The organism is Caldovatus aquaticus (assembly GCF_019458025.1).
Lineage (GTDB): Bacteria > Pseudomonadota > Alphaproteobacteria > Acetobacterales > Acetobacteraceae > Caldovatus > Caldovatus aquaticus.
The window spans coordinates 1-54,020 of the sequence record NZ_JAHZUY010000014.1 but is presented as its reverse complement, the minus strand read 5'-3'; the positions used below and the strand labels follow the sequence as shown (position 1 = coordinate 54,020).

The following is a 54,020-nucleotide window of genomic DNA, read 5'->3' as shown; positions in this document are numbered from 1 at the left end:
GACGCGACGCGCGCGCGCACCTCGCGCTCGTGCGCGGCGAGGGCCTCGCTGATCGCGACCGGATAGGGCGGATCGGCCGCGCCGAGGCCGCGCAGCCGCGCCGGCAGGGCCGCGATGCGCGCCGCCGTCTCGGCGCGCGCCTGCGCGAGCGGGGGGCGCGGCCGCAGGCGCCGGCCGTCGCGCATGACGGGCACGAGCAGGGGCTCGCCCGGCAGCGGCGGCTCCTCGGCGCGCGCGATCGTGTCGCCCTCCGCCAGGCCGTCGCGGAACCGGCGGAACACCTGCTTGCGCCCCGGCAGGATGCGCTTGCCGGGGGAGAGCTTGGTGCGCCCGGCCCCGGCGTAGGCGGTGAGCTTGTAGGCGAGGTCGAGCGCCGGCGCGTCGGCCGAGACGCTCATGTCGGTGCCGACGCCGAAGGCGTCGATCGGCGCGCCGGCGGCGAGCAGCGCGGCGATCCGCTCCTCGTCGAGGCCGCCGCTGGCGAAGATCTGCACCTGCCGCAGCCCCGCCGCGTCGAGGATCGCGCGCGCCTCGCGCGACAGGGCGAGCAGGTCGCCGGAATCGAGCCGCACGCCGCGCACGCGGAACGCGTCGCCGAGCTCGGCGGCGAGCGCGACGACCCGGCGCACGCCCGCCAGCGTGTCGTACGTGTCCACGAGCAGGATCGTCTCCGGGTAGAGCCGGACGTAGGCGCGGAACGCCTCGGCCTCGCTGTCGAAGGCCTGCACGAAGCTGTGCGCCATGGTGCCGGCGACCGGGATGCCGTAGCGGGCGCCGGCGAGCAGGTTCGAGGTGGCGGCGACGCCGGCGAGGTGGAAGGCGCGCGCCCCGGCCACCGCCGCGTCCACCCCCTGCGCGCGGCGGCTGCCGAAATCCACCACCGGCCTCCCCGCCGCCGCCGCGACCACGCGCGCGGCCTTGGAGGCGAGCAGCGTCTGCACCCCCACCTGGTTCATCGCCAGGGTCTCGATCAGCTGCGCCTCGGCGACCGGCGCCACCACCTCGAGGATCGGCTCCTCGGCGAAGACGGGGGTGCCCTCCGGCACCGCGCGGACCGCGCCGGTGAAGCGGAAGCCCGCGAGCCAGCGCAGGAACTCCTCCGGGAACTCGCCGAGCGAGCGGAGGTAGGCCAGGCTCTCCGGGCCGAAGCGCAGCCCCTCGAGGGTGTCGAGCAGGTCCTCCACGCCGCAGGCGAGCAGGTAATTGCGGTTGCGCGGCAGGCGGCGGACGAACAGGCTGAACACGGCCTCCTGCCGGTCCATGCCGAGCGCGCGGTAGGCGCGCGCCATGCGCAGCTCGTAGAGGTCGGTGAACAGTTCCAGCCCGGCCGGCACGGGCGGGCAGGCGGGCGGCGGCATGGGTTTCGCTCCGTTGCGCAGGCGGCTGCGGGCCGGGCCGGGCCCGGCGCTGCCGCGCCACCATAGGGCAGGCGAGGAGGATCAGGCCATGCGGGTATTCGCGCTCGGCGCGAGCCGCGCCTTCGGGGAGGCGGTCGCCGCCGCGCTCGGCGTCGCGCTCGCCGCGCACGAGGAGCGCGAGTTCGAGGACGGCGAGCACAAGGCGCGCCCGCTCGAGGGCGTGCGCGGCGCCGACGTGTACGTGGTCCAGGGCCTGCACGGCGGGCCGGAGCAGAGCCCGAACGACAAGCTCTGCCGGCTGCTGTTCTTCCTCGGCGCGGTGCGCGACGCGGGCGCGGCGCGGGTCACGGCGGTGATCCCCTACCTCGCCTATGCGCGCAAGGACCGGCGCACCAAGCCGCGCGACCCCCTCACGACGCGCTACGTCGCGCAGCTGCTCGAGGCGATGGGCGTGGACGCCGTCGTCACGTTCGACGTGCACAACGTGGCGGCGTTCCAGAATGCCTTCCGCTGCCGCGCCGAGCACCTCGACAGCCGCCTCCTCTTCGCGCGCCGGCTGCACGGGATGGTGGGCGACGGCCCGGTGGTGGTGGCCTCGCCGGACCCCGGCGGGGTGAAGCGCGCGCAGCTCTTCCGCGAGACCTTCGAGGCGACGCTCGGCCGCGAGGTCGGCGCCGCCTTCATGGAGAAGCGCCGCAGCGGCGGCGTGGTGAGCGGCGAGCTGCTGGTCGGCGAGGTCGCCGGCGCCACGGTGGTCGTGGTGGACGACCTGATCGCCAGCGGCGGGACGATGCGCCGCGCGGCGGAGGCGTGCCTCTCCCGGGGCGCGGCGCGCGTCCTCGCGGTCGCGGCCCACGGCCTGTTCACCGGCGGCGCGGCGGAGGCGATCGCCGCGCCGGCCCTCGCGCGCACGCTCGTCACCGACACCGTGCCGCCCTTCCGCCTGCCGCCCGGGCTGCTCGGGACGCGCGTCGAGGTGGTCGGCGCCGCGCCGCTGTTCGCCGCGGCGATCCGGCGCCTGCACGAGGGCGGCTCGATCACCGACCTGCTGGAGCGCGGGGACTGAGCGCCGCCGCCGCCGCCGCGCCGGCCGCGAGGTAGCGCCGCGCCTGCGGCAGCCACTTCGCGGGTTCGCGCGGCTTCGGGTCGAGCAGGTGCGCGACCGCCTGGCGGGCGCGCAGCGCGGCGCGGAACGCGGCGTAGAAGGCGAGCAGGCGGGGCTCCGGCGCCGGCCCGCCGAGGCGGGCGGCGCAACGGGCGATCATCGCCGGCCCGATCCAGGCCGCGCCTGCCGCGGCGCATTCCATGCCGAGGAAGGCGAGCTCCTCGTACGGATCGAGCAGGCGCAGCCGGCGGCTGAACTCCAGCCGGTCGATCACCGCCACCGGCTCGCCGAGGAAGACGTGCTCCGGACGCAGGTCGCCGTGCCCCTCGACGATGCGCCGCTGCGCGAGGCGGGCGAGGAGCGGCCCCGGCTCGTCGCGCAGCATCGCGTCCACCGGCGCGAGCACCCGCTCGACCTCCTCGCGCGGAAGGCCGAAGGCCGGCGCGCAGAGCAGCTCGCGGTTGGTGGCCTGGTCCTCGAGGAAGCGCCCGAGATACTCGGCCTGGCCGAGCGCGACCGGCGCCGCCGCCGCGTAGAACGCCGCGAGCAGGTCGGCCACCGCCTCGATCCGGGCGGGCTCCACCGCGCCGCGGCGGATCGCCGCGTCGAGCATGTGCTCGGCCGGCAGCCGCCGCATCCGTACCAGCCATTCCACCACCTCGCCCGCCGCCTCCCGCTCGTCGCCGAGGCGGAGCCGCCCGTCCGGCCCGCGCAGCAGGGCGGCGGTGCCGAGATAGACGCCGGCGGCGAGGGGCGCGTTGAGCCGCACCTCCTCCTCGCAATAGGCGCGCCGCAGCGCCAGGCTGCGGAAATCGAGGTGCCGCGTGGCGAGCGGCTTCTTCATCTTGTAGGCGTGGCGGTCGGTGAGGAAGACGAACGACATGCGCGTCTCGCGCACCTCGACCGCCCGCGTGCCCTCCGGATAGGACTCCGGGCGGCTGAGGAACGCGACCTTCTCGGCAAGCGCCGCCTCGCCTGCGGCATCCGGGTCCATCGGCGTCCCCTCTCCTGGCGCGGGGCGCCGCGTCGCCCCGCGCCGTCCGCCCGCCAAGCGCGGAATCCTGCACGCCGCGGCGGCGCGCGGCCGTTCCGCGCCCGCTCCGCGCGCGGCGCGCCCGCCGCGGCGGGCTGTGCCGGGCGGGCGCCTGCGCTATGGATCCTCCGTCCGCCGCGGAGAGGCGGGCGGGTGGCGCCTCCCCGCGGCGCCGGCGGCAGCCGGCGCCGGCCCCGCCGCCCGGACGAGAGGCGGGCGATGCTCGAGCTGCAGGAACTCACCCGGCGCTTCGGGACGGTCACGGCGGTGGACGCGGTGAGCCTCGCCGTCCCCGACGGGCAGATGGTCGGCATCGTCGGCCGCTCCGGCGCCGGCAAGTCCACCCTGCTGCGCATGATCAACCGGCTGACCGAGCCGACCGCGGGGCGCGTGCTCTACCACGGCCGCGACATCACGGCGCTCTCGGGGCGCGCGCTGCGCGCCTGGCGCGCCGACTGCGCCATGATCTTCCAGCAGTTCAACCTGGTGCCGCGGCTCGACGTGCTGACCAACGTGCTGATCGGCCGGCTGCACCGCCGCCGCGAGGCGGGGCCGCTCGCCGGGCTCGCCGGCCTGCTCGGCCTGTTCGGCGCCGAGGAGCGCGCCCGCGCGCTCTCCCTGCTCGACCGCTTCGGCCTCGCCGAGGCGGCGCTGCAGCGGGTGGAGACCCTCTCCGGCGGCCAGCAGCAGCGCGTCGCCATCTGCCGCGCGCTGATGCAGGAGCCGCGGCTGATCCTCGCCGACGAGCCGATCGCGAGCCTCGACCCCGCCAACGCCGAGGCGGTGATGGAGGCGCTCCGCGAGGCGAACCGGGAGCACGGCCTGACCGTGCTCTGCAACCTGCACCAGGTCGCGATGGCGCGCGCCTATTGCGAGCGCATCGTCGGGCTGCGCCAGGGGCGGGTGGTGTTCGACGGCCCCCCGGCCGCGCTTGACGCCGCGCGGGAGGAGACGATCTTCGGCAGCGCGGACGCCGCCCCCGGCGAGCCGGCCGGGACCGGGCCGGCGGCGGCGCCGGCAGCCTCGGGGGCTGCGGCCCTCGCCCGCTGACGCGGGCGGGCGGCCCGCCGGGGATCGAGAGAGAGAGAGAGGAGATCGCGTGCTTCTCCGCCGACGCCACCTGCTCCTCGCCGCGGGCGCCGCCCTCGGCGCGCTCCCGCCGCCCGGCGGCGCGCGCGCGGAGCGCCGCAGCAGCGACCCGGGCATCGTCTTCCCCGCGCCCGGGCGGCGTGACTGGGCCCGCGAGGTGCCGCGGCTGCGCATCGGCGTGCTCGGCGGCGAGAACGAGGCCGACCGCCTCGGCCGCTACGGCCCCTATCGCGACCTGCTGGAGCGCACCTTCGAGGTCCCCGCGCGCCTGTTCCTGGCGAGCGACTACGCCGGCGTCGTCCAGGCCTTCGCCGCCCGCCAGCTCGAGATCGCGACCATGAGCCCGGCCGCCTACGCCGCCGCCTGGATCGAGACCAACGGGGGGGTCGAGCCGATCCTCTGCACCGAGGAGGCGGACGGCTCGATCTCCTACGTCGCGGTGATGGTGGTGCGCGCCGATTCCGGCATCACCAGCCTCGCGGAGATGCGCGGGCGCAGCATCGTCTGGTCCGACCCGAACAGCGCCTCCGGCTACCTGATCCCCCGCTTCTCGCTGCGCCGCCAGGGCATCAACCCCGACCAGTACTTCTCCCGCACCGGCTTCGCCGGCGGGCACGAGCAGGCGATCGTCGCCGTGCTGCAGCGCCAGTACGACGCCGCCGTGACCTGGGCCTCCGGCATCGGCGACGAGGCGCAGGGCTTCACCCGCGGCGCGCTGCGCTCGATGGTCGAGAAGGGCATGGTGGACATGCGCGAGCTGCGGGTGATCTGGCGCAGCGAGCCGATCATCAACGGCCCGACCACGGTGCGCGCCGACCTCCCGGCCTCGTTCAAGGAGGACATGAAGCTGTTCCACCTCGCGCTGCCGCGCGCCCATCCCGAGATCTACCGCCAGATCGAGCGCGGCGGCGGGGCGGGCTACCGCGAGGTGACCCACGAGCAGTACCGGTTCATGGTGGAGTTGCGCCGCGAGGAGGCGCGGGAGCGGCGGCGGCGGAACTGACGCCGATGCGGGCGGGGGCCGCGACGACCGCCGCCGGGGTCTCCGCCGCCGTCGCGCGCGGCGAGGCCGCCTTCCGCGCGGCGCGGTGCCGCCGGCGGCGCGCGCGGCTGCTCGGGGCGGCGATCCTGCTCGCCTGCCTCCTCCTCTCCGCCTGGGTCGCCGAGGCCGACCCGGCGACGCTCCGCGCCGGGCTGCCGCGGATCGGCGAGTACTTCCGGCGCATCCTGCCGGCCTTGCGGTGGGAGGTCCTGTTCGCCTCGGCCGAGACCGAGGGCAGCCTCGCCTTCTGGTTCTACCGCCTCGACTCCTGGGCGCTGCTGCTGTGGGAGACGGCGCAGATGGCGGCGCTGGCGACCCTGCTCGGCTTCGCCGCCGCGGTGCCGCTCGCCTTCCCGGCGGCGCGCACCCTGGCGCCCGGCCCTCTCGCCTTCCACCTCGCGCGGCGCTCGCTCGAGGCGCTGCGCACGGTGCCGGAGCTGGTGGTGGCGCTGATCCTGGTCTGGGCCTTCGGCGTCGGGCCGCTGGCCGGCATCCTGGCGATCGCCCTGCACAGCACCGGCGCGCTCGGCAAGCTGTTCGCCGAGGCGATCGAGAACGCCGATCTCCGCCCCTTCGAGGGGGTGCGCGCCGCCGGCGGCACCTGGGCCGAGGCCTGCCGCTTCGGCGTGCTGCCGCAGGTGCTGCCGAACCTCCTCAGCTACGGCCTGCTGCGCTTCGAGATCAACCTGCGCTCGGCGAGCGTGATCGGCTTCGTCGGCGCCGGCGGCATCGGCGAGGAGCTCTACGCTGCCATCGCCTCCAACTACTACGAGGAGGTCAGCGCCATCATGCTGCTGATCATCCTCGCCGTCGCCTGCGTGGACCTGGCCTCGGAGCGCCTGCGCCATGCGGTGATCGGGGCGATGGGGAGCGCGCCGCGATGAGCGGCACGGCCCGTCGCCCCGCCCTCGCGCCGGCGCCCGAGGTCGCGGCGTGGCGGGCGCGGATGCCGCGCGCCTTCGCCCCGCCGCCGGCGCGGCGGGCGCTGCACCGGGCGCTCGGCGCCGCCTTCCTCGCCTGGCTCGCCTGGGCGCTCTGGCATTTCGGCTTCTCCCCCGGTCGCCTGTGGAACGGCCTGTCGGGACTGGCGACGATCCTGCGCCTGATGGTCCCGCCCTCGCCCGGCGAGCAGTGGGCGGAGATCCTGCGCGGCCTCGGCGAGAGCCTCGCCATGGCCTTCCTCGGCACGCTGCTCGCGGCGGTGCTGGCGCTGCCGCTCGGCGCGCTCGGCGCGCGCAACGTGCTGACCGTGGGGCTGCTGCGCTTCTCGCTGCGCCGGCTGTTCGACGGGATGCGCGGGGTGGACCAGCTCGTCTGGGCGCTCGCCTATGTCCGCGCGGTGGGGCTCGGGCCGCTCGCCGGCGTGCTCGCCGTCGCCAGCGCCGACGTCGCGGTGCTCGCCAAGATCTACGCCGAGGCGATCGAGAACGCCGACCGCCGCCCGGTCGAGGGCATCGCCGCCGTCGGCGGCGGGCGCCTCGCCCAGCTCCGCTTCGGCCTGCTGCCGCAGGTGGCGCCGGTGATCCTCGCCCAGGCGCTCTACTTCTTCGAGAGCAACGTGCGCTCCGCCGCCGTCCTCGGCGTGGTCGGCGCGGGCGGCATCGGGCTGCAGATCGCCGAGCGGATCCGCGTGCGCCACTGGGACGAGGTCGCCTTCATCATCCTCCTCCTGATCGTCACGGTGGCCGCGATCGACGCGCTCTCCGCCCGCCTGCGCCGCCGCCTGATCGGCGGGCCGGCCGCGGCGCAGGCCTGACGCCGTCGCCGGGGCCGCCGCCCCCGCGCGCCCGCTTGAGCGCGCGCGCCGGGAGGGCGAAAGTGGACGCGGACCACCGAGCCCCCTCGCCCGACCGGAGCCCGCGCCGCAGCCCATGCCCGAGAACGACCAAGCCCGCCCCTCCGCCGGCGAGGCCGAGGCCGCGATCCTCGATGCGCTGGCGATGCCGGTCGCGCTGCTCGGCCCGGACGGCCGGGTCCTCGCCGTGAGCGCGGCCTGGCGCCGCCTGGCCGAGGCCGGCGCGCCCTTCGCGGGCGCCTGCTCCGGGCCGGGCGCGGACTACCTGCAGGCCTGCGCGGAGTCCGGCGCGGTCGCGCCGGACGTGGCGCGCGCCATCGCCGCCGGCCTGCGCGAGGCGCTCGCCGGCCGGGGCGGGGAGTTCGCCCTGGAGTATCCCGCCGCCGGCGCGCGGCGCTGGTTCCGCATCCGCGCCGTCCCGCGCGTCCCGGGCCGGCCCGAGGGCGCCGTCGTCCTGCACGACGACCTCACCGGGACGCGGCAGGCGCAGGAGGCGTTCGCGCAGCGCGAGGCGCTCCTGCGCTCGATCCTCGACACCATCCCGGACGCGCTGGTCGTCATCGACGAGCGCGGGCTGATCCAGTCCTTCAGCGCCGCGGCGGAGCGCCTCTTCGGCTACGCCGAGTCCGAGGTGCGCGGGCGCAACGTCAGCATGCTGATGCCCCCGCCCTACCGCGACGCGCACGACGCCTACATCGAGCGCTACCTCCGGACCGGGGAGCGGCGGATCATCGGCATCGGCCGCCTCGTGGTCGGGCAGCGCCGCGACGGCAGCACCTTCCCGATGGAACTGTCGGTGGGCGAGGTGAAGAGCGCCGGGCGCCGCCTCTTCACCGGCTTCGTGCGCGACGTCACCGAGCGGCAGGAGACCGAGGCCCGGATGCACGAGCTGCAGGCCGAGCTGTTCCACGTCTCGCGCGTGAGCGTGATGGGGCAGATGGCGGCCGCCCTCGCGCACGAGCTGAACCAGCCGCTGACCGCGACGACCAACTACCTGCGCGCCTGCCAGCGGCTGCTCGACGGCGCGGCGGCCGCGGGCGAGAGCGGGGCCGAGCTGGCGCGGGCGCGCCAGGCGCTGGCGCTGGCCGCCGAGCAGACGCTGCGCAGCGGGCAGATCATCCGCCGCCTGCGCGACTTCGTCGCCCGCGGCGAGACCGAGCGGCGGCCGGAGAGCGCCGTCAAGCTGGCGGAGGAGGCGAGCGCGCTGGCCCTGGTCGGGGTCAAGGAGCGGGGCGTCCACGTGCGGATGCGCCTCGATCCGGACACGCCCTGGGTCCTCGCCGACCGCGTGCAGATCCAGCAGGTGCTGCTCAACCTGATCCGCAACGCCTTCGAGGCGATGCGCGAGACCCCGCGGCGCGAGCTCGTCATCGCCGTCGCCCCGGCGCCGGCGGAAGGGGGCGCGGCGGCGCTGTTCAGCGTCGCCGACACCGGCGCGGGCCTCACGCCGCAGGTCGCGGCCCAGCTCTTCCAGCCCTTCGTCTCGACCAAGACGCACGGCCTCGGCATGGGCCTCTCGATCTGCCGCACCATCGTCGAGGCCCATGGCGGGCGCATCTGGACCGAGCCCAACCCCGAGGGGGCCGGCACCGTGTTCCGCTTCACCCTGCCTGCCGCGCCGCTCGCGACCGATCCCGACTGAGCCGCGCCCGGGCGGCGCCCCGGCCGCCCCGTCAGGCCGCCGTCGCCGCCGCGATCCGGGCGAGGAGGTCGTCCTGCGCCAGCGGCTTCTCCAGCACCTGGCGGACGCCGAGCTGGGCGGCGCGGCGGGCGACCGCGGCGGCCGGCGTGCTCACGATCAGGAGCGCCGGCGTGGTCACGCCCGCCGCGCGCAGCCGCGCCAGCAGGTCGAGCCCGGCGAGGCTCGGCATCTGCTGGTCGAGCACCAGGCAGGCGATCCGGGCGGGGTCCGCCTCGGCCAGGAAGCGGACGCCGGAGTCGTAGGTCTCCACCACGTGCCCGGCGGTCTCGAGCAGGAAGCGCAGGGAGGCGCGCACGCCCGGATCGTCGTCCACGACCGCGATCACGCGGCGAGCCTGGCTGGTCATCGGGGCACCCGGACCCGGCGGCGGGCAGGAACGCGTTCAGGCACGCGGACCTTGTAGGCCGGGACGGATCATTGTGCCTTGACCTGGATCAGTGCCCCGGCGCGGGCGCGGACGGCACAAGGCGGCCGGAGGCGACGCGGCGCCGCCGGCATGGCCGGGGCCGCCGGCGGGCGGAGGCGGCCTCGGCCCGTCGTCCGTCGAGCCGATTCGCGCTTCCCCTCGGTTCCGGCCGTCCGCGATCCGCTTCTAGCCGACGGCGATGCCGACGCGCAGCGCCATGCGCACCAGCTCGGAAAGGCTGCGCGCACGCATCTTGTCCATCACCCGCGCGCGATGGACCTCGACCGTCCGCGGACTGGTGCCGAGCTCGTAGGCGATGATCTTGTTCGGCTGCCCGAGCACCAGCCGTTCGAGCACCTGGCGCTCGCGCGGCGTGAGGATGGCGAGACGCGCGGCGATCTCCTCGACCTCGGCCTCGCGCGCCCGCGCCTCCCGGTCGGCGTCGAGGGCGGCGCGGACGGCGGCGAGCAGCGCCTCGTCGTCGAACGGCTTCTCGATGAAGTCCGCGGCACCGGCCTTGAGCGCCTGGACCGCGATCGGCACGTCGGCGTGCCCGGTCATGACGATTACGGGCAGCCTCAGGCCGATCTCCCGCAGCCGACGCTGCAGCTCGAGCCCGTCCATGCCCGGCATGCGCACGTCGGTCAGCACGCAGCCGGCGCGCAGGCCCGCGGCGACGGCGACGAAGGCCTCGGCGGTGTCGTAGGTGCGCGCCGGAAGCCCCGCGGAGGCGAACAGGAAGGCGAGCGAATCGCGGACCGCGTCGTCGTCGTCAATGACGTGGACGGCGGCGTCGTCAGCCATCGGAACAGCCCCCCGCTCAGCCAGAACGTCCACCCGCCGCCCCTCCGATCCCTGCGCCACCTGCGGCCGCCGCGCCGACGGACCGCCATTCCCGACGGGCTCGCTCGGGATAGCCGAAGGCCCCGCGCCGGTCCAGCGCGCCGCCCGCCGTCGGGCCGCGAGGCGGCGCGCCTCGTCCCCCGGCCGGCGCGCCGGCTACGGGATTCCCCTTACGGGCAACCCCGAATTTCGGCGCCCCTCCGCCCTCCATACATGCGGACCGGACCAACCGGACATCAAACGTCGGAATTCGGAGGGGAAAACGATGCAGGCTCGGCAGGCACAGGCGACCCCGGCGAACCGGCTTCCCGACGGCGCCCGCGCCGCCATCGGGAACGGGCTGCGGACGACGCCGACGACGCGGCCGGCGGACGGACAGGCGCCGCAGGACGGGCTCGACCTGCTCGACCAGTTCGGCACCCGCCGCGCCGTGCGCCGCGGCCACGAATTCTACGCGGCCGGCGACCCGGCGCGCTTCTGCTACCGGATCGTCAGCGGCTGCGTGCGCACCGTCGGCCTCGACGAGGACGGCCGGCGGCAGATCGCGGAGTTCCTGCTTCCCGGCGACCTGTTCGGCTTCGATGCGCTCGACACCCACCACCTCACGGCCGAGGCCCTGACCGACACGGTCGTGGTCTGCTACCCGCGCCGCGCGGTGGAGGCGCTGGCGGAGCAGAACGGCGCGCTGGCGCGCCGGCTGCGCGACCTCACGCTGCGCAGCCTGCGCCGGGCGCACGAGAAGATGTTCCTCCTCGGCCGCAAGTCGGCGGGCGAGCGGGTCGCCGCCTTCCTGCTCGAGATGGCGCGGCGCGGCGCCGCGCAGGACGGCCAGGGGCCGGTGGCGCTGCCGATGACCCGCGCCGACATGGCCGACCATCTCGGCCTCACCATCGAGACCGTCTCGCGCACCATGGCCCGGCTCTGCCGCACGGGGGCGATCGCGCCGACCCGCTGCGGCATCGAGATCCGCGACCCCGCGGCGCTCGCGCGCTTCGGCGCGGTCACCCGCCACTGACGGCGCGCCCGCGCCGGCCGCGGGGGCCGCCGCGGGCACTCAGCGATCCCGGAAGGCGATCGCGTTGCGCAGGGCGTGGGCGATGAGCTCCATGCGCCGCTCGAACCCCGCCGCCGCGGCCGGACGCCCGGCCGCCTCCGCGCCGAGGACGCCGCGCAGGAGCGCGCCCTCGAGCTGCGCCGCCATGTCCTCCGTCGCGCGCTGCGCCACCTCCACCCCGCCGCCCTCGATCGCCGCGCGCAGCGCCGCGATCTCGCCGAAGGCGGCGGCGAGGGCGGTCTCGAGCGCGACGATCTCGCCGCGCAACTCGTCGAGGTCGTCCTCCGTCGGCATGGACCGCTCCCCTGTCCGTCCGTGCTCCGCCCGGCGCGCGCCGGGCCGCGGCCGGCACCCTCTCAACGCGCCGCGCCGGCGGGCGATTGCGCCGCGGAGGAGGCCGCGCGCCGGCCCAGGGCCACGGCCACCTCCCGGCCGCGCCTCCCCTGCTCCATCTGCTCCGCCAGCCCCGGGAACAGCGCGATCTGCCGGCGATAGACCTCGCCCGCCGCCGCAACCATCTCGCCGCGCCGGCCGAGCAGGGCATCGCCCAGCTCCAGCAGGCGCAGGTTCGGCCAGGCCTGGGGCCGGATGCGCAGGATCTCGCCGAGGATCCGGCCGGCCGGCAGGTCCGGCAGCGCCTGCGCCAGGATGAGGGCCATCGCCGCGGTGGAGCGGGACACCCCGGCATGGCAGTGGACCAGCAGATGCGCGGCCGGCGCCGGTCCGGCCAGGAGATCGCGGCCGAAGGCCAGGATCTCCCGCACGTGCCCGGGGCGCGGCGGCGCGGTCCCGGGCAGGTCCTCGATGACGTCGTGGAAGCGCAGCTCCAGCCGGCGGTGCGCGGCGAAGCCGCCGAACGCCGCCGGCACGGGCCAGTCCGGATCGAGGATGGACAGCACGTGGCTCGGGCCGGCGGCGCACTGCGCGCCCAGTTCCTCGATGCCGCAGATGGTGAGCCCGAAGGCGGTGGGGAATCCGGTCATGCCTGCTCCGCGGGCTGCCCGAAGGGACGCGCCCCCGCGACGGCGGCCGTGGCGGGGGCGTGTGTCCCGGTCACGGACGACATGGGTCCACGCGCGGCGCCGCCACAACCCCCGCGCCGCGCCGCCGGCCGCCGCCGGCGGCGGGCAGGCCAGGCGCGGAGCCCGGCCGCCCCGGGGACCGCTGCGCGCCGCGCCGCGCCGTGCCATAGTCGCGCGCCGGCAGGGAGGAAACCCACCGTGACACGGCGCCCCGGAATCCGCCGCCGACCGCTGCTCGCCGCCGGAACCGGCGCCGCCCTCGCCGCGGCGCGCCCGGCCCGCGCGCAGGAAGGCTTTCCCGGGCGGGCGGTGCGCATCGTGGTCCCCTACGCGGCCGGCGGGCCGAGCGACATCATCGCCCGCGCGGTCGCCGAGCGGCTGTTCGCCGCCTGGCGCCAGCCGGTAGTGGTGGAGAACCGCCCCGGCGCCGGCGCCGCGATCGGCGCCGAGCACGTCGCCCGCGCCGCGCCGGACGGGCATACGCTGCTGCTCGCCGCCTCGGCGCATGTGATGAACCCGCCGCTGATGCCGCGCCTGCCCTACCATCCGGTGCGCGACTTCACGCCGATCCTGCAGGTGGCCTACCACCCGATGATCCTGGTCGTGCATCCCGCGGTGCCGGCCAACAGCTTCGCCGAGTTCCTGGAGCTGGCGCGGCGCCAGCCGGGCGGCGTCACGGTCGGGTCGGCCGGTGTCGGCAACGCCTCCCACCTCGCGGCCGCGCTGCTCGGCGCCGCGGCGGGGTTCGCCTTCACCCACGTGCCCTACAACGGCTCGGCGCCGGCGATGACGGCGCTGCTGTCGGGGCAGGTGCAGTGCTCCTTCCTCAACGCGACGGTCGCGACGCAGCAGGTCCGCGCCGGCCGGCTGCGCGGCCTTGCCGCGACCGGCCTCGAGCGCTGGCGCGAGCTGCCGGAGCTGCCGGCCGTCGCCGAGCTGGGCCATGCCGGCTTCGAGGTCGGCGCCTGGTACGGCTTCCTCGGGCCGGCGCAGCTGCCCGCGCCGGTCCTCGCGGCGCTGCACCGCGACATCGCCGCCGCGGTGGCCGCGCCGGCGGTGCGCGAGCGGATCGCCGGCGCCGGCCTCGATCCGCGCGACGCCGGGCCGGCGGAGTTCCGGCGCATCCTCGAGACCGAGCTGGCGAAGTGGGAGCGGGTGGTCCGCGACGCCGGGATCCGCGCCGACTGACCGGACGGCAGGCCCGCCGCGGCCGGGCCTTGCCGCCCCAGGCCCGTAGCCTTGCCGCGCCCTCGCGGCCGTGCCCGGCGCGCGGCGCGACGGCCGCCCGCCGGCGCCGGCCGGCGGATGCCAACACCAAGCGGGGACCGCCCGATGCCCAGACCGCACCTCCTGCTCGCCATCGCCGCCTGCTGCGCGGCGCTCGCCGCCTGCGCGGAGCAGCCCGCGCCGCCGCCGGCCAACGCCGGGTGCAGCCGGCCCCGCCGCCCCCGCCGCCCCTGCCCGTGACGCGCTACGACGGGCGCTACACCGGGACGGCGACCCGCACCTCGCGCGCCTCGGCGATGTGCACGCGGCGGACGCTGCCGGCGACGCTGACGGTGCGCAACGGGCAGGCCTCGCTCACCGCCGGCAGCGGCCGCGCGGCGCCGCTCGAGGGGACGGTGGCGGCGGACGGCACGCTGGCGCTGGCCTCGGCGAACGGGACCGGCCGCGGCCGGATCGCGGGCAACCGCTTCACCGGCGAGGTCCGCGGCGGCGACTGCGCCTGGCGCCTGACGCTCGCCAAGGCCCGCCGCTGAGGGCACCCGGCCCGGCTCGCCCGCCTGTCCCCGCCCGCGGGCGGGGGCAGGGGGCGGCCGCCGCCTACGCGGCCCCGGCGAGCGCCACCTCGTAGTCCGCCTCGGTCCTGGCGCGCACCTCGGCCTCGGTGACGCCGGGGGCGAGCTCGATCAGGCGCATCCGCTCCGGCCCCCGGCGCGCGATCTCGAACACGCCGAGGTCGGTGATCACCAGGTCGACCACCCGCGCGCCGGTCAGCGGCAGGGTGCAGCGCCGGAGCAGCTTCGGCTTGCCGCCCGCGGTGTGCTCCATCAGCACCACCACGCGCTTGACTCCGGCGACGAGGTCCATCGCCCCGCCCATCCCCTTCACCATCTTGCCCGGGATCATCCAGTTGGCGAGGTCGCCGTTCTGCGCCACCTGCAGCGCGCCGAGGATCGAGAGATCGATGTGCCCGCCGCGGATCATCGCGAAGGACTGGGCGGAATCGAAGTAGGAGCTGGTCGGCAGCTCGGTGATGGTCTGCTTGCCGGCGTTGATCAGGTCCGGGTCCTCCTCGCCCTCGTAGGGGAAGGGGCCGAGGCCGAGCATGCCGTTCTCGCTCTGGAGCTGCACGTTGATCCCGGGCGGGACGTGGTTGGCGACCAGCGTCGGGATGCCGATGCCGAGATTGACGTAGAAGCCGTCCTTGAGCTCGCGCGCCGCGCGGGCGGCCATCTCGTCGCGGGTCCAGGGCATGGCTCAGACCTCCTCGCCGGCGGCGGCGGCCGGCTCGCGCTTGCGCACCGTGCGCTGCTCGATGCGCTTCTCGTAGCCCGGCGGGCACTGGATGATGCGCTTCACGAACACGCCCGGGGTGTGGATGCAGTCCGGATCCATCTCGCCCGGCTTCACCAGGTGTTCGACCTGCGCCACCGTCACCTTGGCGGCGGTCGCCATGATCGGGTTGAAGTTGCGCGCGGTCTTGCGGTAGCGGAGGTTGCCCTCGGTGTCGCCCATGTAGGCGTGGACGATGGCGAGGTCGGCGAACAGGCCGCGCTCCATCACGTAGATCTCGCCGTCGAACTCGCGCGTCTCCTTGCCCTCGGCGACCGCGGTGCCGACGCCGGTGCGGGTGAAGAAGGCGGGGATGCCGGCACCGCCGGCGCGGATGCGCTCGGCCAGCGTGCCCTGCGGGTTGAACTCGATCTCCAGCTCCCCGGCGAGGTACTGGCGGGCGAATTCCGCGTTCTCGCCGACGTAGGAGGAGATCATCTTGCGGATCTGGCGCGTCTCGAGCAGCACGCCGAGGCCGACGCCGTCGATCCCGGCGTTGTTCGAGATGACGGTGAGGTCCTTCACGCCGCTCTCGCGGATCGCCTCGATCAGCAGCGCCGGGATGCCGCAGAGGCCGAATCCGCCGGACATGATCGTCATCCCGTCGCGCAGCAGGCCGGCGAGCGCGGCCCTCGCGTCCGGATAGACCTTCTTCATCGGCCCCACCTCCGCACCCTGGTTGCTGGGTGGGCGCAAGCTAATCGCGCCGGGCGGGCGAGGGAAGGGCGGGAGGAGAGCGGGCGCGCGGGTCGTCAAGGGCCTTGCCGGAGGCCGCCCGCGGCGCTATATCGCCGCCCGCTTCCCGGGGGGCCATAGCTCAGTTGGGAGAGCGCGTGAATGGCATTCACGAGGTCAGGGGTTCGACTCCCCTTGGCTCCACCATGCCCCCACCCGGCGGTTCTCCTGCCATCGTGAGCGGTTGAGCGGCTCCGGCCCGTGCCGTGGTCCGGCCGGCGGGCTCGGCGGCCCGTGGTTCCCCCTCCCCCACGCCGGCGGCGGGCGCAGAGGCGCCGGGGCCCGGCGGCCGGGAGCCCGGAGGGACGGACCGCGGGGCCGCGCCCGCCGCGCGCGACGGCCGCGGGCCGGCCCGGCGCAAGGCCCTCAGGCCTGCTTGCGCTCGATCAGCCCGCGCCGGATCTTGCGGCCCCGCCGGATGCGGTCCTCGATGAACTCCGCCTGCCCCCAGCGGATGGCGCGGCCGAAGGCCTGCGCGTCCTCGGTGAAGCGCGCCAGCATCTCCAGCACCGCCTCGCGGTTGTTGAGGAAGATGTCGCGCCACATGTCCACGTCCGAGGCGGCGATGCGCGTGAAGTCGCGGAAGCCGGAGGCTGCGTACTTCAGCACCGCCTCGCGCGTCTCCTGGGCGAGATCGTCGGCGGTGCCGCAGATGGTGAAGGCGATCAGGTGCGGCAGGTGGGAGACGATCGCCAGCACCTTGTCGTGCGTCGCCGCGTCCATCGTCTCGACGATGCTGCCGCAGCGGCGCCACAGCTCGGCGATCCGCTCCACCGCCACCGGGTCGCTGCCGGGCGGCGGCGTCAGGATGCAGTAGCGCCCCTGGAACAGCTCGGCGAAGCCGGCGTCGGGGCCGGAATGCTCGGTGCCGGCCAGCGGATGCGCCGGCACCAGGTGCACCGTCGAGGGCGTGAGCGGCAGCAGGTCGCGCAGCACGCTGCCCTTGGTCGAGCCGACGTCGGACAGCACGGAGCCCGGCGCGAGGTGCGGCGCGATCGCCTCCATCACCTGCGTATAGACGCCGACCGGAACGCAGAGGATCACGCCGTCGGCGCCCCGCACGGCGCGCGCCGGGTCGGCCTCCACCTCGTCGGCGATGCCGAGCTCGCGCACCCGCCGGAGCGTCGCCTCGGTCCGCGCGCTCGCCACCACGCAGCGCGCGATGTCGCCGCGGGCGCGGGCGACGCGAGCGATCGAGCTGCCGATCAGCCCGACGCCGATCAGGCACAGGCGCTCGAACAGCGGCTCAGCCATGCCCGGGCCCGGCGCGCATGAAGGCGGTCAGCGCCTCGATCACCATCGTGCACTCCTCGGCGGTGCCGACGGTGATGCGCAGGCACCCCGGCAGCCCGTAGGCGCCCATCGCGCGCACGATCAGGCCGCGCGCGCGCAGCGCCGCATCCGCCGCCCGCGCCCGCGCCGGGGCGCCGAAATCGGCCAGCACGAAGTTGCCCTCGCTCGGCCAGACGGTGATGCCGGCGGCGCGCAGCCCCTCGCTCAGCCGCGCCCGCCATTCCGTGTTGTGGGCGACGCTCCGCTCCACCCAGCCCGGCTCGGCGAGCGCGGCGATGCCCGCCGCCATCGCCGCGGCGTTGACGTTGAACGGCCCGCGCACGCGGTTCAGCACGTCCACCACCGCCGGCGGCGCGTAGGCCCAGCCGAGCCGGAGGCCGCCGAGGCCGAACACCTTGCTGAAGGTGCGCGTCATCACGACGTTGCCGGCCGCGGAGGCGTCCACCAGCGCGGCACCGGGGTCGTAGTCCGGCCGCGTCACGTACTCGGCGTAGGCGGCATCCAGCACCAGCAGCACGTCCTCGCGCAGGCCCTGGCGCAGCCGCGCCACCTCGGCGGCCGGCAGCAGGCTCCCGGTGGGGTTGTTGGGGTTGGCGAGGATGACGAGGCGGGTGCGCGGCCCGACGGCGGCGAGGATCGCGTCCACGTCCGCGGTCAGGTTCCGCTCCGGCACCTTGATGACGCGGCAGCCGGCCCAGGTGCCGGTGATCTCGTACATCAGGAAGCCGTGGGCGGACATCACCAGCTCGGTCCCCTCGCCGCCATAGGCGAGGATCAGGAGGGCGAGCAGCTCGTCCGAGCCGTTGCCGACCACGATGCGCGCCGGGTCGAGGCCGAAGCGGGCGCCGATCGCCTGGCGCAGCGCCTCCGCGCCGCCGTCCGGGTAGCGGTGGGCCTCCCGCGCCATCGCCGCGATCGCCGCCTGCGCGCCGGGCGGGGTGCCGAAGGCGCCCTCGTTGGAGGAGAGCTTCACCACCCGGTTCACGCCCGGCAGCGTCCCCTCGCCGCCGACATAGGGCTCGACGGCGAGGATCGAGGGGCGGGGCTTCGGCGCGGCCATCGCGTCACTCTCCGGTCTCGGGCACGGCGTAGGCGCCGAGGAGCTGCGCCCGCGCGAAGGGCAGCGCGGCGAGCCGCGCCAGCGCCCCGGCATCGCCGGCGAGGTAGCCCTCCACCTCGGCGAGCGCCAGCGTCGCCGCCCCCTCCCGCTGCAGCATCAGGCTGAGCGGCGCGAACCCCGCGGCGGCGAGCGCGGCGGCGAGGCGCGCGCGGCTCTGCCCCGCCTCGGCCTCCAGCCGGATCAGCGTGCGGTCGCGCCCGGTCGGATCGGCGGGCAGCACGGAGACGACCAGCGCCTCCGGGTCGCCCGCGACGAAGCGCGGGCGGTAGAAGGGCAGGCGCGCGACCACCTGGGTGCGGGGCGAATCGAGCTTGGTCCACCAGGCGGCCTCGGGGGTGTCCTCCTCCTCCGGGGCCGGCAGCACGGCGACCGAGGCCTCGCCGGCGGCGACGGCGGCGAGCGCCTGCGCCGGCGTGGGCAGGGGGCGGATCGGGGTCGCGGCGCCGAAGTGCTCGCGCGCGAGCCGCGCATGGCCCGAGCCGGCCGAGGGGGCGAAGACGGCGACCGAGAACGGCCCCTGCAGGGCGGTGGAGGCGGCGAGGATCTCGCGCCAGAGCCGCACCAGGGCGGCGGCCGGCATCGGCCCGGCATGGCGCGCGAGCAGGCGGCGCAGGATCTGCGCCTCCCGCCCCGGGCGCAGCGCCGGGCCGTCGCCCTTGGCGCGGCTCTCCGCCAGCCGGCCGACCAGGGCGAAGCGGCGCATCAGCAGGTCGTGCAGGGCGTCGTCGAGCGCGTCGAGCTCGGCGCGGAGGGCGGCGAGATCGAGGGCGGACGGCGGCTCCCGCGAGGCGGAGGCCGGCGGGACCGCGGGCGCCGCCCGGGCGACGGCGGCGGGGGACTCGGGTGATCGGCTCTGTGACATCGCGCGCGCGGAATGGGCGGGCAGCAATAGACGCCGCCGCGCCGCCCGCCAAGCCGGGCCCGCCGGGCACCCGCCCGGCCGGGCGCGCGCCGCGCCGCCTTTCCTTGCCCCTCCGCGGGGCGCGCCCTATTGCTGCGGCCCGCCATGGACCAGGCCGTCGCCCCCTTTCCGGTGGTGGACCACCAGCGCGTCGTCTTCGCCGACGGCCTCGCGCTCGACTGCGGGGCGGTGGTGAAGCCGCTCGCCGTCGCCTACCGCACCTACGGCCGGCTGAACGCGGCGCGCAGCAACGCGGTGCTGGTCTGCCACGCCCTCACCGGCGACCAGTACGTGGCGGAGCGGCACCCGGTCACCGGCCGCCCCGGCTGGTGGGAGAACGTGGTCGGCCCCGGCCGGCCGATCGACACCGAGCGGTTCTTCGTCGTCTGCGCCAACGTGCTCGGCGGCTGCATGGGCTCGACCGGGCCGCGCGAGGAGATGACGGACTCCGAGGGGCGGGGGCTCGGCCGGCCCTGGGGGACCGACTTCCCGAGCGTCACCATCCGCGACATGGTGCGGGCGCAGAAGCGCCTGGTGGACCATCTCGGCATCGCGCGCCTGCTCTGCGTCGTCGGCGGCTCGATGGGCGGGATGCAGGTGCTGGAGTGGGCGGCGGAGTATCCGGAGGCGGTGTTCGCCGCGGCGCCGATCGCGACCGCCGCGCACCACTCGGCGCAGAACATCGCCTTCCACGAGGTGGGCCGCGCCGCGATCCACGCCGACCCCGACTGGAACGGCGGGCGCTACTGGGAGACCGGGCGCGTCCCCGCGCGCGGCCTCTCGGTGGCGCGGATGGTGGCGCACATCACCTACCTCTCGGAGCAGGCGCTGACGCGCAAGTTCGGCCGCCGCCTGCGCGGTGCCTCGGCGCTCACCTTCCTCGAGGACGTGTTCGAGGTGGAGAGCTACCTGCGCCACCAGGGCTCGACCTTCGTGCGCCGCTTCGACGCCAACAGCTACCTGACCATCACCCGGGCGATGGACTATTTCGACCTGGCGGCGGAGCACGGCGGCGACCTCGCCAACGCCTTCCGCGGCACGCGGACGCGCTTCTTCGTCGCGAGCTTCTCCTCCGACTGGCTGTTCCCGACCAGCGAGAGCCGGGCGCTGGTGCGGGCGCTGAACGCGGCGGCGGCGAACGTCAGCTTCGTCGAGATCCAGACCGACAAGGGCCACGACGCCTTCCTGCTCGACGAGCCGGACTTCCACCGGGCGCTGGGGGGGTTCCTGCGCGGGGCGGCGGAGCGGGTGGGGGTGTGAGGCCGCGCCCGCGGCCCGGCGGCGCCGCGGCGCCGGCGCGCGCGAGGGCAGGGCCGCTTCCGGCCGTCCGCGATCTGCCTTAAGGGAGGCGGCCCGTCGCCCGCAGGCGCCCGATGCCCGAAGCCCCGCCCCCCGACATCCGCTACGTCGCCAAGAACATGCGCCTCGACCTCCGCCTGATCGCGGAGATGATCCCCGCGGGCGCGCGCGTGCTCGACATCGGCTGCGGCGACGGCACCCTGATCGAGCACCTGACGCGCGAGAAGGGGGCCGACGCCCGCGGCATCGAGATCGACATGGCGCTCGCCACCCGCGCCGTCGCCGCGGGGCTCGCGGTGATCCACGGCGACGCCGACACCGACCTCGCCTTCTACCCCGACGGCGCCTTCGACTACGTCGTCCTCTCCCGCACCCTGCAGGCGGTGGAGCGGCCGCGCGAGGTGCTGCGGCAGATGCTGCGCATCGGCCGGCACGCCATCGTCAGCTTCCCCAATTTCGGCCACTGGCAGGTGCGCTGGCGCCTGCTCGTCGGCGGCCGGATGCCGGAGACCGAGACCTGGGACCGCCCCTGGTACGAGACGCCCAACATCCACCCCTGCACGATCCGCGACTTCTTCGCCCTCTGCCGGCTCGACGGCTATGTGGTCGAGCGCTGGCTGGCGGCGGACGAACGCGGGCTCAAGGCGCCGTGGACGCGGTCCGTCTGGCTCGCCAACCTGTTCGGCGAGCAGGCCCTGTTCCTGCTGCGCCAGGCCCGGCCGGGGGAAGCCCCGGGGCCGGGATGAGCCGCGGGGCGGACAGGGGCGCCGGCCTCACCGGCCGGGCCCCCGCCCGGCCCGGCGGCGCGAGGGTCAATGCAGGCGGCCACGCGCCCTCCGCCGCGGGGCGGCGGTCGCCGCCGTCCTCCCCCGCCCGCCGTTCCCCGGGGGCACCAGCGCGGCCGCCAGCGCCGCGTGGTCCGCGGCGGCGGTCGCGCCGATCCGGCGGCATTCGGCCTCGATGTAGGACAGCATCAGCAGCAGCGCCGAGCGGTCCACCTGCCTGGCCCGCCGCTTATCCAGGGCGATCGAGGCGCTCATGATTCAACTCCCGAGTGCATGGGTTCATGATCGCACAGCGATCACGGTTCCGTGAAGCAGGTATTTGTCCGTGGTTCTTCTACTTCTCGTTGAGGGTCTGGCGCCCCGCAAGCGGGAGGCTCTAGGCTCCGGCGCGGTCGAGGAGAGCCTCCCATGCACCGAACCCGTCCCCGCCCGCCGCTCCGCCGCCGCTCCGCCGCCGGCCTCGTCACCGCCGCCGCGCTGGCCGTCGCCGGCGCCTTCGCCGCGCCCTCGCCCGCCGCCGCGGGCCAGACCTTCGACGCGGTGAAGGCCCGCGGCCAGGTGATCTGCGGCGTCAACACCGGCGTCGCCGGCTTCTCCGCCCCCGACGCCCGCGGCACCTACCAGGGGCTGGACGCCGAATACTGCCGCGCCATCGCCGCGGCGATGTTCGGCGACGCGAGCAGGGTCCGCTTCGTCCCCACCACCCACCAGACCCGCTTCGTCGCGCTGCAGTCGGGCGAGGTGGACGTGCTCGCGCGCAACGTCACCCAGACCCTGACGCGCGACACCAATCTCGGCTTCAACTTCGCCGGGGTGAACTTCTACGACGGCCAGGGCTTCATGGTCCGCCGCGCCGCCGGCGTCACCAGCGCGCGCCAGCTCGACGGCGCGAGCGTCTGCGTCGTCGCCGGCTCGACCTCGGAGCTGAACCTCGCCGACTTCGCCCGGCGCGAGCGCATCCGCATCAACCCCGTGGTCAGCGGCACCTTCGAGGAGATGCTGCCGGCCTACAACGCCGGGCGCTGCGACGCGGTCACCACCGACGCCTCGCAGCTCGCCGCGCTGCGCGTCTCGGCGGTGAGCGGCCGCCCGGAGGACCACGTCATCCTGCCCGAGCGCATCAGCAAGGAGCCGCTCGGCCCGATGGTGCGCCACGGCGACGAGCAGTGGCGCGACCTCGTGCAGTGGGTGCACTTCGCCATGGTCGAGGCCGAGGAGCTCGGCATCACCCGCGCCAATGTCGAGGAGCTGCGCCGCACCAGCCAGGACCCGAACATCCAGCGCTTCCTCGGCGTCGTCCCGGGCTTCGGCCGCGCCCTCGGCGTCGGCGAGGACTGGGCCTACCAGATCATCCGCCAGGTCGGGAACTACGGCGAGGTGTTCGAGCGCACCCTCGGCAAGCAATCGCCGATCGGGCTGGAGCGCGGGCTGAACGACCTCTGGACCCGCGGCGGGCTGCAATACGCGCTGCCGCTGCGCTGAGTCCCGCCGTGCCGGCCCTTGCGCGGCGCGGCGCGCTGGCCGCCGCCCTCGCCGCCGTCCCCGCCGCCCGCGCGCAGGGGCCGCCCTGGCCGCAGGGCGGCCCGATCCGCCTGATCGTCCCCTTCGGCGCCGGCGGCAGCACCGACCTCATCGCCCGCCTGGTTGCGGAGGAGATGGGCCGCCGCCTCGGCCAGGCGATCGTCGTCGAGAACCGCCCCGGCGCCGGCGCCACCCTCGGCACCGGCCTCGTCGCCCGCGCCGCGCCGGACGGCTACACGCTGCTCGTCTCGACCGTCAGCGGCCTCGCGGTCGCGCCGGCGCTCTACGGCGAGCAGCGGCTCGGCTGGCACGCGCTGAGGAGCTTCGCCCACATCGGCCTGATGCTGGGCACGCCCTACCTGCTGCTGGTCAACCCGCGCGAGCCGGACGCGACGCTGGCCGACTTCATCGCCCGTGCCCGCATCCCGCCGGGCCTCGCCTACGCGCACGGCGGGGTGGGCTCGCTGCCGCACCTGGTCGGGCTCCGCCTCGCCCGGGCGGCGGGGATCGCGCTGCAGCCCGTGCCCTACCGCAGCGGCGCGCAGGCGGCGACGGACGCGATCGCCGGCGTCGTCCCGGCGGTGATCGACAGCCTGACCTCGGCCGCGGCCAACATCCGCGCCGGGGCGCTGCGCCCGCTCGCCGTCACCGCCGGCGCGCGCGTCGCCGACTTCCCCGGGATCCCGACCTTCGCCGAGCTCGGCCTCCCCGAGGTGGTCGCCGACGGCTGGGCCGGGCTCGCCGCCCCGGCCGGCACGCCGCGCCCGGTCCTCGAGCGCCTCGCCGCGGCGCTGCGCGAGGCGATGGCGGCGCCCGCCGTGGCGCGGCGCTACGCCGAGACCGCCGCCCGGCCGGGCCGGCTCTTCCTCGCCGAGGCGGAGGCCTTCATCGGCGCCGAGATCGCGGCCTGGGGCCCGCTGGTGCGCGCCTCCGGCGCGACGGCCGAGTGACGCGGCGCCCGGGCGGGGGACGGGCGCCAGGCGCCGGCCGGGCCGCCCTCAGCCCGCCTTGCCCGCCGCCGCGCGCGCGATCTCGAGCGCCCGCCGGTACACGGCCTTGCGCGCCGCGCCGGTCGCCGCGGCGACCGCCGCCGCCGCGTCGCGCACGCTTATCCCTGCCGCCAGCGCCTCGCGCAGCCGTGCGTCGAGCTCCGCCTCCCCCGCCGGCGCCTCCGGCGCGGGCGGGCCGACCACCACCACCACCTCGCCGCGCGCCTCGTGGCGCGCGTACCAGGCGGCGAGCTCGGCGAGGCTCCCCCGCCGCACCTCCTCGAAGCGCTTGGTCAGCTCCCGCGCCACCGCCGCCGGGCGGTCGCCGCCCAGCGCCTCCGCCATCGCCGCCAGCGCCTCGGCTAGGCGGTGCGGCGCCTCGTAGAACACCAGCGTCGCGCGCAGCCCCGCCCGCTCCGCCGCGCGCAGCCCGCCGAGCTCGGCCGCCCGCGCCGCCGCCCGCGCCGGCAGGAAGCCGACGAACAGGAAGGGGTGCGGCGGCAGACCGGAGAGCGTCACCGCCATCACCGCGGCGTTCGGCCCCGGCACCGCGGTCACCGGCAGCCCGGCCGCGATCGCCGCGCGCACCAGCCGATACCCCGGGTCGCTCATCAGCGGCGTGCCGGCGTCGGAGGCGAGCGCCAGCTTCTCCCCGGCCGCCAGGCGCCCGATCACCCTCGGCACTTGCGCCGCCTCGTTGTGTTCGTGCAAGGGGACGAGGGGCACGGACACGCCATGCCTTGCCAGCAGGGCGCCCGTGACCCTGGTATCCTCGCACAGCACCGCGTCGGCGCTCCGCAACGCCTCCAGCGCCCGGGGCGAGAGGTCGCCGAGATTGCCGATCGGTGTCGCCACCAGCGTCAGCAGCCCCGGAGGAGGCCCGTTTGTCCCCGATCGCCGCGTTGCCTCGCCGCCCGCTTCGTCTTCTCCGCCCGCTGCTGCCGCGGCCACGTCCGGCCCTCCCCGCGCTGCCGTGCCGCGCCGGAGGGCCGGCGCGGCGTGTCCTGCTGGCCTCGCTTCTCGCCCTCGCCGCCTGCGCACCGCAAGCCCCGCCGCGCCCCTTCGGCGGCTTCCCGCCCTTCGGCGCGCCGGGCCCGGCGGAGGTGCCGCGCAGCCGCGTCGCGCTGCTGCTGCCGCTCTCGGGCGGCAACGCCCAGCTCGGGCGGGCGATGCTCAACGCCGCGCAGCTCGCCTTGTTCGAGCAGGCCGACCGGAGCGTCGAGTTCGTCCCCTACGACACCGGCGGCAGCCCGGCCGGCGCCGCCGGAGCGGCCCGCGCGGCGGTGGCGGGCGGGGCGCGCGTCCTCGTCGGGCCGCTGACCGCGAGCGAGACCTCCGCCGCGGCCGGCACCGCGCGCGCCGCCGGCGTGCCGATGCTGGCGCTGACCAACGACGCGGCGCAGGCGGGGCCCGGCGTCTGGACGCTCGGCATCACCCCGCAGCAGCAGGTCCGCCGGGTGATGGAGGCGGCCGCCGGCGGCGGCGCGCGGCGGATCGGCGTGCTCGCGCCGGAGAACGAGTTCGGCCGCCGCCTCGCCCAGTCCGCGCGCGCCGCGGCCGCGGAGCTCGCCCTGCCGCCGCCGGTGGCGGTGATGCACGCGCCGCGCGGCGACCTGGCCGTCGCGGCGCGCCAGCTCCACGACGCCGCCGGCGGCGCGCTGGATGCGGTGCTGGTCGGCGACAGCGGCGAGCGCGCCCGCCAGGCCGCCGCGGCGATCGCCGGCGCCGGCTTCGCCGCGCCGCCGCGCCTGCTCGGCCACGCGCTGTGGCTCGGGGACGAGACGCTGGCGCGGGATCCGGCGCTCGCGGGGGCGATGTTCGCCGCGCCGGACCCGGCGGCGCGGGCGGGCTTCGTCGCGCGCTACCAGGCGGCCTTCGACGAGGCCCCCTCGCGCCTCGCCTCGGTCGCCTACGACGCCGCCGGCATCGCCGCGCGGGCGGTCGCCGGCGGCCGCGGCGGGGGGGCGCCGATGCTCGGCTCCGGCGAGCTGTTCCTCGGCGCCGACGGGCCGATCCGGCTGCTGCCCGGCGGGCAGACGGCGCGCGGCCTCGCCGTCTTCACCTTCGACGGCTCGGGCGCGCCGCGGCTGGTGGAGCCGGCCGCCCCGCCGGGCCCGGCCGGGATCTGAGCCGGCGCGGCGCGCGCGGAGCGGAGGCGGCGGCGCCCGGCATGACCCCGGCTCGTCCCCCGCCGCGCCGCGCGCCGTCCGTCCCGCCCGTCCCGGCCGGGCGCTGGCTGCGCACCGCCCTGCTGCTCGGCGGGGCGCCCGCGGCGGCCCTGCTCGTGCTGCTCGCCGGCGGCTGGCTGGCGCCGGGACCGGGCCTCGCGGCGCTGGCGGCGACGCTGCTTGCCGCCGCCGCGCTCGCCCGGCTCCTGCTCCGCGACCTGGCGCGCCTTGCCGCGGCGCTGCGCGAGGCCGCCGCGGAGGAGGCGGAGGACGGCGCCCCGGCCCCGCCCCGCCCCGCCGGCGCGGCGGCGCCGCTGCTGCCGGCGGTGCGCGAACTGGCCGAGGGCCTCGCGCGCCTCGCCCGGCAGATGCAGGAGCGCCGCGCCGAGCTCGCCGCGCTGCGCCGCGCCGACGTCGCGATCGTCGAGGCCCTGCCCGATCCGCTGCTGGTGCTCGGCGGCGCGGGCCCCCTCGCGCCGCTGCGCGCCAATGCCGCGGCGCGCGCCCTGTTCGGCGCCTCCCCGCAGGGCGCCTCCGGCGACGTCGCGGCGCTGCTGCGGCATCCCGTGCTGGCCGAGGCGGTGCACCGCGCGGCCGCGACGGGACAGGCGCAGGCCGCCGACCTCACCCTCCCCGTGCCGGTGGCGCGCGAGCTGGCGGCGACGGCGATCCCGCTCGATCCGCCGCTCGCCGACGGCGGGCGCCTCCTCGTCGTGCTCTCCGACCGCACGCGCGAGCGCGCGGTCGAGCGCATGCGCGCCGACTTCGTCGCCAACGCCTCGCACGAGCTGCGCACGCCGCTCGCCTCGCTGATCGGCTTCATCGAGACGCTGCGCGGCCCCGCCGAGGACGATGCGGAGGCGCGCGCGCGCTTCCTCGCCATCATGGCGGAGCAGGCGGAGCGCATGCGCCGGCTGATCGACGACCTGCTCGGCCTGACCCGCATCGAGCTCACGGAGCATACGCCGCCCGCGGGCCGCGCGGACCTCGCCGCGCTGGCGCGCGCCGAGGCCGAGGCGATGGCGCCGCTCTTCGCCGCGCGGCGGGTGACGCTCGCCCTCGACCTGGCGCCGGAGGGGACGGCGGTGGCGGAGCCGGCGGATGCGGAGCAGCTCGCCCAGGTGGTGCGCAACCTGCTCGACAACGCCTTGCGGCACGGCTGCGCCGAGGGCGGCGCGGTGCGCCTCGCCGTGGCGCAGGCGGAGGCGCCCCGCGGCGCATCGCGGCCGGGCGGCGTGCTGCTGAGCGTGGCCGACGACGGCCCGGGCATCCCGCGCGAGCACATCCCGCGCCTGACCGAGCGCTTCTACCGCGTGGACCGCGGCCGCTCCCGCGCCGCCGGCGGCACGGGGCTCGGCCTCGCCATCGTCAAGCACATCGTCAGCCGCCACCGCGGCCAATTGCTGATCGAGAGCGAGGAAGGCCGGGGCGCGACCTTCCGGGTGTGGCTGCCGGCCGCCCCCGCGGCGCCCGGCGCGGCGGCGGGGTAGGCGCGCCCGCGCCGAGGCGCGCCGCCCGCGCGGCCGGGGCCGGCGATCAGCGCCCGAGCGCCGGATAGATCAGGCTCTGCAGCAGCATCACCGCCATGCCGCCGGCGTTGATCGCCCAGGCGACGGTGAGCCAGCGCGCCAGCATCCCCCACACCTCGCGCGGCACGCCGAGCGGCGCCGGGTGCTCGATGTTGCCGGAGCAGCGCCAGATCGAAACCAGGATCCAGAGCGTGTAGAGCGCGCCGACCGCGATCCCGCCGAGCGCCCAGGGCAGCCCGGCAAGGTCGAGCAGCGGCGGCCCGGCCACCAGGATCGCGAGCAGGATGCTGCCGGCCACGCCCCAGCCCCAGTAGAGCGGGGCAAGACGCCCCCGGCCCTGCCAGTAGCGCAGGATCGGGTTGTGGATCGGGGTCGCGACGGCGTTCATCGTGGCTGTCCTCCCGCGGAATTCCCCCGGCCCGGGGAATCTTGCCCCTCCCCGGCCGTTCCGCCAGCCGTGTCCGCGGGCGCCGCGCCCGCGCTCCCCGTCTCGTGAGCGGAAGGCGGCGCGGCCGCACCGGCGCCGCTTGCCGCCGCGCCCGCGCTGCGCTTCTGTCCCCCGACCGCGCTGAGGGCCGCCCGCATGAACGAGATCGCCGCCGTCCCGCGTCCGAACGACCTCGCCGCGTTCTGGATGCCGTTCACGGACAACCGCTACTTCAAGACGCACCCGCGCCTGCTCGCGCGCGCCGAGGGCATGTCCTACTACACCCCGGACGGGCGGGAGATCCTCGACGGCACCGCCGGGCTCTGGTGCTGCAACGCCGGCCACGGCCGGCGCGAGATCACCGAGGCGATCCAGCGCCAGGCGGCGGTGCTGGACTTCGCGCCGACCTTCCAGCTCGGCCACCCGCTGGCCTTCGAGGCCGCCGCGCGCGTCGCCGAGATCACGCCGGCGGGGCTGGATCGCGTCTTCTTCACCAACTCGGGCAGCGAGAGCGCGGATACCGCGCTCAAGATCGCCCTCGCCTACCACAAGGCGCGCGGCGAGGGCTCCCGCGTGCGCCTGATCGGGCGCGAGCGCGGCTACCACGGCGTCGGCTTCGGCGGCATGTCGGTCGGCGGCATCGGGCCGAACCGCAAGCAGTTCGGCGCCCTGCTGCCCCATGTGGACCACCTGCCGCACACCCACCTGCCGCAGCGCAACGCCTTCTCGCGCGGCCAGCCGGAGCACGGGGCGGAGCTCGCCGACGCGCTGGAGGCGCTGGTCGCCCTGCACGGGGCGGAGACGATCGCGGCGGTGATGGTGGAGCCGGTGGCGGGCTCCACGGGGGTGCTGGTGCCGCCGCGCGGCTACCTCGAGCGCCTGCGCGCCCTCTGCGACAAGCACGGCATCCTGCTGATCTTCGACGAGGTGATCACCGGCTTCGGCCGCCTCGGCGCCCCCTTCGGCGCCGAGCGGCTGGGCGTGACGCCCGACATCCTCACCATGGCCAAGGGCCTGACCAACGCCGCGGTGCCGATGGGCGCGGTCGCGGTGAAGGGCGAGATCTACGACGCGGTGGTGAACGGCGCCCCGGGCGGGATCGAGCTGTTCCACGGCTACACCTACTCCGGCCACCCGCTCGCCGCGGCGGCGGCGATCGCGACGCTCGCGCTGCACCGGCGCGAGGACCTGCCGGGGCGGGCGCGCGCCATGGAGCCCTACTGGCAGGAGGCGGTGCACAGCCTGAAGGGCCTGCCGAACGTGGTGGACATCCGCGACTTCGGCCTGATCGGCGGCATCGAGCTGGCGCCGCGCCCCGGCCAGCCCGGCGCGCGCGGGCAGGAGGTGTTCCGCCGCTGCTTCGACGCCGGCGTGCTGGTGCGCGTCACCGGCGACATCGTCGCCCTCTCCCCGCCGCTGATCGTCGAGCGCCCCCAGGTGGACCGGCTGATCGGCACGCTCGGCGAGGCGATCCGCGCCGCGGCCGCCTGAGCGGCGCCGCCCGCCCCCCCCGCGCCGGAGACCGCCATGGCGCCCCGCCCGCTGCCCCGGGTCCCCTCCGCCGCGGTGCTGCTGCACGCCGGCCCCCGCGACGGGCCGGAGGGGCCGCTCGCCGTGCTGGTGCTGACGGACCGGCCCGACCTGCGCGGGCGGCTCTCCGCCCGGCGGCGCGCCGCCGGACCCCGCGCCGCCGCCGCGGCCGCGCCGGCGGCGGCGCTCGACCGGCTGCACCTCGTCCCCTACGACGCGCTCGTCGCCGCCTTCCGCCCGCCCGCGGCGCCGGTGCTCGCCCTGGCGCGGGCCCTGCGCGCCCTGCCGCCGCCGCTCGGGCGGATCGCCCTGCTCGCCCTCGCCCCGACGACGAGCGAGCGCCAGCGCCGCGACCTCGCCGCCGCCGGCTTCGACCACGCCCTCCCCGAGCTGGTGCCGGAGCCGGCGGCGCTGGCCGAGGCGCTGCGCCGCGCGGCGCGGGCGCGCTGGGGCCCCGGGCCGCTGAACGCCGATCTGCGCGACGCCCTCGCCGCCCGGCTCGATCCGCCGGCGCTGGCGGCGGCCGACGAGGCGGCGATGCGCCTCGCCGGCGAGCGGGCGCTGGCGCTGCGCGCCGGCCCCGTGGGCCCGGGCGCGGTGCGGGAGGCGGCGGAGGCGATCGCCGCCGCCCTGGCCCCGCTCGGCGCCCTCGCCGCCCCGGCGGCGGCGCGCGCCCTCGCCGCGGCGCCGGAGCGGCGCAACGCGCTGCTGCCGCCGCTCCTCGCCAGCCTGGTCGCGCTGCGCGCCGCGCTCCGCCGCGACCGGGAGGCGCGGCACGGCGCCGGCGCAGCCCCCATATCCGGACCGAAGCCATCACCCTCCGATCCGAAGGACCACCCCTCGTGAGCGATCCGACCAACGCCCCCGGCCCGCGGGCGCAGATCCCCGTCACCGTGCTGACCGGCTATCTCGGCGCCGGCAAGACCACGCTGCTCAACCGCATCCTCACCGAGAACCACGGCCGGAGGTTCGCCGTGGTGATCAACGAGTTCGGCGAGCTCGGCGTGGACAACGACCTCGTCGTGGACGCCGACGAGGAGGTGTTCGAGATGAACAACGGCTGCATCTGCTGCACGGTGCGCGGCGACCTGATCCGCATCATCGGCGGCCTGATGAAGCGCCGCGACCGCTTCGACGGCATCATCGTCGAGACCACCGGCCTCGCCGACCCCGCCCCGGTGGCCCAGACCTTCTTCGCCGACGAGGACGTGCGGCGCGCCACGAAGCTCGACGCCATCGTCACCGTGGTGGACGCGAGGCATCTGCCCGCGCGGCTCGCCGACAGCCCCGAGGCCGAGGAGCAGATCGCCTTCGCCGACATCGTCGTGCTCAACAAGATGGACCTCGTCACGCCCGAGGAGGCGGCCGAGGTCGAGCGCCGCATCCGCGCCATCAACCCCTGGGCCGAGATCCGCCGCGCGGTGCGGGCCGCGGTGCCGATCGAGAGCGTGATCGGCCGCGACGCCTTCAGCCTCGAGCGCATCCTCGAGCGCGAGCCGGAGTTCCTCGCCGAGGGGAACGAGCACGAGCACGATTCGGACGTCGTCTCGGTCAGCCTCGAGGTCGAGCGGCCGCTCGACCCCGAGCGGTTCAACGCCTGGATCACCCAGCTCCTCGCCACCAAGGGCCAGGACCTGCTGCGCACCAAGGGCATCCTGCACTACGCCGGCGAGGACCGGCGCTTCGCCTTCCAGGCGGTGCACATGCTGGCCGACGGCGACTTCATCGGTCCCTGGCGCGAGGGCGAGCCGCGCCGCAGCCGCATCGTCTTCATCGGCCGCGACCTCAACCGCCCGGCGCTGCGCCGCGGCTTCGAGGCCTGCCAGGCGGAGGCGCCGGCGGCGGCCGGGACGGACCGGACGTGAGCGGCGGAGCGGGCATCGAGGGCGCCGACTTCCTGCTCCAGGCCCGCGGCCGCTCGGCCGAGCTCGGGGCCTGGGTGGTCGGCGTCGCCTTCGGGCGCGAGGGGCGCGTCTGCGCCTTCGGCCTCGGCGACGGCACGGTGCGCCTCGCCGCGCCGGGCGCGCCGGCGGAGGAGTGGCGCAGCGTCGCCGCGCACCCCGCGGGCGCCTGCCTCGCCCTCTGCGCCGACGTGCGGGACGGCGCGCTTTCGGGCGGCGACGACGGCCGCCTGGTGCGCATCGCGCCGGACGGCACCGCTGAGGAGCTGGCGCGCTACGGCAGCAGGTGGGTCGAGCACGTCGCGGCGCACGAATCGGGGGTGCGCGCGGCGGCGGTCGGCAGGACGGTGCACCTGCTCGATGCCGCCGGCCGGGCGCTGAAGTCGCTCGCCCACCCCTCGAGCGTCGGCGGGGTCGCCTTCGACGCCAGGGGCAAGCGCGTGGCGGCGAGCCACTACAACGGCTGCTCGCTCTGGTTCGTCGCGGCGAAGGAGGACAAGCCGCGCCTCCTGGAGTGGAAGGGCAGCCACGGCGCGATCGCGATCTCGCCGGACGGCACGCACGTCGTGACCGCGATGCAGGAGAACGCGCTGCACGGCTGGCGCCTCGCCGACGGGCAGCACATGCGCATGTCCGGCTACCCGGCCAAGACCAAGTCGCTCTGCTTCACCGCCCGCGGGCGCTGGCTCGCCACCAGCGGGGCGGAGAGCGTCGTGCTGTGGCCGTTCTTCGGCGGCGGGCCGATGGGCAAGGCGCCGACCGAGCTCGCCGGCGGCGACGGCGTGCCGTGCACCGCGGTCGCCTGCCATCCGCAGCAGGAGGTGGTGGCGGCGGGCTTCGCCGACGGGCTGGTGGCGATCGCGGAGATCGCCTCGGGGCGCGTGCTGCCGGTGGCGGCGCCGGGACGCGGCCCGGTCTCGGCGCTGGCGTGGAACGCCGCGGGCACCGCGCTCGCCTTCGGCACCGAGACGGGGTTCGCGGGGCTGGTGGACCTCTCGAAGCGGTAGCCCGGCCGCGCGGGCCGGCACGACCCGCGCCCGGCGCGTGCCTCGCGGCGTCGCCGGCGATATGCTGCGGCGCATGGCCGCCGCACCCCCCTCGCCCGCCATCCCGGCGCTCGTCCTCCCGCACGCCGCGGGCGTCCGCATGCCGCGGCTTGGCCTCGGCACGTGGCCGATGGCGGGGGCGGAATGCCGGCGCGCCGTCGAATCCGCCCTCGGGCTCGGCTACCGCCACCTCGACACCGCCGCGATGTACGGCAACGAGGCCGACATCGGCGCCGCGATCGCCGGCTCCGGCGTGCCGCGCGAGGAGATCTTCGTCGTCACCAAGGTCTGGTACGACCGGCTCACGCCCGAGGGCATCCGCGCCTCCTGCGCGGCGTCGCTGCGCCGCCTGCGCCTCGCCCATGCCGACCTGTTCCTGGTCCACTGGCCGCGCCCGGACATGGACCTCGCCGCCGTGCTCGGCGCGCTGCGGCGGCTGAAGGAGGACGGCCTCGCCCGCGCCACCGGCCTCTGCAACGTCCCGCCCGGCCTGCTGCGCCGGGCGCTGGAGATCGCGCCGGAGGCGGTCTCCTGCGTCCAGGTCGAGTACCACCTCTACCTCTCCCAGGCACGCCTGCTGGAGATCACCCGCCCGCGCGGCATCCCGCTCACCGCCTACGCCCCCGTCGCCAAGGGCGCCGCCGAGCGCGACCCGGCCGTGCGGCGGATCGCGACGAAGCACGGCTGCACGCCGAGCCAGGTGGCGCTCGCCTGGCTGCTGCGCCAGGACCTCGTCGCCGCCATCCCGAAGGCGGCGAGCGAGGCGCACCAGCGCGCCAATCTCGCGGCGCTGGCGCTGCGGCTCGACGCCGAGGACCTCGCCGCGATCGCCGCCCTGCCGAAGGACCGGCGGCTGGTGGACCCGTCCTTCGCTCCGGACTGGGAGAGCTGAGGCCGCCGCCATGCCGCCGCCCGCCTCCTCCCGCGCCGGATCGCGCCGCGCCGCGCGCCTCGCGCTGGCGGCGGCCCTCGCCCTGCCCGCGCCCGGCGCGGCGCAGATGCGCTCGATCGAGGAGCAGCGCGCCGGCGCCTGGCTCTACCGCACCGGCCAGGTGCGCGAGCGCGCCGCCTGCATCCTGGAGAGCGAGCGCCCCGCCGGGACGGCAGGCGGGCATGTGCGGCTGGCGATGCTGAGCCAGCCCTTCGCGTTCCGCCTCTCGCTGCGCGATCTGCGCTGGCGCATCCCGCCCGGCACCACGGGGCTGGTGCGGCTGGAGATCGAGGGCGGCCCGGCGCCCTACGGCGCCGTCCTGCGCGCCGCGCAGGCCGCGCCCGACCGGATCGAGGTGGACCTCTCGGCCGCCCCCGACAGCGCGGCGCGCATCCTGGCGGCGCTGCGGCAGGGGCACCGGCTGACGGTGCGGCTGCCGGACGGGCAGGTCATCGCCGCGCCGCTCGACGGCACCGCCGCTCTGGTGGACCGCTTCCACGACTGCTTCCGGCGGCGGGTGCTGCCGCACCACGCCCGGCGCGCGGCACCGCCGGTCGCGGCGCCGGCGCCGCCCGAGGCGGCGATGCCGGGGCGGCCCGGCGGCCGCGGCGCCGGCGCGGCGGCCGCGGGCCCGCGCAACCCCCTTGCCGGTCCTGACGCGGCCACGGACCCCCGCAGCGTCTGGCGCTGAGGCCGCGGCGCCGCCCGCCGCCTGGGAGCGGCGCCGGCGCGCAGGGGACCGTGGAACCGCCGGCCGCGCCATGGCCTAATGGGGCAGCGGCGCGCGCCCCGCCCCTGCCCGGGGCGCGTTCGAGCCGTTGCCGCCCGGCCGTGCGCGCGGCAACGGCTCCGGCCTGTCGTTGGTCGAGCGGATTCACGCTCCCGGCTGTCTCCAGCCGTCCGCGATCCGCTCTGATGGAGGAGCTGCCCATGGCCGACAGGGACGACGAGGACGAGGTGGACCTCGGCATCAGCCTGGAGACGGTCGCGACCGTGGCCGACTACGCCCGCGCGCTGCAGGCCAAGGACCCCGCCGACCGCGAGCAGCTTGCCGGGGACGAGGACAGCGAGGCCGCGCTGCTCGAGGGGGAGGCGGAGGACGTCACCGAGGACGCGCTGCGCGCCTTCATCAACGACCTCAACGAGGACGAGCAGGCGGCGCTGATCGCCCTCGCCTGGGTGGGCCGCGGCGACTACGACGCCTCGGAGTGGGACGAGGCGCTGCGGCTGGCGCGCGAGCGCGGCGCAGGGCGCGACACGGCGCAGTACCTGCTGACCATGGATCTGCTGGGCGACCTCCTCGCCGAGGGCGTGGCGGCCTTCGGGCTCTCGCTCGAGGACCTGGAGCGGTAGCGCCGGGCGCGGACGGCGGGAGCCGGCCCTCCCGGCGGCGGGCGGGGGCCGGCGCCGCGCGCGGCCGGGCGGGAGCGGCGCCGGCGGCGGGTCCCGCCGTTGCGCCGGCGGGCCGGGCGTGTCCCGCAATTCACCTCCGGCGCGTTCCGGTTTAAGAAGCCGGCGTGTCGCTGCTACCCCGCCGGGCGCCGGCGGCGTTCGCGCCGGTCGCCCTTCTCCTCGCCCTCGGCAGTTGCGTGGCGCGCGACGCGTCGCTCGCCGACGAGGCGCGCACGCGGATGGTCGGGCTGCGCGCCGACGACCTCCGGCTCTGCGCCGGCCCGGCGGACAAGCGCGAGAGCTCGGAGGCCGGGGAGTTCTGGACCTACGACCGCTCGCCCCCCGGCGGCGGCGTCTCGGTGCCGGTGCCGATGGCCGGGGGCAGCGTCAACCTTTCCGGCGGCGGCATGTGCCGGGCGACCTTCCAGATCGTGGAGGGGCGGGTGACGCGCATCAGCATCAGCGGCACCAACGAGCTGGGCGTGGCGCGGGACGCCGCCTGCGCGCCGGTGGTGCAGGGCTGCCTGCGGATGATCCGCGAGGGGACGATCCGGACCGACTGAGCGGCGGGCGGGCCGCCGCGGCCCGGCCGGCCGGCGGGTGCCCCGCTACGCGAACGCCGGTCCGGCGCCGCGCGCGATCTCGCGGATCAGCTTGCGCTTCACCGCGATCCCGAAGCTCGTGAAGTCCTCGGCCACGATGACGAAGGCCCCCGGGCCGCCGATCACGCTCTCCCGGTAGTAGTCGTCGAGCGGGACCTGCGGCAGCCGGCCGAAGGTCGGGCGGTCGTTCATGATCGGCAGGCCGTTGATCGTGATGCCCTCGGCCACCGCCCGGTCGCGCGCCTCCTCCGCCGGCGGGCCGCTGTTGTTGACGCCGTCGCCCGAGACGTCGATCACCCGCCGCGTCGCCTCCCACGGGCTCTCCGCGAACAGCCGCCGGGAGTGCTCGATGCCGCCGGAGATCGAGGTCCAGGAGAGCGAGACCCGCGGCGCGCGGGCGAGCATCTCCGCCCATTGCTCGGCCTGCTCCTGGCCGGCGATGCGGAACCAGGGCAGCACGGTGCGCTGGTACTCGATGCCGCCCCATTCGACATAGGCGAGACCGATCGCGCCGAAGGTGCCGGCCTTGATCGCCTCCACCACCTGGGGGCTCGCGATCGCGGTGCGGTAGCCCTCGCGCTGCAGCCGCGCCTCGTCCTCGTCGATGGAGCGGCTGACGTCCACCGCCAGCACCAGGTTCACATCCACCGGAGCGGCCGCGCCTGTGTCGGCCTGCGCCGTCCGGAGCCCCTCGAAACGGGCGTCGGCAATGGCCGGAAGCGTCGCGGCCGCGCCGAAGCCGGCGGCCGAGACGAGCAAGGTGCGTCGGCGCATGGGCGCCTCTCCTCGCGCAGTCCGCACACCGAAGCGCAAACCGGGGTCGCGGTTCAACGTTCCCGTGCGCCTGTCCGGAAGGTGAAGGGCGCCCCCGCCCCGCCGCGCCGGGGCGAGCCGGGCACGGTCGGGGCCTTCGCCCGGGCGGTGCGCGCCAGGCCGGTCGCGCCCGGGGGCCGGGGCGGCGGCCTCCCCGTCCTCCGCTGCGGCATGCGCCCTTGCGCACCCGTGCGCCGGCCGCGCGCGTCCCGCGGTCGCCGTCGCCGGAACGGTCCGCAGAACCCGCGGCGCGCGGGCGCGTTGCCAGGGTTCGAGCAGAAGGGACCCGATCATGCCGAAGCCGCGCAACCAGGGCGGCGCCAGCCGCGGCCCGCCGGGCGGCCGGCGCGCCGCGCCGGAGGAACGGCCCGAGCTGACGCCGGACGACAACGTCGAGGCCGGCGTCCGCGACACCTTCCCGGCGAGCGATCCCCTCTCCGCCACCACCGTGCAGGGATCCCGCGCGGTGCCGCCGGAGCGCCTGCTGCGCGACGACGCCGCGGCGCCGACGGCCGGCACCGTCCTCCTGACGGCGCGCTTCGCCGGCCACGAGGCGGCCAAGCTCGCCATCGAGGCGCTGGTGCGGGAGGGGCCGCTGGACCGCCGCTGCGTCGCGCTGCACGAGGAGCGCGGCGGCGCGGCCACGGTGACGGTGCGCGCCCCGGCGGCGGAGGCCGATCGCCTGCATGCGCTGCTGCGGCAGCAGGGCGGCGCCTGCGACCCGCTGGCGCCGCGCGGCCCCTGACGCGCCGCCCGCCGGGTCAGGGCGCGCCCGGGCGCGGCCGTTTCCCGCCCGCGGCGGCGGCGCCCTCACGTCGCCGGCAGCCGCACCACGAAGCGCGCGCCGACCACCCTGCCCGCCGCGTCGCGCCGGTTCTCGGCCGAGATCCGCCCGCGCAGCCCCTCCACGATCTGGCGGCTGATCGAGAGGCCGAGCCCCGAGTGCTGGCCGAAGCGCTCGCCGCGCGGGCGCTCGGAATAGAAGCGCTCGAAGATGCTCTCGAGCTTCTGCTCCGGGATGCCCGGCCCCTCGTCGTCCACCGTGACCTCGACCATCGCCCCGGTGGGCCGCGCCCGCACCCACACCGTGCCGCCCGGCGGCGAGAAGCTCAGCGCGTTGCCGAGCAGGTTGCGGAACACCTGCACCAGCCGGCCCTCGACCCCGCGCACGACGAGGCGCGCCCCGGCGGGCATCTCCAGCGCCACCTTCGGGTCGGCCTCGCCCTTGCGCGTCGCGTTGTGCAGCTCGGCGAGGGTCGAGAGGATCGGCCCCACGTCCACCGGCTGCGCCACGGTGCGCGACAGCTCGGCGTCCACCCGCGAGGAATCGCTGATGTCGGCGATCAGCCGGTCCATCCGCACCGCGTCCTCGGCGATGATGGAGAGCAGGCGCTTCTGCTGCTCCGGGTTCTCGATCCGCCGCAGCGTCTCGATCGCGCTGCGGATCGAGGTGAGCGGGTTCCGGAGCTCGTGCGCGACGTCGGCGGCGAAGCGCTCGTTGGCGTCGATGCGCGCCCAGAGCGCGCGGGCGGAGTTCTGCAGGTCGCGCGCGAGGACGCCGATCTCGTCCTCGCGCCGCTGCAGCTCCTCCGGCACCGAGCCGCCGCGCCCCTCGCCCTCGCGCATGCGCGCCGCGGCGCGGGCGAGCTGGAGCATCGGCGTGGCGATGGTGCGCGCGAGGTAAAAGGAGAGCGCCACCGTCAGCACCAGCGCCGTGGCGAAGAGCAGCAGCACCGAGGCGCGGATCTCGAACAGCCGGCGGTCCACCTCGCGCGCCTCGCGCGTCAGCAGCACGATGCCGACCGACTGGTTGCCCCGCCGCGCCGGCTCGGCGACGCTCACCAGCAGGCGCCCCTCGGCGGTGCGGCGGATGTAGGGCGTGACGCCGCCCTCGAGCGCCATGCGCAGCTCCTCGCGCCGGTCGGGGCCGAGGTCGGGCTGCCAGTCGAAGGAGGGGGCGTCCGGGTTCACGTCCACCACCACGCCGTCGCGCCGGGCGCCATGGAACAGGGCGTTCGGCAGCACCGCGACCAGCCAGTCGTAGACCCGGGCGACGGTGGCGGAGAGCGGGCCGCGCGGCTCGGACGGCGGCAGGGGCTCGCTCACGATCGCCCCGCCCTCGCCCTCGCGCACGCGGCTGTCGGCGACGAGCAGGCCGGTGGTGTCGAACAGCTTGGCCTGGGTGTTGGGCGAGGGCTCGGTCAGGCGGCGGAGCAGCGGCCGGGCCAGCTCCGGCACCAGCACCGGGCGCTCCTCCTGCACCCGCGTCGCCGCCTCGGCGATGCCGCCGGCGTAGATCCGCGCCTGGGTGCGGAGCGCCTCCACCTCGGCGGCGAGCAGGCCGTTCTGGTACTGGTCGAGGTAGAGCAGCGAGGCGGCGAGCAGCGCCGGCGGCAGCGCGTTGAGCAGCAGGATGCGCCGGAGCAGCGGCGAGGAGCGCCGGCGCGGCGGCGCGAGCGGCCGCGGCTCGGCGGCCTCGCGCTCCGGCACGGGCGGCGCCGCCGCCGCGGCGGCGCCCTCGGGCATGGCGACGCGCTCCGTGCCTCAGCCCTCCTTGTAGCGGTAGCCGATGCCGTAGAGCGTCTCGATCTGCGAGAAGTCCGGGTCCACCTGGCGGAACTTCTTGCGCACGCGCTTGACGTGGCTGTCGATCGTGCGGTCGTCCACGTAGATGTTCTCGCCGTAGGCGGCGTCGATGAGCTGGTCGCGCGTCTTCACCATGCCGGGGCGGAGCGCCAGCGCCTTGACCAGCAGGAACTCGGTGACCGTGAGCTGGATCGGCTGCCCCTTCCAGGTGCAGGTGTGCTTGCTCTCGTCGAGCACGAGCTCGCCGCGGGTGATCACCCCGCCCGGCGGCGCGCCGCTGCCCTCGGCGCGGCTCACCTCGTTGCGGCGGAGCAGGGCGCGGATGCGCTCGAGCAGCAGGCGCTGGCTGAACGGCTTGGTGATGTAGTCGTCGGCGCCGAGGCGCAGCCCCATCAGCTCGTCCACCTCCTCGTCCTTGGAGGTGAGGAAGATGACCGGCACGGCGCTGCGCTGGCGCAGCCGCTGCAGGAGCTCCATCCCGTCCATGCGCGGCATCTTGATGTCCAGCACGGCGAGGTCCACGGGCCGCGCGAGCAGGCCCTGCAGCGCGCTCTCGCCGTCGGTGTAGGTGCGCACCTGGAAGCCTTCCTGCTCCAGGGTCATGGAGACGGAGGTGAGGATGTTGCGGTCGTCATCCACCAGGGCGATGGTGTGCGGCATCGTGATCTTCCGGTGCGGCGGGCGGGGGGCCCTCCTCGGAACCCCCCGGCCGGGGCTTGGCTTCGTCCGCTATATTGGTGCGCGATTGTGGCGCAACCGGGGACGGACGGCATATGGCATCCGACGAGGCCGGCTTCGAGGCGCGGCGGCTGATCCGCGGGGCGGCGGGCGCGGTGCTCGCCACCCAGGCCGGGGGCCAGCCCTTCGCCGCCCTGGTCACGCCGGCCGCCGCGCCCGGCCTGACCCTGCTGCTCTGGCTCTCGGCCCTGTCGGAACACACCCGCCAGCTCCGCGCCGAGCCGCGCTGCGCCCTGCTGTTCCAGGGGCCGGCGGCGGGCCCGAACCCGCAGACCGCGCCGCGCGTGACCGTGACCGGCCTCGCCGAGCCGGTGCCGCCGGCGGAGGCGCCGCCGCTCAAGGCCCGCTGGCTGGCGCGGCACCCCTACGCGGCCGCCTATGCCGACTTCGCCGACTTCGCGCTGTGGCGCGTCAGGCCCGTGGCGGCCCTGCTGGTCGCCGGCTTCGCCCGCGCGACGCGGCTGCGCGCCGCCGACCTGCTGCCCGACCCGGGGGCGGTCGCCGCCGTCGCCGAGGCCGAGCCGGGCATCCTCGAGCACGTCAACCGCGATCACGCCGACGCCCTGGCGACGATCGCCGAAGGGTTGCTGGGCCAGCCCCGGGCCGGCGCCTGGCGGCTGGTCGGCGTGGACGTGGACGGCTGCGACCTCGCCGCGGAGGGCGGCGGGGCGGAGCCGCGGCCGCTCGCCGTCGCGCGGCTCCACTTCCCGGCCCCGGTCGCCGACGCCGAGGGCGTGCGCGCCGCGCTGGTCGCCGCCGCCCGCGCGGCCCGCGCGCGGCTTGCCGCGCCGCAGCACGGCGCGGGAGACGGGACCGACGGCGGCTTGGCGCCATCGTGACCGCGCCCGCGGGGGGCTCGGTTGACCCGATTCCGGACGCCGCCGTAATTTCGCCCGCACTCCCGCCCAATAGGCCACGACCTTTCGCTGGCAGACCGGAGTCCCCTCGGCGCGGGCTCCGGGCGCCTGACCTTTCCCGGAGGAAGCGGATGACCGCCCCAGAGATCGCCCCCCTTGCCGGCACCGGCATCGCCGCCGGCCCCGAGGTGCACGCCAACCTGACGGCGCCGGGGCTGATCGGGCACGCGCTGCGCCGGGGCGAGGGGCGGCTCTCGGCCGAAGGCGCCTTCATCGCCGTCACCGGCGTGCACACCGGCCGCTCGGTGCAGGACAAGTTCGTGGTGGACGACCCGGCGGTGCGCGAGGCGGTCTGGTGGGGCCGCGTCAACCAGCCGATGGCGCCGGGGAAGTTCGCGGCGCTGACCGCGCGCGTCCGCCGCTTCCTCGCCGGCCAGCCCGAGCTCTTCGTGCAGGACCTCTACGCCGGCGCCGATCCCGCCCACCGCATCCGCGTGCGTCTGGTGACCACCCACGCCTGGCACGCGCTGTTCGCGCGCAACATGTTCCTCCGCCCGCGGCGCGAGGAGCTGGCCGGCTTCGCGCCGGACTACGTCATCCTGCACGCCCCCGAATTCCACGCCGACCCGGCGACGGACGGCTGCCGGAGCGAGACGGTGATCGCCCTCTCCTTCGCCGAGCGCCTGATCTGCATCGCCGGCACGAGCTACGCGGGCGAGATCAAGAAATCCGTCTTCACCCTGATGAACTGGCTGTTGCCGGAGCGCGGCGTGCTGCCGATGCACTGCAGCGCCAATGTCGGGGCCGCCGGCGACGTCGCGCTGTTCTTCGGCCTCTCCGGCACCGGCAAGACCACGCTGAGCAGCGACCCCGAGCGGCGCCTGATCGGCGACGACGAGCACGGCTGGTCCGACGCCGGTGTCTTCAACTTCGAGGGCGGCTGCTACGCCAAGGTGATCCGCCTCTCGCGCGAGGCGGAGCCGCAGATCTGGGACGCGACGCACCGCTTCGGCACCGTGCTCGAGAACGTCGTCGCCGACGAGGACGGCCGCCTCGACCTCGACGACGCCTCGCTGACCGAGAACACCCGCTCCTGCTACCCGCTGGACTTCATCCCGAACGCCGTGCCGGGCGGCATGGCCGGCAAGCCGCGCAACGTGGTGATGCTGACGGCGGACGCCTTCGGCGTGCTGCCGCCGATCGCGAAGCTCACCCCGGCGCAGGCGATGTACCACTTCCTTTCCGGCTACACCGCGCGCGTCGCCGGCACCGAGAAGGGGCTGGGCCGCGAGCCGCAGGCCACCTTCTCCGCCTGCTTCGGCGCGCCCTTCCTGCCGCGCCACCCCGAGGTCTACGGCCGGATGCTCGCCGAGCGCATCAAGCGCGACGGCGCCGACTGCTGGCTGGTCAACACCGGCTGGACGGGGGGGAGCTACGGCACCGGGCAGCGCATGAGCATCCGCCACACCCGCGCCCTGCTGCGCGCCGCGCTCGACGGGTCGCTGGCGCGGGCGGAGTTCGTGCGCGAGCCGTTCTTCGGCCTGATGATCCCGCGCGCCGTCCCCGGCGTGCCGTCCGAGGTGCTGGACCCGCGCGAGGCCTGGGCCGACAAGGCCGCCTACGACCGCACCGCGCGCGAGCTGGTCGCGCGCTTCGAGCAGAATTTCGAGGGCTTCGCCGGGGTGGTGGGCGAGGAGGTGCGCGCGGCCGCGATCCGCGCCGCGGCCTGACACGGCCGCCGCCCGGGAGGAGCGCCCCATGCCGCCACGGAGCCAGCCGCGCCGCATCGGCGGACGGAGCGTGCTCGGCGGGCCGCTGCTGCCCTGCTCGGTCGCGCCGCTGACCGGCTTCTTCCGCGACGGCTGCTGCAACACCGGGCCGGAGGATCACGGGCTGCACGCGGTCTGCGCCGAGATGACGGCGGAGTTCCTCGCCTTCAGCGAGGCGGCCGGCAACGACCTCTTCACCCCGCGGCCGGAGCTCGGCTTCCCCGGCCTCCGTCCCGGCGACCGCTGGTGCCTCTGCGCCGCGCGCTGGGAGGAGGCGCGCCGCGCCGGCGTCGCGCCGCCCGTGCTGCTGGAGGCGACCCATGTGGCGGCGCTCGAGGTGCTGCGCCTCGAGCACCTGCGCGCCCACGCGCTGGATGCCGGCTGACCCGGCGCCGCCCGCGCCGCAGCGGCGCCACAGGGGGCGTCGCCTCGCGCCGGCGGCCGTGGCATGCGAACCCCGGGGAGCGGGCTTGTTGCGCGCGCGGGGAGATCTGCCTTGATCCCGCCACGCCCGCGGGCGATGAAGGAAGACATGCCGCGACCGCTGGTCGGAATCTCGTGCTGCGTGAAGGGGTTCGGCCCCTTCAACACGCCCAATCACGCAGCCTCGGACAGCTACGTGCGGGTCGTGCTTGGCCCGGTGGGCGCGGTTCCGGTGCTGCTGCCCGCCGCCGGCGCGTGCCTGGCCGCGGAGCTCCTGCCGCGGCTCGACGGCCTGCTCCTCACCGGCAGCCGCTCCAATGTCTGCCCGCGGCACTACGGCGGCCCGCCGCACGCCGCGGGCACGCCGGAGGACCATGCGCGCGACGCCACCACGCTGCCGCTGATCCGCGCCGCGATCGCCGCCGGGCTGCCGGTGCTCGCGATCTGCCGCGGCATGCAGGAGCTGAACGTCGCGCTCGGCGGCACGCTGGACCAGCGCATCCAGGACCTGCCGGGCCGGCTGGACCACGCCACGCCGGCCGACCAGCCGCACGCGCCGGTGCGGACCGCGAAGGCCCATCTCGTGCGGGTGGACCGCGCCGGCCTGCTCGCCTCGCTGCTGCCGCCGGGCTGGGACGCCGGGCCGCGCGGCGCCGCGATCGCGGTGAACTCGCTGCACAACCAGGGCGTGGCGCGCCTCGCCGCGCGGCTGATCGCCGAGGCCTGGGCGCCGGACGGGACCATCGAGGCGGTGCGGGTGGCCGACGCGCCCGGCTTCGCGTTGGGCGTCCAGTGGCACCCCGAATACGACTGGGAGCAGGACAGCAACAGCCGGGCGATCTTCGAAGCCTTCGGTCGCGCCGTCGCCGCCTGGGCGGCGCGGCGGACCGCAGCGCCGGGGGCCGGGCGGGCGGCGGAGGCCCAGCCCCTCCCGCAGGCCGCGGAATAGGATCGGGACGGGCGGCCAGGCCTCGCCCCCCGGACCGCACGCGGGGGCTTGGCCAAGCCGGGCGGCGGCGGTCCGTCGGCCGGAACGTTCACGGTCCCGCGCCGCCGGGAACGGGCGCGGTAACTCGCGCAAAAGTGGGCAAAATCCCTTTTGCGTCCCTGTGGATAAGGCGCTATTATGCTTGCGTCGGCCGGATACGGCCGACGGTCGAGCTCCGGTGTCCCCTGCCGGCTCGCCCGACCTTTCCGATCGGAAAACAATAACACGGCGCCCGGACACCCCCCTGTCCGGGCGCTTTTTTTGTTTCCCTCGCGCCCAGCGCCGCGAATCGACAGCGAATCGGCTCGCGCGGCAGGGTGGCGCCTCCGCAGCGGAAGCGCAAGGGCGGAAAACGCGCCGTCCCCGGGCGGGCGGCACGGCGGGGGCGGCTTTGCCGCCCCGCGCGGCGCGGCTATCGTCCGCCGCCTCGCCATCCCACCTGAGCCAGCGAGCCGGAGCCGAACCCTCCATGCCCGACTACGTCATCGCCCCGCCGGCGATCCCCGCCCTGCCGGTGCAGGGCTCCTCGCAGCTGTTCCCGGTGCGCCGGATCTTCTGCGTCGGCCGCAACTACGCCGAGCACGCGATCGAGATGGGCTCCGACCCGACGCGCGAGCCGCCCTTCTACTTCACCAAGCCGGCGGACGCGGTGGTGGTGAACGGCGCCGACATGCCCTACCCGCCGCTGAGCCGGGAACTGCACCACGAGATGGAGCTCGTCGTCGCCATCGGCGAAGGCGGCGCCGACATCGCCGTGGCGGACGCGCTGAGGCACGTCTGGGGCTACGCCGCCGGCCTCGACATGACCCGGCGCGACCTGCAGAACGAGGCCAAGAAGACCGGCCGCCCCTGGGACATGGGCAAGGGCTTCGACTGCTCCGCCCCGATCGGCGCGCTGCGCCCGGCGCAGGGCTTCGATCCCTCGCGCGGGCGCATCGAGCTGCGCGTGAACGGCGCGCTGCGGCAGGCGAGCGACCTCGCGAAGATGATCTGGAGCGTGCCGGAGATCATCGCCAACCTCTCGCGCCTGGTGCGCCTCGCGCCCGGCGACCTGATCATGACCGGGACCCCGGAGGGGGTGGCCGCGGTGCAGCGCGGCGACCTGCTCGAAGGCTTCGTCGAGGGCGTCGGCGAGGTGCGCTGCCGGATCGTGTGAGGCCGCGCCGCGCGCCATGGCCGGGGAGGGGAAGGGGGCGACGCCGGCGGTCGCGCGCGCGACCGCGCGGCGCGCCATCCGCGTCGCCACCTGGAACATCAACAGCGTCCGGCTGCGCCTGCCGCTGCTGAAGAAGCTCGTCGCCGACCTCGCGCCCGACGTGCTCTGCCTGCAGGAGACCAAGTGCCCGGACGAGCTGCTGCCGCGCGAGTCGCTCGCCGCGCTCGGCTTCCCGCACATCGCGGCGCGCGGGATGAAGGGCTACAACGGCGTGGCGATCCTCTCGCGCCTGCCCTTCGCGCCGCGCGAGGGCGACCCGGACTGGTGCGCGAGGGGCGACTGCCGCCACCTCGGCGTCGAGCTGGACGCGCCGGGCGGGCCGATCGAGCTGCATAACTTCTACGTCCCCGCCGGCGGCGACGTTCCCGATCCGGCGGCCAATCCGAAATTCGCCCATAAGCTCGACTTCCTGCGCGAGGCGACCGAATGGGCCCGCGCGCGCGGGCCGGCGCGGCGGATGGTGGTGCTGGGCGACTTCAACATCGCGCCGCTCGAATGCGACGTCTGGTCGCACGCCCAGCTTCTCGACGTCGTCTCCCACACCCCGGTCGAGGTCGAGGCGCTCGCCGCCTGGCAGCGCGCCGGCGCGTGGCACGACGCGGTGCGCCACTTCGTCCCGCCGCCGGAGAAGCTCTACACCTGGTGGAGCTACCGGGCGCGCGACTGGGCCGCCTCCGACCGCGGGCGGCGGCTCGACCACATCTGGGTCAGCCAGGACCTCGCCGGCGCGCTGCGCGGCCAGGTGGTGCTGCGGCGCGCGCGCGGCTGGCCGCAGGCCTCGGACCACGTGCCGGTGATGGTGGAGCTGGCGCCGCGCTAGGGCCGCCTTCGCCCGGCCGTGCCCGCGGCGACGGCTCCGGCTCGACCGGCTCCGGCGGGCGGCGCGGGGCGCCCCGGCGGCGCGCGACCTCCGCGTTGTTGCGATGCGGCGTAGAATTCAACCCGCGCTTTCCATAAGAAAGCATGAATAATTTGGGAATCGGGAAGTATTTGTCACCGTATCGGTGAGTTTTTTCTGGGGAATACTCGGCGCCGGAAGGAACTCCGTCGCAGGGACCCTGTTCGGCCCTCGGCCCCGAAGCGCCGGCGCGCACCGCCGGGAGTTCGCGGGCACGCCGGCACGTGCCGGCGCAGGCGCCATTCCATGGGACGGACATTCGCAATGGCAGACACCCCCAGGCCGCAGACGCGCTCGAACCAGCCATCGCAGGCCGACGGCGAGGCGGAGCGCGAGCGCAGCGCTCCCCAGCCGCCCGGAGCCGCCGCCGAAGCGGGCGGCGGGCGGCGCGGCGCGGCCGCCTCGGCGGCGCCGCAGGGCGGCGCCGACATGATCCGCCGCGGCGCCGAGGCCGCCGGCGAGATGGCCGGAGAGGCCGGCCGCGCCGCCGGGCACGGCATGCGCGCCGCCGGCGCGGCCGCCGCCGAGACCACCCGCCGCACCTCCCGGGTCCTCGCCGAGGGCGGCCGCGAGCTGATGGACGATGCCGCCGGCGAGTTCGAGGAGATCGGCCGCCGCGTCGCCCGCGCGGTCGAGGAGACCGCCGGCGAGATGCGGCGGATGATGGTCCTGCCGCGCATCGCCAACGGCGCCCTGCGCGAGGCGCAGCAGGCCATGGGCGAGCTCCTGGACGGCATGGCGGCCGTCAACCTCCGCATCGCGCGCGAGATCATGCGCCTCGCCGATCCCACCCCCGTGGTGGATCTGCAGCGCCGCGTCGTGCGCGAATGCGTCGGGGCGCTGATGGAGGGCAGCACGCAGGTGCTGCGCGCCGCGCGCCGTTCCGCCGAGGAGACGCTCCGCCCGATGGAGGAGGAGCTCGAGCAGGTGCGCGGCGGCCGTCGCACCGAGGACGGCGGCGGGCGCTGGGGCCAGGGCGGACAACGGCTCCAGCAGCAGTCCTCTCCCAGCGCCGGCGAGGTGATGCGCACGGGCATGCGCATGGTGGGCCCGGACGAGACCATCCAGCAGGCGGCGCGCCTGATGAGCGAGGAGGACGTCTCGGTCCTCCCGGTCGGCGAGGAGGGGCGCCTGCTCGGCGTCGTCACCGGGCGCGATCTCGCGGTGCGGCTGATCGCCGAGGGCCGCGACCCGGCCCGCACCAGGATCCGGGAGGTGATGCGCACCGAGCCGCCCTGTCTCTTCCCGGACGAGGACGCCGGGCGTGCCGTCGAGACCATGGCCGGCCAGAGGCTGGGAGGCCTGCCCGTGGTCTCGCGCGACGACCACCGCTTCCTCGGCCTGATCGCGCTGTCCGATCTCACGGCGCGCCAGGCGGCCGGCGGAAACGGCCCCCTGGCGGCGCCGGGCGTGCGTCTGTGGGGCGGGGGGGGGGCCCCCCCGGGGGGGGGGCCCCCCCCCGGCGCTCCCGCCGGCCGGGAGACCGCCACGCCGATGAAGATCACCCTGGACATCGATTGCACGCCGGACGAGGCCCGCCGCTTCTTCGGCCTGCCCGACGTCGCGCCGCTGCAGGAGGCGGTGCTCAGGCGCATGGAGCGGCAGATGCTCGACGCCGCCGATGCGCTCTCGCCCGAGGCGCTGATCCGCCTGTGGATGCCCCTGGCCCCGGCGACGCCGGAGGCCGTCCAGCGCGCCATGGCCGACCTGTTCCGCGCGCCCTTCGCCCGGGCCGGCGAGACGACGGCCCGCCGGCGGGGCGCGGACGGGGCGCCGGAGCGCTGACCGGGGGGCGGGCGCGGGCCGCGGCCTCAGCCGCCGCCCGGCGGCGCCGCGCAGCACCGGGCGAGCGCCGTCGCGGTGTCGTAGTAGTCGCGGAACTCGGCGATCCGGCCGTCGCCCGCCAGCCGGAACACCTCCGCCTTCGGGCAGGCATGGATCTCGCCCGTGGCGAGCGGCTGCACCTGCGCGGTGGCCAGCACGACCACCAGTCGCCCTCGGCGATGACGCACTCGATCTCGTAGCCGACGACGCGGACGAAGGCGTCGAACGCCGCGTGGTAGGCCGCGACCCCGTCCGCGCCGCGCCATTCGCCGGACCAGGGGAGTGCGCCCTCGCCGCAGGAGCGCCACACCACGTCCTCCGACAGCGCGCCGTAGAGCGCCGCGCGGTTGCCCCGCGCGTGCTCGGCGCAGAGGGAGCGCAGCCGCGCGGCGCCGCCGATCCGGGCGGGCTCCTGCTGCTCCTGGTCCGCCGCCAGGGACGCCTCCTTCCCGCCGGAACCCCGGCGCCCCGCAGGAGTGCGCCCGTGCCGCCCGCCGGCGCAAGTGCGCGCCTCACGTCACCCGCTCGAGCTCCTTGTCGTCGAGCGTTCCCGGCACGATCGTCATCGGCACCGTCAGCCGGCTCGCGTAGCGCCCGGTGAGCGCGGTGATCAGCGGGTCCTTCCCGCCGAGCCCGGCCCCGCTCGCCAGCACCAGCACCGAGATGCGCGGGTCCTCCTCGAGCAGCGCCAGCAGCTCGTCGCGCGGGTCGCCTTCGCGGATCAGCAGGATCGGGTAGCCGCCGGTGATCTCCTGCACCTCGGCGGCGAGCGCGGAGAGCAGCTTCTCGGCCTCGGCGCGGCGCTCCTCCTGCATCATCACGCCCACGCCCGCCCACTCGACCAGGCCGACCGGCTCGATCACGCGCAGCAGCGCCACCCGTCCGCCGCCCTTGCGCGCGCGCAGGCAGGCGTATTTCAGCGCCACCGTGCGCTCCGGGCTGTCGTCCACCACCACCAGGAACACCCGGTCGCGCTTGGCCGGCTCCTTCGCGGCGGCGGCTTCCTCGGTGGGCTCGGAGGCCATGGTCTCAGCTCCTGCGGAACAGCACGCTGCCGAGCCAGCCGGCCAGCGCGGCGAGAGCGATGCAGGCCATACCGTAGAGCATCGGCCGCCGGTCCGCGACATTGGCGATCCCGGCGGCGGCGCCGACCCGCACCACGTCGAATTCCAGCTCCTGGCGGGCGACGATGCGGCGGTCGCGCACCAGCAGCGCCTCGACCCGGTAGGCGCCGGGCGTCACGGTCGCGGGCAGCGGCAGCCGGGCGTGGAACAGGCGCCCGCCCGTGACCGCGACGGGCGCCACGTCCTCCACCCAAAGCCCGGCGTCCTTCTTGAGTTCCAGCAGCGCCGCGCGGAACGCCGGCCCCTGCGCGCCGACCGCGCGCAGCGGCAGCGCGTCGAGCCCGAGCCGGTTCGACTGGCGCGCCTCCTCGGGCAGCATCTGCCAGGCCGGGCGGGTGCCGGCGATGGCGTAGAAGCCGGGCACTTCCGGGAAGGTCGCCGCGGGCCCGTTCACCCAGAAGCCGAGCAGCCGGACCTTGCGCCGCACCACCATCGGCTGCGGCGGGCCGACGGCGACCACCAGCACCTCGTCGGAGCCCTCGCCGATCGGCCGCTCGGTGCTGCCGAAGACCAGGATGTCGGCGCCGGTGAAGCCGGTGGTGATCTCGACCCGCCGCTGCGACAGCTCCGTCACCAGCGCGGGCACGGCGCGGGCGGGCGCGGGCGGCGGCTGCGCACCGGCCGGGGCCGCGAGCCACGCGCCGAGCAGCACGGCCGCCAGCCTCGCCGCCGCGCGCCTCATGGCAGCGGCGCGATGACGAACGGACTCGGCGGCGGCGTCACCAGGCCCCAGAGCAGGTTGGCGGCCACCGCCAGCACCAGCAGGCCGAGCAGGGCGCGGGTCTCCTCGCCGCGCAGCCGCGTGCCCATCGCCGCGCCGAACTGGGCCCCGGCCACGCCGCCGGCCAGCAGCAGCAGCACCAGCACGATGTCCACGGCGCCGGTCTGCAGCGCCTGCAGCAGCGTCACGTTCGCCGAGACGAACACCACCTGGAACAGCGAGGTGCCGATCACCACGCTGGTCGGCATGCCGAGGATGTAGATCATCGCCGGCACCAGCATGAAGCCGCCGCCCACGCCCATCACGGCCGAGAGGATGCCGATGCCCGCGCCCACCAGCAGCGGCGGGATCACCGAGATATAGAGCCGCGACTTGCGGAAGCGCATCTTGAAGGGCAGGCCGTGCAGCCAGGTGTGCTCGTGCAGCCGGGCCGGCGCGGCGCGGCGCCGGCGCAGCATGGCGCGCACGCTCTCCATCACCATCAGCGCGCCGACGATGCCGAGCACGACGATGTAGAACAGCGCCACCACCAGATCCACCTGGCCGATCCGGCGCAGCAGCACGAAGAACTGCACGCCGAGCGCCGATCCGGTGAAGCCGCCGACGACCAGCACCAGCCCCATGCGCCAGTCCACGTTGCCGCGCCGCCACTGCGCGATCAGCCCGGAGACCGAGGCGCCGAGCGTCTGGTTGGCGCCGGAGGCCACCGCCACCGGCGCCGGGATGCCGATCAGGATCAAGAGCGGCGTCAGCAGGAACCCCCCGCCCACGCCGAACAGGCCGGAGAGCCAGCCCACGCCGAAGCCGATGCCGAGCAGCAGCAGGGCATCCACCGACATCTCGGCGATCGGCAGGTAGACCTGCATTGCGCGCGCGCTCGCTCTCGCCCGCTCGTCCGGCTTCGTTGCGGTTCGGGTGGCCATCGGGTTTGGCCCGGCACGCCCTGACGCGCAAGGGCGTCGCCGCGGCCCGCCCGGGCGCGCGCCGCGATTCCGCGCGGGCGTTGCCGGGGCGCCGCGGCGGCATCCCGGGCCGGACGGTCCGCCGCCAGGATGGGCGCGGGATTGTGGCGATGTCGGGGCCGCGGGCTATGGTCACGCGCCATGACGAACGATCTCGTCCGGCCGCCGGTCTCCCGCCGCGCCCTCCTGGCGCGGGCCGGCGCCCTCGCCGCGGCCGCCACCGCCGGCGCGATCCCCGCCGCGCCGGCGATCCGCCGCCCCGTCGCGGCCGAGGCCGCGGCGCGGGTCGCGCTGATCCACCTCAACGACTTCCACGCGCGCCACGAGCCGGTGGAGGCGCGGAGCGCCGCCGCGTGCCGGGCGGCGGCGGGGAGCGAGGGCGGCGCCACCTGCCTCGGCGGCAGTCCCCGGCTGGCCGGCGCGATCGCCGCGGCGCGCCGCGCCGCCGCGGCGGAGGGGCGCGCGCCGCTCGCCCTCGACGCGGGCGACCAGTTCATGGGCAGCCTGTTCTACACCCACTACCGCGGCGACGCGGAGCTCGCGGTGCTGCGCGCCTGGGGCTGCGAGGCGATGGCGCTCGGCAACCACGAATTCGACAACGGCCCCGAGAACCTCGCCCGCTTCGCCGCCGCTGCGCCCTTCCCGCTGCTCGCCGCCAACCTCGACACCGGGGCGGAGCCGGCGCTCGAGGGGAAGATCCGCGCCGGACGGCTGTTCGAGCGCGGCGGCGCGCGCATCGCCCTGATCGGCCTGATCACCGAGGACACGCCCGGCATCTCCTCCCCCGGCCCGCGTCTCCGCTTCACCGAGGCCGAGGCGGCGGCGGAGCGCGCCATCGCCGCCGCCCGTGACGCGGCGGAGGGCCGGCCGCTGACGGTGGTGCTGCTGTCGCATCGCGGCCTCGCCGCCGATCTCCGCCTCGCCGAGCGGGTGCGCGGCGTGGACGTGATCATCGGCGGGCATTCGCACACCCTGCTCGCGGACGGGCTGGCGGGGGCGGCCGGGCCGCATCCGCTGGTGGCGGACGGGCCGGACCGGCCGGTGCGCATCGTGCAGGCGGGCGCCTACGGGCGCTGGCTCGGCCGGCTCGACCTCGACCTCGCGCCGGACGGGCGGGTGGCGGCGCATGGCGGCGCGTGCCGGCCGGTCGGCGCGGACGCGCCGGAGGATCCGGAGGTGGCCGCCCTGGTCGCGCGGCTCGCCGCGCCGCTCGAGGCGACGCGCCGGCGGCCGGTCGCGCACGCGGCCGCCGCCTTCGGCCTCGGCGGCTGCCGCAGCGGCGAGTGCGCGCTCGGCACCCTGCTCGCCGAGGCGATGCTCGCCGCCGTGCCGGCGGCCGAGGTCGCGATCCACAACGGCGGCGGGATGCGCGCGGGCCTGCCGGCCGGGGCGATCAGCCTCGGCGACCTGCTGACGGTGCTGCCCTTCGGCAACACGCTCGCCGTGCTGCGCCTGCGCGGGGCCGACCTGCGCGCGGCGCTGGAGAACGGCCTCTCGCGCGCCCCCGCGCCCTCCGGCCGCTTCCCGCAGGTCGCCGGGCTGCGCCTGCGCTGGAACCCGGCGGCGCCGCCGGGCCAGCGGGTGGAGGCCGTGGCGGTGGCGGAGCGGGAGAGCGGCCGCTTCGTCCCGCTCGACCCGGAGCGGGTCTATCGCGTGGTGACGCACAGCTACCTGCGCCGCGGCGGCGACGGCTACGCGGTGCTGCGCGACCGGGCGCTCGAGGCCTACGACACCGGCCCGCCGCTCGAGGAGGCGGTCGCGCCCTACCTCGCCGCGCACTCGCCGCTGGCGCCCCGGACGGACGGGCGGATCGCGCGGGCGCGCTGAGCGCCGCCGCCGGCGCCGAGGGCGGATCGCGGACGGCCGGGGGCGCGAATCCGCGCGACGGGCCACGCGCCGGCGCCGCTGCCGCGCGCGCGGCCGGGCGGCAGCGGCTCCAGCCGCGGCGGGCGGCCGGACGATCCGCGCCAGGGCCAAACCTTCCGCGCAACGCCGCGTTGCAGGCCGGAGTCCGGACGGAAGGAGCAAGCCATGCCGGACCGCACCGGGACCGGCACGACGACGGCGGGGCAGGGCGCCGGCACGCTCGCCGTCGCCGTGCCGGAGGGAACGCCGGCCCTGCCGCCCCGCATCTCCTGGGGCGCCGTCTTCGCCGGCGGGGTGGTCGCCGTCGCCGTGGGCGCGATGCTGAACGTCCTCGGCCTCGCCATCGGGGGCAGCACCGTGGACGCGACGACGCCGGGCGAGACGCCGTCCGCCTCCAGCTTCGGCATCGCCGCCGGCCTCTGGCCGCCGGTCGCCAACCTGGTCGGCCTCGGCGCCGGCGGCTACGTCGCCGCGCGGCTCTCCGGCACCTCGGACGACACGGACGGGATCCTGCACGGGCTCTCGGCCTGGGCGGTCGGCTACCTGATCCCGGCGGTGCTGCTCGGCAACGTGATCGCCGGAACGGCGAGCACCGCCTTCCAGGGCGTCTCCGCGATGGTCGGCGGAGCGGCGCGCGGCGCCGGCGGCGACCCGGCGCAGATGACGAGCGAGCAGCGCAATGCCGAGATCGCGCGGATCCCGACGCGCGGCGCTGCTCCTCGGTCAGGCACTGCCGGATCCCGGTGAGGCGGCCGGCCAGCTCGCCCTCCGTGCGCTGCGCGAGCGGCTTGAGCTGGATGTTCGCCGCCGTCAGGCTCTGCAGCACGCCGTCGTGCAGGTCGCGCGCGAGACGCACCCGTTCGGCCATCGCCGCGTTCGTCTCGGACTGGCTGCGCAGGAGATGGTGTTCGAGATCGACGCCCACGCGCAGCGCGACGAAGCCGGCGAGAAGCAGATCGTCGTTGCCGGCGCGGCGCCGGTCGAGCAGGAACACCCGGCCGCGGCAGAGCGGCAGGCGGAACGGCGCCGTCAGGGCATCGCGGATCTCGAAGGCCTGCCGCAGCTCCTCGTCGAGGAGGGCGGGCGCGGCGTGCCCGTCCCGCGGCTCCGCACGCGGGATCGCGAAGGTGTCCCCGGCGCGGCGCGCGGCGACGAGCGTCCCGAAGCGGCCGGCGCGCTCGCGGCTGTGGCGCAGGCGGCCCTCCGACCACAGGGCGACGTGCCGGGACGGCTCCGCCGCCTGCTCCCACACGACGAGCACGCGGCGCGCCTGCATCAGCGCCGCGGCGTGGGCAAGGGCCGCGGCGATGGGCGGCGCCGCGCCCTCGGCCCCGCGGTCGGGCCCCGGCCAGGCCACGAGCCGGGCCAGGCGGAAGCGGCTGCGCTCGCGGTACGCGCCGACATAGCCGAGCATGGCGCCGGCCACGAGCAGGTAGCCGAAGCGGAGCACGGGCTCGTCGAGCTGGCCGGGGGGCTCGCCCGCGGGACGCCCGCCGAAGAGGCCGACCAGCGCCGCGAACACGGCCGCCAGCAGCGCCGCCGTCCACAGCGCGCCGCGCCAGTTCCAGCGCAGCGTCCCGGCGAGGAGGATGAAGGCGAAGAACACGAAGAACGGGCTCGTCGGGCCCGCCGCCAGGTAAACCGACGCGATGTCCACGGCGTGCATCAGCACCTGCTCGCGCTGGCTCGGCGGCTGCCGGCCGATCAGGAGCACCTGCATCCCCGCGGCGGCCAGATAGAGCCCGGCCATCAGCCAGATCGCGCCGGCCGCCCCGCCGGACGGCACGTGGCCGACCGCGACGCCGAACAGCGCGAAGGCGGCCAGGATCAGCCCCCGCGGAGACCCCTGCGAAACGCGCCCGATCGGGTGAGGCAGGTGTGAGGGCGGCCTGGAAGCGGCCTTTGTGTTCGGTTTCGGTGTCTGGCGGCAGGCCGGGGGGCGCGCGTCGCCTGTCAGGCGAGGAGGCGTTCGGCGCGGCGGAGGTTCATGGCGGTGCAGGGCAGGTGCAGAGGGGCGCCGTTGCGCCGCAGGCTGCGGCGGCGGACGCGGCGCCAGCCGTG

General features: G+C 76.5%; 54 protein-coding genes, 1 tRNA gene and 1 pseudogene (1 of these 56 running past the window's edge). 34 read left to right on the top strand and 22 right to left on the bottom strand.

The annotated features are described in order from the left end of the window. On the bottom strand, positions 1–1,358 hold the 5' portion of the coding sequence (locus tag K1J50_RS07870) for a nicotinate phosphoribosyltransferase (protein WP_220117159.1). It extends 4 nt beyond the left edge of the window; only the first 1,358 of its 1,362 coding nucleotides appear in the window; it begins with the start codon at positions 1,356–1,358; its stop codon lies beyond the left edge, outside the window. A gap of 88 nt (positions 1,359–1,446) precedes the next feature. Here K1J50_RS07870 and K1J50_RS07865 point away from each other — a divergent pair, with 88 nt between their 5' ends. After that, the gene (locus K1J50_RS07865) at positions 1,447–2,424 is read left to right on the top strand and encodes a ribose-phosphate diphosphokinase (protein ID WP_220117158.1); all 978 of its coding nucleotides are present in this window, start codon (positions 1,447–1,449) and stop codon (positions 2,422–2,424) included. Here the strand turns inward: K1J50_RS07865 and K1J50_RS07860 are convergent. Further along, positions 2,396–3,457 carry a hypothetical protein gene (locus K1J50_RS07860; protein WP_220117157.1) on the bottom strand — a complete coding sequence of 354 codons (1,062 nt, stop codon included), beginning with the start codon at positions 3,455–3,457 and terminating at the stop codon, positions 2,396–2,398. The genes K1J50_RS07865 and K1J50_RS07860 overlap by 29 nt on opposite strands. Positions 3,458–3,715: 258 nt before the next feature. Here K1J50_RS07860 and phnC point away from each other — a divergent pair, with 258 nt between their 5' ends. From phnC to K1J50_RS07835, 5 genes are all read left to right on the top strand, one after another. Next, positions 3,716–4,546, top strand: a complete 831-nt coding sequence (gene phnC / locus K1J50_RS07855) for a phosphonate ABC transporter ATP-binding protein (protein ID WP_220117156.1) — start codon at positions 3,716–3,718, stop codon at positions 4,544–4,546. Between the two features lie 49 nt (positions 4,547–4,595). After that, positions 4,596–5,588: a phosphate/phosphite/phosphonate ABC transporter substrate-binding protein gene (gene phnD / locus K1J50_RS07850; RefSeq protein ID WP_369413548.1), complete on the top strand. Its 993-nt coding sequence runs from the start codon at positions 4,596–4,598 to the stop codon at positions 5,586–5,588. A 5-nt stretch (positions 5,589–5,593) separates the two neighbouring features. Further along, positions 5,594–6,511 (top strand): phosphonate ABC transporter, permease protein PhnE, encoded by a 918-nt coding sequence (phnE, locus tag K1J50_RS07845; RefSeq protein ID WP_220117155.1) that lies wholly within the window; start codon positions 5,594–5,596, stop codon positions 6,509–6,511. Further along, on the top strand, positions 6,508–7,383 hold the full coding sequence (gene phnE / locus K1J50_RS07840) for a phosphonate ABC transporter, permease protein PhnE (RefSeq protein WP_220117154.1): 876 nt from the start codon (positions 6,508–6,510) through the stop codon (positions 7,381–7,383). Before phnE (K1J50_RS07845) ends, phnE (K1J50_RS07840) begins: the two co-directional genes overlap by 4 nt. A 115-nt stretch (positions 7,384–7,498) precedes the next feature. Beyond that, on the top strand, positions 7,499–9,064 hold the full coding sequence (locus K1J50_RS07835; protein WP_255575048.1) for a PAS domain-containing sensor histidine kinase: 1,566 nt from the start codon (positions 7,499–7,501) through the stop codon (positions 9,062–9,064). A gap of 31 nt (positions 9,065–9,095) precedes the next feature. Here K1J50_RS07835 and K1J50_RS07830 read toward each other — a convergent pair whose 3' ends face one another. Together K1J50_RS07830 and fixJ are read right to left on the bottom strand one after the other, a co-directional pair. Then, positions 9,096–9,470, bottom strand: a complete 375-nt coding sequence (locus tag K1J50_RS07830; protein ID WP_220117153.1) for a response regulator transcription factor — start codon at positions 9,468–9,470, stop codon at positions 9,096–9,098. Positions 9,471–9,716: 246 nt separating this feature from the next. Beyond that, complete coding sequence (gene fixJ, locus K1J50_RS07825; RefSeq protein ID WP_220117152.1) at positions 9,717–10,334, bottom strand: response regulator FixJ; 618 nt, start codon at positions 10,332–10,334, stop codon at positions 9,717–9,719. 304 nt (positions 10,335–10,638) lie between these two features. Here fixJ and K1J50_RS07820 point away from each other — a divergent pair, with 304 nt between their 5' ends. After that, positions 10,639–11,388 carry a helix-turn-helix domain-containing protein gene (locus K1J50_RS07820; protein WP_220117151.1) on the top strand — a complete coding sequence of 250 codons (750 nt, stop codon included), beginning with the start codon at positions 10,639–10,641 and terminating at the stop codon, positions 11,386–11,388. A 39-nt stretch (positions 11,389–11,427) separates the two neighbouring features. Here the strand turns inward: K1J50_RS07820 and K1J50_RS07815 are convergent, their stop codons facing one another. Then, on the bottom strand, positions 11,428–11,721 hold the full coding sequence (locus tag K1J50_RS07815) for a hypothetical protein (RefSeq protein ID WP_220117150.1): 294 nt from the start codon (positions 11,719–11,721) through the stop codon (positions 11,428–11,430). Positions 11,722–11,783: 62 nt separating this feature from the next. Continuing rightward, a complete protein-coding gene (locus K1J50_RS07810) occupies positions 11,784–12,410 on the bottom strand; it encodes a tyrosine phosphatase family protein (RefSeq protein WP_220117149.1) in 627 nt (208 codons plus the stop codon). A gap of 237 nt (positions 12,411–12,647) precedes the next feature. Between K1J50_RS07810 and K1J50_RS07805 the strand changes: the two genes are divergently transcribed. Further along, positions 12,648–13,637 (top strand): tripartite tricarboxylate transporter substrate binding protein, encoded by a 990-nt coding sequence (locus K1J50_RS07805; RefSeq protein ID WP_220117148.1) that lies wholly within the window; start codon positions 12,648–12,650, stop codon positions 13,635–13,637. 275 nt (positions 13,638–13,912) lie between these two features. Then, positions 13,913–14,209: a hypothetical protein gene (locus K1J50_RS07800; protein WP_220117147.1), complete on the top strand. Its 297-nt coding sequence runs from the start codon at positions 13,913–13,915 to the stop codon at positions 14,207–14,209. A gap of 64 nt (positions 14,210–14,273) precedes the next feature. Here the strand turns inward: K1J50_RS07800 and K1J50_RS07795 are convergent, their stop codons facing one another. Together K1J50_RS07795 and K1J50_RS07790 are read right to left on the bottom strand one after the other, a co-directional pair. Beyond that, positions 14,274–14,927 (bottom strand): CoA transferase subunit B, encoded by a 654-nt coding sequence (locus tag K1J50_RS07795; protein WP_220117146.1) that lies wholly within the window; start codon positions 14,925–14,927, stop codon positions 14,274–14,276. A gap of 3 nt (positions 14,928–14,930) precedes the next feature. Further along, positions 14,931–15,662, bottom strand: coding sequence for a CoA transferase subunit A (locus tag K1J50_RS07790; protein WP_220117145.1), 732 nt, complete (start codon positions 15,660–15,662; stop codon positions 14,931–14,933). Between the two features lie 149 nt (positions 15,663–15,811). Between K1J50_RS07790 and K1J50_RS07785 the strand changes: the two genes are divergently transcribed. After that, positions 15,812–15,887 (top strand) — tRNA-Ala (locus K1J50_RS07785). 219 nt (positions 15,888–16,106) lie between these two features. Here the strand turns inward: K1J50_RS07785 and K1J50_RS07780 are convergent. The 3 genes from K1J50_RS07780 to K1J50_RS07770 are packed head-to-tail and all read right to left on the bottom strand — an operon-like array spanning position 16,107 to position 19,015. Then, positions 16,107–16,994 carry a prephenate/arogenate dehydrogenase family protein gene (locus tag K1J50_RS07780; protein ID WP_220117144.1) on the bottom strand — a complete coding sequence of 296 codons (888 nt, stop codon included), beginning with the start codon at positions 16,992–16,994 and terminating at the stop codon, positions 16,107–16,109. Further along, positions 16,987–18,093, bottom strand: a complete 1,107-nt coding sequence (hisC, locus tag K1J50_RS07775) for a histidinol-phosphate transaminase (protein WP_220117143.1) — start codon at positions 18,091–18,093, stop codon at positions 16,987–16,989. The genes K1J50_RS07780 and hisC overlap by 8 nt, the downstream gene beginning before the upstream one ends. A gap of 4 nt (positions 18,094–18,097) precedes the next feature. Beyond that, positions 18,098–19,015 carry a chorismate mutase gene (locus K1J50_RS07770; protein WP_220117142.1) on the bottom strand — a complete coding sequence of 306 codons (918 nt, stop codon included), beginning with the start codon at positions 19,013–19,015 and terminating at the stop codon, positions 18,098–18,100. A gap of 144 nt (positions 19,016–19,159) precedes the next feature. Between K1J50_RS07770 and metX the strand changes: the two genes are divergently transcribed. Next, positions 19,160–20,314 carry a homoserine O-acetyltransferase MetX gene (gene metX / locus K1J50_RS07765; protein WP_220117141.1) on the top strand — a complete coding sequence of 385 codons (1,155 nt, stop codon included), beginning with the start codon at positions 19,160–19,162 and terminating at the stop codon, positions 20,312–20,314. A gap of 158 nt (positions 20,315–20,472) precedes the next feature. Continuing rightward, positions 20,473–21,099 (top strand): methionine biosynthesis protein MetW, encoded by a 627-nt coding sequence (metW, locus tag K1J50_RS07760; protein WP_220117183.1) that lies wholly within the window; start codon positions 20,473–20,475, stop codon positions 21,097–21,099. A gap of 66 nt (positions 21,100–21,165) precedes the next feature. On the opposite strand, the gene K1J50_RS07755 is transcribed toward metW, so the two are convergent. Next, entirely contained in the window at positions 21,166–21,393 is a 228-nt protein-coding gene (locus K1J50_RS07755; protein ID WP_220117140.1) for a hypothetical protein, read from the bottom strand. A gap of 153 nt (positions 21,394–21,546) precedes the next feature. Here K1J50_RS07755 and K1J50_RS07750 point away from each other — a divergent pair, with 153 nt between their 5' ends. Together K1J50_RS07750 and K1J50_RS07745 are read left to right on the top strand one after the other, a co-directional pair. Beyond that, a complete protein-coding gene (locus K1J50_RS07750; RefSeq protein ID WP_220117139.1) occupies positions 21,547–22,620 on the top strand; it encodes an amino acid ABC transporter substrate-binding protein in 1,074 nt (357 codons plus the stop codon). Positions 22,621–22,628: 8 nt separating this feature from the next. Then, a complete protein-coding gene (locus K1J50_RS07745; protein WP_220117138.1) occupies positions 22,629–23,609 on the top strand; it encodes a Bug family tripartite tricarboxylate transporter substrate binding protein in 981 nt (326 codons plus the stop codon). Between the two features lie 48 nt (positions 23,610–23,657). On the opposite strand, the gene rsmI is transcribed toward K1J50_RS07745, so the two are convergent. Beyond that, entirely contained in the window at positions 23,658–24,503 is an 846-nt protein-coding gene (gene rsmI, locus K1J50_RS07740; RefSeq protein ID WP_408869364.1) for a 16S rRNA (cytidine(1402)-2'-O)-methyltransferase, read from the bottom strand. 248 nt (positions 24,504–24,751) lie between these two features. Between rsmI and K1J50_RS07735 the strand changes: the two genes are divergently transcribed. Then, positions 24,752–25,777 carry a penicillin-binding protein activator gene (locus K1J50_RS07735; RefSeq protein ID WP_220117136.1) on the top strand — a complete coding sequence of 342 codons (1,026 nt, stop codon included), beginning with the start codon at positions 24,752–24,754 and terminating at the stop codon, positions 25,775–25,777. A 41-nt stretch (positions 25,778–25,818) separates the two neighbouring features. Then, complete coding sequence (locus K1J50_RS07730; protein WP_220117135.1) at positions 25,819–27,306, top strand: ATP-binding protein; 1,488 nt, start codon at positions 25,819–25,821, stop codon at positions 27,304–27,306. A gap of 46 nt (positions 27,307–27,352) precedes the next feature. On the opposite strand, the gene K1J50_RS07725 is transcribed toward K1J50_RS07730, so the two are convergent. Continuing rightward, the gene (locus tag K1J50_RS07725; protein WP_220117134.1) at positions 27,353–27,733 is read right to left on the bottom strand and encodes a hypothetical protein; all 381 of its coding nucleotides are present in this window, start codon (positions 27,731–27,733) and stop codon (positions 27,353–27,355) included. 195 nt (positions 27,734–27,928) lie between these two features. Here K1J50_RS07725 and K1J50_RS07720 point away from each other — a divergent pair, with 195 nt between their 5' ends. The 8 genes from K1J50_RS07720 to K1J50_RS07685 all read left to right on the top strand — a co-directional run bounded on the left by K1J50_RS07720 (position 27,929) and on the right by K1J50_RS07685 (position 35,135). Next, on the top strand, positions 27,929–29,263 hold the full coding sequence (locus K1J50_RS07720; RefSeq protein WP_220117133.1) for an aspartate aminotransferase family protein: 1,335 nt from the start codon (positions 27,929–27,931) through the stop codon (positions 29,261–29,263). Between the two features lie 36 nt (positions 29,264–29,299). After that, entirely contained in the window at positions 29,300–30,148 is an 849-nt protein-coding gene (locus tag K1J50_RS07715) for a hypothetical protein (RefSeq protein WP_220117132.1), read from the top strand. Next, complete coding sequence (locus tag K1J50_RS07710) at positions 30,145–31,167, top strand: CobW family GTP-binding protein (protein WP_220117131.1); 1,023 nt, start codon at positions 30,145–30,147, stop codon at positions 31,165–31,167. The genes K1J50_RS07715 and K1J50_RS07710 overlap by 4 nt, the downstream gene beginning before the upstream one ends. Continuing rightward, on the top strand, positions 31,164–32,210 hold the full coding sequence (locus K1J50_RS07705; RefSeq protein WP_369413547.1) for a WD40 repeat domain-containing protein: 1,047 nt from the start codon (positions 31,164–31,166) through the stop codon (positions 32,208–32,210). Before K1J50_RS07710 ends, K1J50_RS07705 begins: the two co-directional genes overlap by 4 nt. 73 nt (positions 32,211–32,283) lie before the next feature. Beyond that, positions 32,284–33,141, top strand: a complete 858-nt coding sequence (locus K1J50_RS07700; RefSeq protein ID WP_220117130.1) for an aldo/keto reductase — start codon at positions 32,284–32,286, stop codon at positions 33,139–33,141. A 10-nt stretch (positions 33,142–33,151) separates the two neighbouring features. Next, complete coding sequence (locus tag K1J50_RS07695; RefSeq protein ID WP_220117129.1) at positions 33,152–33,871, top strand: hypothetical protein; 720 nt, start codon at positions 33,152–33,154, stop codon at positions 33,869–33,871. A gap of 239 nt (positions 33,872–34,110) precedes the next feature. Beyond that, positions 34,111–34,533, top strand: a complete 423-nt coding sequence (locus K1J50_RS07690) for a DUF3775 domain-containing protein (RefSeq protein ID WP_220117128.1) — start codon at positions 34,111–34,113, stop codon at positions 34,531–34,533. A 164-nt stretch (positions 34,534–34,697) separates the two neighbouring features. After that, complete coding sequence (locus K1J50_RS07685) at positions 34,698–35,135, top strand: hypothetical protein (protein WP_220117127.1); 438 nt, start codon at positions 34,698–34,700, stop codon at positions 35,133–35,135. 45 nt (positions 35,136–35,180) lie between these two features. On the opposite strand, the gene K1J50_RS07680 is transcribed toward K1J50_RS07685, so the two are convergent. Continuing rightward, a complete protein-coding gene (locus tag K1J50_RS07680; protein WP_220117126.1) occupies positions 35,181–35,948 on the bottom strand; it encodes a DUF1194 domain-containing protein in 768 nt (255 codons plus the stop codon). A 331-nt stretch (positions 35,949–36,279) separates the two neighbouring features. On the opposite strand from K1J50_RS07680, the gene K1J50_RS07675 reads away from it, so the two are divergent. Then, positions 36,280–36,732 carry a hypothetical protein gene (locus K1J50_RS07675; RefSeq protein ID WP_220117125.1) on the top strand — a complete coding sequence of 151 codons (453 nt, stop codon included), beginning with the start codon at positions 36,280–36,282 and terminating at the stop codon, positions 36,730–36,732. Between the two features lie 65 nt (positions 36,733–36,797). Here the strand turns inward: K1J50_RS07675 and K1J50_RS07670 are convergent, their stop codons facing one another. Together K1J50_RS07670 and K1J50_RS07665 are read right to left on the bottom strand one after the other, a co-directional pair. Then, the gene (locus K1J50_RS07670; protein ID WP_220117124.1) at positions 36,798–38,513 is read right to left on the bottom strand and encodes a stimulus-sensing domain-containing protein; all 1,716 of its coding nucleotides are present in this window, start codon (positions 38,511–38,513) and stop codon (positions 36,798–36,800) included. A gap of 18 nt (positions 38,514–38,531) precedes the next feature. Next, positions 38,532–39,233 (bottom strand): response regulator transcription factor, encoded by a 702-nt coding sequence (locus tag K1J50_RS07665; RefSeq protein WP_220117123.1) that lies wholly within the window; start codon positions 39,231–39,233, stop codon positions 38,532–38,534. A 113-nt stretch (positions 39,234–39,346) separates the two neighbouring features. On the opposite strand from K1J50_RS07665, the gene K1J50_RS07660 reads away from it, so the two are divergent. From K1J50_RS07660 to K1J50_RS07630, 7 genes are all read left to right on the top strand, one after another. Then, positions 39,347–40,150 carry a DUF2470 domain-containing protein gene (locus tag K1J50_RS07660; protein WP_220117122.1) on the top strand — a complete coding sequence of 268 codons (804 nt, stop codon included), beginning with the start codon at positions 39,347–39,349 and terminating at the stop codon, positions 40,148–40,150. A gap of 149 nt (positions 40,151–40,299) precedes the next feature. Further along, entirely contained in the window at positions 40,300–41,898 is a 1,599-nt protein-coding gene (locus K1J50_RS07655) for a phosphoenolpyruvate carboxykinase (protein ID WP_220117121.1), read from the top strand. Positions 41,899–41,926: 28 nt separating this feature from the next. Next, entirely contained in the window at positions 41,927–42,322 is a 396-nt protein-coding gene (locus K1J50_RS07650) for a DUF2237 family protein (RefSeq protein WP_220117120.1), read from the top strand. Positions 42,323–42,469: 147 nt separating this feature from the next. Continuing rightward, complete coding sequence (locus K1J50_RS07645; RefSeq protein WP_220117119.1) at positions 42,470–43,309, top strand: gamma-glutamyl-gamma-aminobutyrate hydrolase family protein; 840 nt, start codon at positions 42,470–42,472, stop codon at positions 43,307–43,309. 508 nt (positions 43,310–43,817) lie between these two features. Then, a complete protein-coding gene (locus K1J50_RS07640) occupies positions 43,818–44,504 on the top strand; it encodes a fumarylacetoacetate hydrolase family protein (RefSeq protein ID WP_220117118.1) in 687 nt (228 codons plus the stop codon). Positions 44,505–44,520: 16 nt separating this feature from the next. Next, positions 44,521–45,384 carry an exodeoxyribonuclease III gene (locus K1J50_RS07635; RefSeq protein WP_220117117.1) on the top strand — a complete coding sequence of 288 codons (864 nt, stop codon included), beginning with the start codon at positions 44,521–44,523 and terminating at the stop codon, positions 45,382–45,384. 342 nt (positions 45,385–45,726) lie between these two features. Beyond that, a complete protein-coding gene (locus tag K1J50_RS07630; protein ID WP_220117116.1) occupies positions 45,727–47,247 on the top strand; it encodes a DUF6489 family protein in 1,521 nt (506 codons plus the stop codon). Positions 47,248–47,273: 26 nt separating this feature from the next. Here the strand turns inward: K1J50_RS07630 and K1J50_RS07625 are convergent, their stop codons facing one another. The 4 genes from K1J50_RS07625 to K1J50_RS07610 all read right to left on the bottom strand — a co-directional run bounded on the left by K1J50_RS07625 (position 47,274) and on the right by K1J50_RS07610 (position 49,997). Next, positions 47,274–47,474 (bottom strand): nuclear transport factor 2-like protein, encoded by a 201-nt coding sequence (locus tag K1J50_RS07625; RefSeq protein ID WP_220117115.1) that lies wholly within the window; start codon positions 47,472–47,474, stop codon positions 47,274–47,276. Between the two features lie 324 nt (positions 47,475–47,798). Continuing rightward, positions 47,799–48,311, bottom strand: coding sequence for a universal stress protein (locus K1J50_RS07620; protein ID WP_220117114.1), 513 nt, complete (start codon positions 48,309–48,311; stop codon positions 47,799–47,801). A 4-nt stretch (positions 48,312–48,315) separates the two neighbouring features. Beyond that, complete coding sequence (locus K1J50_RS07615) at positions 48,316–49,062, bottom strand: TIGR02186 family protein (RefSeq protein WP_220117113.1); 747 nt, start codon at positions 49,060–49,062, stop codon at positions 48,316–48,318. A 26-nt stretch (positions 49,063–49,088) separates the two neighbouring features. Next, a complete protein-coding gene (locus K1J50_RS07610) occupies positions 49,089–49,997 on the bottom strand; it encodes a sulfite exporter TauE/SafE family protein (RefSeq protein ID WP_220117112.1) in 909 nt (302 codons plus the stop codon). Between the two features lie 237 nt (positions 49,998–50,234). On the opposite strand from K1J50_RS07610, the gene K1J50_RS07605 reads away from it, so the two are divergent. Continuing rightward, positions 50,235–51,920: a bifunctional metallophosphatase/5'-nucleotidase gene (locus K1J50_RS07605; RefSeq protein ID WP_220117111.1), complete on the top strand. Its 1,686-nt coding sequence runs from the start codon at positions 50,235–50,237 to the stop codon at positions 51,918–51,920. 204 nt (positions 51,921–52,124) lie between these two features. Beyond that, a complete protein-coding gene (locus K1J50_RS07600; protein WP_220117110.1) occupies positions 52,125–52,706 on the top strand; it encodes a hypothetical protein in 582 nt (193 codons plus the stop codon). Between the two features lie 31 nt (positions 52,707–52,737). On the opposite strand, the pseudogene K1J50_RS19560 reads toward K1J50_RS07600, so the two are convergent. Beyond that, positions 52,738–52,827: pseudogene (locus tag K1J50_RS19560) on the bottom strand (histidine kinase); the annotation flags it as partial. Positions 52,828–54,020: the final 1,193 nt, after the last annotated feature.

Coding starts and splice junctions, on each gene's coding strand:
- K1J50_RS07865 (WP_220117158.1), top strand. CDS start 1,447: ATGCGGGTATTCGCGCTCGGCGCGAGCCGCGCCTTCGGGGAGGCGGTC.
- K1J50_RS07860 (WP_220117157.1), bottom strand. CDS start 3,457: ATGGACCCGGATGCCGCAGGCGAGGCGGCGCTTGCCGAGAAGGTCGCG.
- phnC (WP_220117156.1), top strand. CDS start 3,716: ATGCTCGAGCTGCAGGAACTCACCCGGCGCTTCGGGACGGTCACGGCG.
- phnE (WP_220117155.1), top strand. CDS start 5,594: ATGCGGGCGGGGGCCGCGACGACCGCCGCCGGGGTCTCCGCCGCCGTC.
- phnE (WP_220117154.1), top strand. CDS start 6,508: ATGAGCGGCACGGCCCGTCGCCCCGCCCTCGCGCCGGCGCCCGAGGTC.
- K1J50_RS07835 (WP_255575048.1), top strand. CDS start 7,499: ATGCCCGAGAACGACCAAGCCCGCCCCTCCGCCGGCGAGGCCGAGGCC.
- K1J50_RS07830 (WP_220117153.1), bottom strand. CDS start 9,470: ATGACCAGCCAGGCTCGCCGCGTGATCGCGGTCGTGGACGACGATCCG.
- fixJ (WP_220117152.1), bottom strand. CDS start 10,334: ATGGCTGACGACGCCGCCGTCCACGTCATTGACGACGACGACGCGGTC.
- K1J50_RS07820 (WP_220117151.1), top strand. CDS start 10,639: ATGCAGGCTCGGCAGGCACAGGCGACCCCGGCGAACCGGCTTCCCGAC.
- K1J50_RS07815 (WP_220117150.1), bottom strand. CDS start 11,721: ATGCCGACGGAGGACGACCTCGACGAGTTGCGCGGCGAGATCGTCGCG.
- K1J50_RS07810 (WP_220117149.1), bottom strand. CDS start 12,410: ATGACCGGATTCCCCACCGCCTTCGGGCTCACCATCTGCGGCATCGAG.
- K1J50_RS07795 (WP_220117146.1), bottom strand. CDS start 14,927: ATGCCCTGGACCCGCGACGAGATGGCCGCCCGCGCGGCGCGCGAGCTC.
- K1J50_RS07790 (WP_220117145.1), bottom strand. CDS start 15,662: ATGAAGAAGGTCTATCCGGACGCGAGGGCCGCGCTCGCCGGCCTGCTG.
- K1J50_RS07780 (WP_220117144.1), bottom strand. CDS start 16,994: ATGGCTGAGCCGCTGTTCGAGCGCCTGTGCCTGATCGGCGTCGGGCTG.
- hisC (WP_220117143.1), bottom strand. CDS start 18,093: ATGGCCGCGCCGAAGCCCCGCCCCTCGATCCTCGCCGTCGAGCCCTAT.
- K1J50_RS07770 (WP_220117142.1), bottom strand. CDS start 19,015: ATGTCACAGAGCCGATCACCCGAGTCCCCCGCCGCCGTCGCCCGGGCG.
- metX (WP_220117141.1), top strand. CDS start 19,160: ATGGACCAGGCCGTCGCCCCCTTTCCGGTGGTGGACCACCAGCGCGTC.
- metW (WP_220117183.1), top strand. CDS start 20,473: ATGCGCCTCGACCTCCGCCTGATCGCGGAGATGATCCCCGCGGGCGCG.
- K1J50_RS07755 (WP_220117140.1), bottom strand. CDS start 21,393: ATGAGCGCCTCGATCGCCCTGGATAAGCGGCGGGCCAGGCAGGTGGAC.
- K1J50_RS07750 (WP_220117139.1), top strand. CDS start 21,547: ATGCACCGAACCCGTCCCCGCCCGCCGCTCCGCCGCCGCTCCGCCGCC.
- K1J50_RS07730 (WP_220117135.1), top strand. CDS start 25,819: ATGACCCCGGCTCGTCCCCCGCCGCGCCGCGCGCCGTCCGTCCCGCCC.
- K1J50_RS07725 (WP_220117134.1), bottom strand. CDS start 27,733: ATGAACGCCGTCGCGACCCCGATCCACAACCCGATCCTGCGCTACTGG.
- K1J50_RS07720 (WP_220117133.1), top strand. CDS start 27,929: ATGAACGAGATCGCCGCCGTCCCGCGTCCGAACGACCTCGCCGCGTTC.
- K1J50_RS07715 (WP_220117132.1), top strand. CDS start 29,300: ATGGCGCCCCGCCCGCTGCCCCGGGTCCCCTCCGCCGCGGTGCTGCTG.
- K1J50_RS07700 (WP_220117130.1), top strand. CDS start 32,284: ATGGCCGCCGCACCCCCCTCGCCCGCCATCCCGGCGCTCGTCCTCCCG.
- K1J50_RS07695 (WP_220117129.1), top strand. CDS start 33,152: ATGCCGCCGCCCGCCTCCTCCCGCGCCGGATCGCGCCGCGCCGCGCGC.
- K1J50_RS07690 (WP_220117128.1), top strand. CDS start 34,111: ATGGCCGACAGGGACGACGAGGACGAGGTGGACCTCGGCATCAGCCTG.
- K1J50_RS07680 (WP_220117126.1), bottom strand. CDS start 35,948: ATGCGCCGACGCACCTTGCTCGTCTCGGCCGCCGGCTTCGGCGCGGCC.
- K1J50_RS07675 (WP_220117125.1), top strand. CDS start 36,280: ATGCCGAAGCCGCGCAACCAGGGCGGCGCCAGCCGCGGCCCGCCGGGC.
- K1J50_RS07670 (WP_220117124.1), bottom strand. CDS start 38,513: ATGCCCGAGGGCGCCGCCGCGGCGGCGGCGCCGCCCGTGCCGGAGCGC.
- K1J50_RS07665 (WP_220117123.1), bottom strand. CDS start 39,233: ATGCCGCACACCATCGCCCTGGTGGATGACGACCGCAACATCCTCACC.
- K1J50_RS07660 (WP_220117122.1), top strand. CDS start 39,347: ATGGCATCCGACGAGGCCGGCTTCGAGGCGCGGCGGCTGATCCGCGGG.
- K1J50_RS07655 (WP_220117121.1), top strand. CDS start 40,300: ATGACCGCCCCAGAGATCGCCCCCCTTGCCGGCACCGGCATCGCCGCC.
- K1J50_RS07650 (WP_220117120.1), top strand. CDS start 41,927: ATGCCGCCACGGAGCCAGCCGCGCCGCATCGGCGGACGGAGCGTGCTC.
- K1J50_RS07645 (WP_220117119.1), top strand. CDS start 42,470: ATGCCGCGACCGCTGGTCGGAATCTCGTGCTGCGTGAAGGGGTTCGGC.
- K1J50_RS07640 (WP_220117118.1), top strand. CDS start 43,818: ATGCCCGACTACGTCATCGCCCCGCCGGCGATCCCCGCCCTGCCGGTG.
- K1J50_RS07635 (WP_220117117.1), top strand. CDS start 44,521: ATGGCCGGGGAGGGGAAGGGGGCGACGCCGGCGGTCGCGCGCGCGACC.
- K1J50_RS07630 (WP_220117116.1), top strand. CDS start 45,727: ATGGCAGACACCCCCAGGCCGCAGACGCGCTCGAACCAGCCATCGCAG.
- K1J50_RS07620 (WP_220117114.1), bottom strand. CDS start 48,311: ATGGCCTCCGAGCCCACCGAGGAAGCCGCCGCCGCGAAGGAGCCGGCC.
- K1J50_RS07610 (WP_220117112.1), bottom strand. CDS start 49,997: ATGCAGGTCTACCTGCCGATCGCCGAGATGTCGGTGGATGCCCTGCTG.
- K1J50_RS07605 (WP_220117111.1), top strand. CDS start 50,235: ATGACGAACGATCTCGTCCGGCCGCCGGTCTCCCGCCGCGCCCTCCTG.
- K1J50_RS07600 (WP_220117110.1), top strand. CDS start 52,125: ATGCCGGACCGCACCGGGACCGGCACGACGACGGCGGGGCAGGGCGCC.